Annotated in this window: 56 protein-coding genes (1 of these 56 cut by a window edge); 41 read left to right on the plus strand and 15 right to left on the minus strand. The window is 72.9% G+C overall.

The window, feature by feature from the left end:
• Together ABD106_RS00890 and ABD106_RS00895 are read right to left on the minus strand one after the other, a co-directional pair.
• Positions 1–207: hypothetical protein (locus tag ABD106_RS00890; protein WP_343916395.1), on the minus strand; the 207-nt coding region annotated here is incomplete at its 3' end.
• Positions 208–211: 4 nt separating this feature from the next.
• Positions 212–1,483, minus strand: a complete 1,272-nt coding sequence (locus ABD106_RS00895) for a TerC family protein (RefSeq protein WP_343916397.1) — start codon at positions 1,481–1,483, stop codon at positions 212–214.
• Between the two features lie 170 nt (positions 1,484–1,653).
• On the opposite strand from ABD106_RS00895, the gene ftsY reads away from it, so the two are divergent.
• Positions 1,654–2,523 carry a signal recognition particle-docking protein FtsY gene (gene ftsY, locus ABD106_RS00900; protein WP_343916399.1) on the plus strand — a complete coding sequence of 290 codons (870 nt, stop codon included), beginning with the start codon at positions 1,654–1,656 and terminating at the stop codon, positions 2,521–2,523.
• Between the two features lie 117 nt (positions 2,524–2,640).
• Here the strand turns inward: ftsY and ABD106_RS00905 are convergent, their stop codons facing one another.
• The gene (locus ABD106_RS00905; protein ID WP_343916401.1) at positions 2,641–3,702 is read right to left on the minus strand and encodes an AMP-binding protein; all 1,062 of its coding nucleotides are present in this window, start codon (positions 3,700–3,702) and stop codon (positions 2,641–2,643) included.
• A 222-nt stretch (positions 3,703–3,924) separates the two neighbouring features.
• Between ABD106_RS00905 and ffh the strand changes: the two genes are divergently transcribed.
• From ffh to ABD106_RS00935, 6 genes are all read left to right on the plus strand, one after another.
• Positions 3,925–5,466 carry a signal recognition particle protein gene (gene ffh / locus ABD106_RS00910; RefSeq protein ID WP_343916403.1) on the plus strand — a complete coding sequence of 514 codons (1,542 nt, stop codon included), beginning with the start codon at positions 3,925–3,927 and terminating at the stop codon, positions 5,464–5,466.
• Between the two features lie 116 nt (positions 5,467–5,582).
• Entirely contained in the window at positions 5,583–6,530 is a 948-nt protein-coding gene (locus ABD106_RS00915) for an ABC transporter substrate-binding protein (RefSeq protein ID WP_343916405.1), read from the plus strand.
• Positions 6,531–6,538: 8 nt separating this feature from the next.
• Positions 6,539–7,513: an ABC transporter permease gene (locus tag ABD106_RS00920; protein WP_343916407.1), complete on the plus strand. Its 975-nt coding sequence runs from the start codon at positions 6,539–6,541 to the stop codon at positions 7,511–7,513.
• A complete protein-coding gene (locus ABD106_RS00925) occupies positions 7,506–8,483 on the plus strand; it encodes an iron chelate uptake ABC transporter family permease subunit (protein WP_343916409.1) in 978 nt (325 codons plus the stop codon). Before ABD106_RS00920 ends, ABD106_RS00925 begins: the two co-directional genes overlap by 8 nt.
• Entirely contained in the window at positions 8,480–9,238 is a 759-nt protein-coding gene (locus tag ABD106_RS00930) for an iron ABC transporter ATP-binding protein (RefSeq protein ID WP_343916411.1), read from the plus strand. Before ABD106_RS00925 ends, ABD106_RS00930 begins: the two co-directional genes overlap by 4 nt.
• 29 nt (positions 9,239–9,267) lie before the next feature.
• Positions 9,268–9,927: an NAD(P)H-binding protein gene (locus tag ABD106_RS00935; protein WP_343916413.1), complete on the plus strand. Its 660-nt coding sequence runs from the start codon at positions 9,268–9,270 to the stop codon at positions 9,925–9,927.
• Between the two features lie 419 nt (positions 9,928–10,346).
• Here ABD106_RS00935 and ABD106_RS00940 read toward each other — a convergent pair whose 3' ends face one another.
• Positions 10,347–11,447, minus strand: coding sequence for a GNAT family N-acetyltransferase (locus tag ABD106_RS00940; protein ID WP_343916415.1), 1,101 nt, complete (start codon positions 11,445–11,447; stop codon positions 10,347–10,349).
• A gap of 40 nt (positions 11,448–11,487) precedes the next feature.
• On the opposite strand from ABD106_RS00940, the gene ABD106_RS00945 reads away from it, so the two are divergent.
• Positions 11,488–12,297 (plus strand): LLM class F420-dependent oxidoreductase, encoded by an 810-nt coding sequence (locus ABD106_RS00945; RefSeq protein ID WP_343916417.1) that lies wholly within the window; start codon positions 11,488–11,490, stop codon positions 12,295–12,297.
• Between the two features lie 81 nt (positions 12,298–12,378).
• Here the strand turns inward: ABD106_RS00945 and ABD106_RS00950 are convergent, their stop codons facing one another.
• The gene (locus ABD106_RS00950; RefSeq protein ID WP_343916419.1) at positions 12,379–13,473 is read right to left on the minus strand and encodes a glutamate--cysteine ligase; all 1,095 of its coding nucleotides are present in this window, start codon (positions 13,471–13,473) and stop codon (positions 12,379–12,381) included.
• A 182-nt stretch (positions 13,474–13,655) separates the two neighbouring features.
• On the opposite strand from ABD106_RS00950, the gene rpsP reads away from it, so the two are divergent.
• The 14 genes from rpsP to ABD106_RS01020 all read left to right on the plus strand — a co-directional run bounded on the left by rpsP (position 13,656) and on the right by ABD106_RS01020 (position 23,995).
• Complete coding sequence (rpsP, locus tag ABD106_RS00955) at positions 13,656–14,078, plus strand: 30S ribosomal protein S16 (protein WP_343916421.1); 423 nt, start codon at positions 13,656–13,658, stop codon at positions 14,076–14,078.
• Positions 14,079–14,080: 2 nt separating this feature from the next.
• The gene (locus ABD106_RS00960; RefSeq protein WP_123698199.1) at positions 14,081–14,317 is read left to right on the plus strand and encodes an RNA-binding protein; all 237 of its coding nucleotides are present in this window, start codon (positions 14,081–14,083) and stop codon (positions 14,315–14,317) included.
• 7 nt (positions 14,318–14,324) lie between these two features.
• Positions 14,325–14,999, plus strand: coding sequence for a ribosome maturation factor RimM (gene rimM / locus ABD106_RS00965; RefSeq protein WP_343916424.1), 675 nt, complete (start codon positions 14,325–14,327; stop codon positions 14,997–14,999).
• 3 nt (positions 15,000–15,002) lie between these two features.
• A complete protein-coding gene (gene trmD, locus ABD106_RS00970; protein ID WP_343916426.1) occupies positions 15,003–15,716 on the plus strand; it encodes a tRNA (guanosine(37)-N1)-methyltransferase TrmD in 714 nt (237 codons plus the stop codon).
• An 81-nt stretch (positions 15,717–15,797) separates the two neighbouring features.
• Complete coding sequence (locus ABD106_RS00975) at positions 15,798–16,406, plus strand: hypothetical protein (RefSeq protein WP_343916428.1); 609 nt, start codon at positions 15,798–15,800, stop codon at positions 16,404–16,406.
• Positions 16,407–16,606: 200 nt separating this feature from the next.
• On the plus strand, positions 16,607–16,957 hold the full coding sequence (rplS, locus tag ABD106_RS00980; protein WP_343916430.1) for a 50S ribosomal protein L19: 351 nt from the start codon (positions 16,607–16,609) through the stop codon (positions 16,955–16,957).
• 134 nt (positions 16,958–17,091) lie between these two features.
• Positions 17,092–17,862, plus strand: coding sequence for a signal peptidase I (lepB, locus tag ABD106_RS00985; protein WP_343916432.1), 771 nt, complete (start codon positions 17,092–17,094; stop codon positions 17,860–17,862).
• Positions 17,862–18,488, plus strand: coding sequence for a ribonuclease HII (locus ABD106_RS00990; RefSeq protein WP_343916434.1), 627 nt, complete (start codon positions 17,862–17,864; stop codon positions 18,486–18,488). Before lepB ends, ABD106_RS00990 begins: the two co-directional genes overlap by 1 nt.
• A gap of 76 nt (positions 18,489–18,564) precedes the next feature.
• Positions 18,565–18,888 carry a DUF2469 domain-containing protein gene (locus ABD106_RS00995; protein ID WP_123698192.1) on the plus strand — a complete coding sequence of 108 codons (324 nt, stop codon included), beginning with the start codon at positions 18,565–18,567 and terminating at the stop codon, positions 18,886–18,888.
• A gap of 75 nt (positions 18,889–18,963) precedes the next feature.
• Positions 18,964–19,317, plus strand: coding sequence for a YraN family protein (locus ABD106_RS01000; protein ID WP_343916438.1), 354 nt, complete (start codon positions 18,964–18,966; stop codon positions 19,315–19,317).
• Positions 19,318–19,382: 65 nt separating this feature from the next.
• Entirely contained in the window at positions 19,383–20,822 is a 1,440-nt protein-coding gene (locus tag ABD106_RS01005; protein WP_425545714.1) for a YifB family Mg chelatase-like AAA ATPase, read from the plus strand.
• Positions 20,819–22,024 (plus strand): DNA-processing protein DprA, encoded by a 1,206-nt coding sequence (dprA, locus tag ABD106_RS01010; RefSeq protein WP_343916442.1) that lies wholly within the window; start codon positions 20,819–20,821, stop codon positions 22,022–22,024. The genes ABD106_RS01005 and dprA overlap by 4 nt, the downstream gene beginning before the upstream one ends.
• A 173-nt stretch (positions 22,025–22,197) precedes the next feature.
• Entirely contained in the window at positions 22,198–23,091 is an 894-nt protein-coding gene (locus tag ABD106_RS01015) for a metallophosphoesterase family protein (protein WP_343916446.1), read from the plus strand.
• 1 nt (position 23,092) lies between these two features.
• A complete protein-coding gene (locus ABD106_RS01020) occupies positions 23,093–23,995 on the plus strand; it encodes a tyrosine recombinase XerC (protein ID WP_343916448.1) in 903 nt (300 codons plus the stop codon).
• Here the strand turns inward: ABD106_RS01020 and ABD106_RS01025 are convergent.
• On the minus strand, positions 23,932–24,468 hold the full coding sequence (locus tag ABD106_RS01025; RefSeq protein ID WP_343916450.1) for a murein hydrolase activator EnvC family protein: 537 nt from the start codon (positions 24,466–24,468) through the stop codon (positions 23,932–23,934). The two genes, ABD106_RS01020 and ABD106_RS01025, sit on opposite strands and share 64 nt — an antisense overlap.
• 258 nt (positions 24,469–24,726) lie before the next feature.
• Here ABD106_RS01025 and rpsB point away from each other — a divergent pair, with 258 nt between their 5' ends.
• The 8 genes from rpsB (at position 24,727) to ABD106_RS01065 (ending at position 30,507) form a co-directional block, all read left to right on the plus strand.
• Entirely contained in the window at positions 24,727–25,686 is a 960-nt protein-coding gene (gene rpsB, locus ABD106_RS01030; RefSeq protein ID WP_343916452.1) for a 30S ribosomal protein S2, read from the plus strand.
• 10 nt (positions 25,687–25,696) lie between these two features.
• Complete coding sequence (gene tsf / locus ABD106_RS01035; protein ID WP_343916454.1) at positions 25,697–26,524, plus strand: translation elongation factor Ts; 828 nt, start codon at positions 25,697–25,699, stop codon at positions 26,522–26,524.
• 132 nt (positions 26,525–26,656) lie between these two features.
• Complete coding sequence (gene pyrH, locus ABD106_RS01040) at positions 26,657–27,370, plus strand: UMP kinase (RefSeq protein ID WP_343916456.1); 714 nt, start codon at positions 26,657–26,659, stop codon at positions 27,368–27,370.
• 44 nt (positions 27,371–27,414) lie between these two features.
• The gene (gene frr, locus ABD106_RS01045; RefSeq protein WP_343916458.1) at positions 27,415–27,969 is read left to right on the plus strand and encodes a ribosome recycling factor; all 555 of its coding nucleotides are present in this window, start codon (positions 27,415–27,417) and stop codon (positions 27,967–27,969) included.
• 23 nt (positions 27,970–27,992) lie between these two features.
• Positions 27,993–28,922, plus strand: a complete 930-nt coding sequence (locus ABD106_RS01050; RefSeq protein WP_343916460.1) for a phosphatidate cytidylyltransferase — start codon at positions 27,993–27,995, stop codon at positions 28,920–28,922.
• 40 nt (positions 28,923–28,962) lie between these two features.
• Positions 28,963–29,511, plus strand: a complete 549-nt coding sequence (locus ABD106_RS01055) for a DivIVA domain-containing protein (RefSeq protein ID WP_343916462.1) — start codon at positions 28,963–28,965, stop codon at positions 29,509–29,511.
• A gap of 29 nt (positions 29,512–29,540) precedes the next feature.
• Positions 29,541–30,221 carry an aggregation-promoting factor C-terminal-like domain-containing protein gene (locus tag ABD106_RS01060; protein WP_343916464.1) on the plus strand — a complete coding sequence of 227 codons (681 nt, stop codon included), beginning with the start codon at positions 29,541–29,543 and terminating at the stop codon, positions 30,219–30,221.
• A 1-nt stretch (position 30,222) separates the two neighbouring features.
• Positions 30,223–30,507, plus strand: a complete 285-nt coding sequence (locus tag ABD106_RS01065) for a hypothetical protein (RefSeq protein WP_343916466.1) — start codon at positions 30,223–30,225, stop codon at positions 30,505–30,507.
• A 70-nt stretch (positions 30,508–30,577) separates the two neighbouring features.
• Here ABD106_RS01065 and ABD106_RS01070 read toward each other — a convergent pair whose 3' ends face one another.
• Positions 30,578–31,645, minus strand: a complete 1,068-nt coding sequence (locus ABD106_RS01070; RefSeq protein WP_343916468.1) for an AI-2E family transporter — start codon at positions 31,643–31,645, stop codon at positions 30,578–30,580.
• A 184-nt stretch (positions 31,646–31,829) separates the two neighbouring features.
• Here ABD106_RS01070 and ABD106_RS01075 point away from each other — a divergent pair, with 184 nt between their 5' ends.
• Together ABD106_RS01075 and ABD106_RS01080 are read left to right on the plus strand one after the other, a co-directional pair.
• Positions 31,830–33,791: a DUF8094 domain-containing protein gene (locus ABD106_RS01075; protein ID WP_343916470.1), complete on the plus strand. Its 1,962-nt coding sequence runs from the start codon at positions 31,830–31,832 to the stop codon at positions 33,789–33,791.
• Positions 33,788–34,723, plus strand: coding sequence for a tetratricopeptide repeat protein (locus ABD106_RS01080; RefSeq protein WP_425545696.1), 936 nt, complete (start codon positions 33,788–33,790; stop codon positions 34,721–34,723). The genes ABD106_RS01075 and ABD106_RS01080 overlap by 4 nt, the downstream gene beginning before the upstream one ends.
• A 372-nt stretch (positions 34,724–35,095) precedes the next feature.
• On the opposite strand, the gene glgB is transcribed toward ABD106_RS01080, so the two are convergent.
• Positions 35,096–37,291 carry a 1,4-alpha-glucan branching protein GlgB gene (gene glgB / locus ABD106_RS01085; RefSeq protein ID WP_343916472.1) on the minus strand — a complete coding sequence of 732 codons (2,196 nt, stop codon included), beginning with the start codon at positions 37,289–37,291 and terminating at the stop codon, positions 35,096–35,098.
• Positions 37,288–39,279 carry an alpha-1,4-glucan--maltose-1-phosphate maltosyltransferase gene (locus ABD106_RS01090; protein WP_343917832.1) on the minus strand — a complete coding sequence of 664 codons (1,992 nt, stop codon included), beginning with the start codon at positions 39,277–39,279 and terminating at the stop codon, positions 37,288–37,290. Before ABD106_RS01090 ends, glgB begins: the two co-directional genes overlap by 4 nt.
• An 81-nt stretch (positions 39,280–39,360) precedes the next feature.
• Between ABD106_RS01090 and glgP the strand changes: the two genes are divergently transcribed.
• A complete protein-coding gene (gene glgP, locus ABD106_RS01095; protein ID WP_343916473.1) occupies positions 39,361–41,898 on the plus strand; it encodes an alpha-glucan family phosphorylase in 2,538 nt (845 codons plus the stop codon).
• 65 nt (positions 41,899–41,963) lie between these two features.
• Here glgP and glgX read toward each other — a convergent pair whose 3' ends face one another.
• Positions 41,964–44,069 carry a glycogen debranching protein GlgX gene (glgX, locus tag ABD106_RS01100; RefSeq protein WP_343916474.1) on the minus strand — a complete coding sequence of 702 codons (2,106 nt, stop codon included), beginning with the start codon at positions 44,067–44,069 and terminating at the stop codon, positions 41,964–41,966.
• 20 nt (positions 44,070–44,089) lie between these two features.
• Between glgX and ABD106_RS01105 the strand changes: the two genes are divergently transcribed.
• On the plus strand, positions 44,090–45,274 hold the full coding sequence (locus ABD106_RS01105; protein ID WP_343916476.1) for a cysteine desulfurase family protein: 1,185 nt from the start codon (positions 44,090–44,092) through the stop codon (positions 45,272–45,274).
• Between the two features lies 1 nt (position 45,275).
• Here the strand turns inward: ABD106_RS01105 and ABD106_RS01110 are convergent, their stop codons facing one another.
• Complete coding sequence (locus ABD106_RS01110; RefSeq protein ID WP_343916478.1) at positions 45,276–45,869, minus strand: DUF2238 domain-containing protein; 594 nt, start codon at positions 45,867–45,869, stop codon at positions 45,276–45,278.
• Positions 45,866–46,654 carry a glycosyltransferase family 2 protein gene (locus ABD106_RS01115; protein WP_343916480.1) on the minus strand — a complete coding sequence of 263 codons (789 nt, stop codon included), beginning with the start codon at positions 46,652–46,654 and terminating at the stop codon, positions 45,866–45,868. Before ABD106_RS01115 ends, ABD106_RS01110 begins: the two co-directional genes overlap by 4 nt.
• Before the next feature lie 73 nt (positions 46,655–46,727).
• Here ABD106_RS01115 and mnmA point away from each other — a divergent pair, with 73 nt between their 5' ends.
• Complete coding sequence (gene mnmA / locus ABD106_RS01120; protein ID WP_343917834.1) at positions 46,728–47,831, plus strand: tRNA 2-thiouridine(34) synthase MnmA; 1,104 nt, start codon at positions 46,728–46,730, stop codon at positions 47,829–47,831.
• An 83-nt stretch (positions 47,832–47,914) separates the two neighbouring features.
• Here the strand turns inward: mnmA and ABD106_RS01125 are convergent, their stop codons facing one another.
• Together ABD106_RS01125 and ABD106_RS01130 are read right to left on the minus strand one after the other, a co-directional pair.
• Complete coding sequence (locus ABD106_RS01125) at positions 47,915–48,406, minus strand: hypothetical protein (RefSeq protein ID WP_343916482.1); 492 nt, start codon at positions 48,404–48,406, stop codon at positions 47,915–47,917.
• Positions 48,407–48,409: 3 nt separating this feature from the next.
• Positions 48,410–48,820 (minus strand): DUF4383 domain-containing protein, encoded by a 411-nt coding sequence (locus tag ABD106_RS01130; protein ID WP_343916484.1) that lies wholly within the window; start codon positions 48,818–48,820, stop codon positions 48,410–48,412.
• A gap of 188 nt (positions 48,821–49,008) precedes the next feature.
• On the opposite strand from ABD106_RS01130, the gene ligA reads away from it, so the two are divergent.
• The 5 genes from ligA to ABD106_RS01155 are packed head-to-tail and all read left to right on the plus strand — an operon-like array spanning position 49,009 to position 54,675.
• Positions 49,009–51,369, plus strand: a complete 2,361-nt coding sequence (ligA, locus tag ABD106_RS01135; protein WP_343916486.1) for an NAD-dependent DNA ligase LigA — start codon at positions 49,009–49,011, stop codon at positions 51,367–51,369.
• Entirely contained in the window at positions 51,369–51,875 is a 507-nt protein-coding gene (locus ABD106_RS01140) for a mycothiol transferase (RefSeq protein WP_343916488.1), read from the plus strand. Before ligA ends, ABD106_RS01140 begins: the two co-directional genes overlap by 1 nt.
• Positions 51,872–53,023: an AAA family ATPase gene (locus tag ABD106_RS01145; protein ID WP_343916490.1), complete on the plus strand. Its 1,152-nt coding sequence runs from the start codon at positions 51,872–51,874 to the stop codon at positions 53,021–53,023. Before ABD106_RS01140 ends, ABD106_RS01145 begins: the two co-directional genes overlap by 4 nt.
• Positions 53,024–53,065: 42 nt before the next feature.
• Positions 53,066–53,992 (plus strand): phosphotransferase enzyme family protein, encoded by a 927-nt coding sequence (locus ABD106_RS01150; RefSeq protein WP_343916492.1) that lies wholly within the window; start codon positions 53,066–53,068, stop codon positions 53,990–53,992.
• Positions 53,989–54,675, plus strand: coding sequence for an alpha/beta hydrolase (locus ABD106_RS01155; RefSeq protein ID WP_343916494.1), 687 nt, complete (start codon positions 53,989–53,991; stop codon positions 54,673–54,675). Before ABD106_RS01150 ends, ABD106_RS01155 begins: the two co-directional genes overlap by 4 nt.
• Here ABD106_RS01155 and ABD106_RS01160 read toward each other — a convergent pair.
• The gene (locus ABD106_RS01160) at positions 54,672–55,763 is read right to left on the minus strand and encodes an Rv2578c family radical SAM protein (RefSeq protein WP_343916496.1); all 1,092 of its coding nucleotides are present in this window, start codon (positions 55,761–55,763) and stop codon (positions 54,672–54,674) included. The genes ABD106_RS01155 and ABD106_RS01160 overlap by 4 nt on opposite strands.
• A gap of 164 nt (positions 55,764–55,927) precedes the next feature.
• Between ABD106_RS01160 and ABD106_RS01165 the strand changes: the two genes are divergently transcribed.
• Positions 55,928–56,772, plus strand: partial view of a YdcF family protein gene (locus tag ABD106_RS01165; RefSeq protein ID WP_343917836.1) — the 5' portion only. 112 nt of this gene lie beyond the right edge of the window; only the first 845 of its 957 coding nucleotides appear in the window; its start codon is at positions 55,928–55,930; the stop codon falls past the right edge of the window.

The raw sequence follows: 56,772 nt of genomic DNA on the forward strand, positions 1-56,772 counted from the left end.
CGCATCCGCCCCGTCGGGGCCGACGCGGCCGAGGTCGAACACGCGCGCGAGGTCGGCGTCGGCGGTCGAGGCCGCGTCGTCGACGACCGCGACGCTCGCCACCCGGGGCCCGGGGAGCGCCCGGCGGTAGCCGTCGGCCAGCACGACCTCGACGCCCGGCACCGCGCGCGGCGCGAGCCACGCGAGCACGCCGGCCGCCCCGGTCACGCGATCAGACGTTGCGCTCGCCCCGCTCGTCGAACTCGCGGCCCTCGCGGATGCGGCGCCGGAGCTCGTCGAGGTCCTCGGGCTCCATGTCCTCCCGGGCGGCCTCGCGCACGACGTCCTCGGAGAAGTCGGCGACCGGCGCCTCCTTGCCCTTCGCGTCGACGACCTGGAGCGTGCCGGTCTCGGTGTGCTCGACCCGCAGCGGGCGGTAGAACGTCGTGCCCATGGCGTCGACGATGTGGTAGTGGCCGTCGGCACCCAGCTCGGCCTCGGACGGGCCGAGGTGCAGCGAGGCATCGCCGGTCTGCTTCGCGTCGATCCGCAGCTTGATGAGCGAGGCGACGACCGAGACGACCATCGACACGAGGATGACGAGCAGCGAGTGCCACGTCTCGATGTGGGGCACCCACTCGATCGGCTGGCCGCCGTTGATGAACGGCAGCTCGTTCGCCTCCATCGCGTGCAGCACGAGCTTGACGCCGATGAAGCCGAGGATCGCGGCGATGCCGTAGTGCAGGTAGACGAGGCGGTCGAGCAGGCCGCCGAGCAGGAAGTACAGCTGGCGGAGGCCCATGAGCGCGAAGATGTTGCACGCGAAGACGAGGAACGGGTCGGTCGTCACCGAGAAGATCGCGGGGATCGAGTCGATCGCGAAGAGCAGGTCGGTCGTGCCGAGCGCGATGATCACCATGAGGAACGGCGTGAAGTACTTGACGCCCTCGGTCGTGATGGTCGCCTTGCCGCCGTTCCAGGTGTCGGTGACGTTGACGCGCTTCTTCAGCAGGCGGACGACGAGGTTGTCCTGCTCGCCCGACTCGTCCTCCTTGCCGAAGGCCTGCTTCCAGGCGACGAAGACGAGGTAGGCGCCGAAGATGTAGAAGAGCCACGAGAGCTGCTCGACGAGCTGCACGCCGACGACGATGAAGATGCCGCGCAACACGATGGCGATGAGGATGCCGATCATGAGCACGCGCTGCTGCATCTCCTTCGGCACCGCGAAGCGGCTCAGGATGATGATGAAGACGAAGAGGTTGTCGATCGACAGCGAGTACTCGAGCAGCCAGCCGGTCACGAACTCGCCGGCGTGCTTCGCATCGCCCATGAGCAGCAGGACGCCGGCGAAGACGAGCGCGAGCGTCACGTAGAAGACGACCCACGCGGTCGCCTCCTTCATCGACGGCACGTGCGGCCGCTTGACCACGATGAGCAGGTCGAAGATCAGCACGGCGACGAGGAGCGCCATCGAGACGATCTCGAAGATCTGGTACGGGGTCAAGGAAGGGCCTTCCGGTGGGTGCGCGATCGGGCGCGAACGTCTCTCCCGCGCGTGATGCGCCGCCGCGACCGGGAGTGCAGCATCGGACTCCGTGATGACGATCGCGGCGATCCGGGATACTCCCCTTCGCCGAAGACAGAGTCTAGCGGCTGCCCGCCTAGCATGGACGCATGGCAGCGAAGTGGTCTCTCACCGGCGCCCTCCGGGGCATGTTCCAGCGCGAGACGATCACCGACGAGACGTGGGACGACCTCGAGACCGCGCTCATCACGGCCGACTTCGGGCCCGACATCACCGAGCAGCTCGTCGACGGTCTCCGGTCCGACGTCGAGCGGCTCATGGTCGACGACCCCAAGGACCTCAAGCGGATGCTGCGCGAGCGCCTCGAGGAGCGCTTCGCCGCGTACGACCCGACGCTCGCGCTCAAGGAGCGGCCCGCGGTGATCCTCGTCGTGGGCGTGAACGGCGTGGGCAAGACGACGACGATCGGCAAGCTCGCCCGCTTCCTCGTCGCGAACGGCCAGTCGGTCGTGGTCGGCGCCGCCGACACCTTCCGCGCCGCGGCCGTCGAGCAGCTCGCGACCTGGGCGCAGCGCGCGGGCGCCGCGATCCTGCGGCCGGAGCGCGAGGGCCAGGATCCCGCATCCGTCGCGTTCCAGACGGTCGAGGCGGCGAAGGCCCACGGCCACGCGATGTGCATCATCGACACCGCCGGGCGGCTGCACACGAAGGGCGGGCTCATGGACGAGCTCGGCAAGATCAAGCGCGTCATCGAGAAGCAGGCGCCGATCTCGGAGGTGCTGCTCGTGCTCGACGCGACGACGGGGCAGAACGGCGTCAACCAGGCGATGGCGTTCATCGAGTCGGCCGGCATCACGGGCCTCGTCGTGACGAAGCTCGACGGCTCGGCGAAGGGCGGGTTCATCCTCGCCGTGCAGGAGCGCACCGGCATCCCCATCAAGCTCATCGGCCAGGGCGAGGGCATCGACGACCTCACCGGGTTCACGCCGCACGTGTTCGTCGAGCAGCTCGTCGGGTAGCACGGCGCGCACGTCACGGGGAGAGGCGGAGCGGCATCCGTCGTCGCCTGATCGCCTCCGCTCGTGGCGCGGCGCCCGGCATCGCCTCGGCTCGTGAGCAGGGGTGCGGTGCCGTCGCTAGTCGGAGGTGTCGGGCTGCGTCATCGGGCCGTCGATCGTGAGCATGCCGTCCTCGATGCGCGCACGGTCCTCGGTGATGACGGTCGCGTGCGCGCCGCGCACCCAGAGCAGGCCGCTCGCGTCGCCGCGGCCCGCGTGGCCGACGATGCCGAAGTCGGCACCGGGGAGGCGACGGCCGACGGTGCCGGGGTGCGCGCTCAGCAGCTCGGGCGTCGCGAGCGCGACGGTGCCGGTCTGCACCGAGCCGTAGGCGCTCAGCACGATCGGTCCCCACACGAGGTGCAGGCGGCGGACGAGATCGGCGTCGAGGTCCTGCCCGGCGACGAGGATGCGGCGCAGGCGCGGCGCGTCCTCGCCCGTGCGCTCGAGCTCGTCGAGGATGCCCGCGAGCTGGCTGGGGGAGGCGGAGAGCACCGAGACGAAGCGCTCCCGGATGATGCGGATGCGCTCGGCCGCGGGCGCGTGCGCCGCGTTCGCGAGCGTGGCACCGGTCAGCAGCGCCATGCCGAACAGCTGCAGGCCCTTGCCGCGGTGCAGCGGCGCGCACGTGAGGATGACGTCGGTGCCCTCGAGGCCGAGCCGGTCGTGCAGGCCGGCGAGCTGCCGCAGCCCCTGCACGCCCATCGCTCCCTGCACGTGCGTCGTGATCGTGCCGGCCATCGAGCGGTCGGGGAGCACGATGCGCGCGCGGCGCCGGGCGTGCGCGAGGCCGGAGCCGTCGCTCGTCGACCACTCGACGATCTGCGCCGCGCCGACGGTGGGCCCGCGGTGCCACGCGGGGGGCTCGCCGTCGTGGATGAGCAGCGCGTCGCGCGGCACCGCGCGCCGGTACTCCTCGAGCGACCCGGGGCTCACGGGCATCACGTCGATGCCGAGCCGCGCGACGGCGACGAGCGCGATCGGCATGGCCGGTCCGCTGCACGCGATGACGACGGGCCTGGGCGTGCGCTCGAGCGGGCCGATGTAGAGCACGGCCGCGACGCCCTCGGCCGCTCGCCAGAGCTCGCCGAAGGTCGCGCTCCAGTCCCCGACGACGAGGCCGAGGCGGTCGCGGTGCACGCGGGAGGCGTGCCGGGCGAGCGCCGTCAGGGTGAACCCGTGCGTACGGACGCTGTGCCAGAGCGACCTCGCGTGGGTCGGCGGCATGCCTCGAAGGCGCATCCGGCCCCTCTCGTCGTGGTGACAGGCGTGGTTCGTGCCGGCGGGCGAGGCCCGCTCGGGCACCAGCATGCCAGGCCGGGCGTTGGGGGATCGACGCCGCGCGATAGACTCGGCGCCACCATGGCTGCGTTCGGTTCCCTCTCCACTCGCCTCACCGAGACCCTCGCCAAGCTGCGCACGAAGGGCAAGCTCTCGGCGGCAGACGTCGACGGCACGGTGCGAGAGATCCGGCGCGCGCTGCTCGACGCCGACGTCGCCCTCGAGGTCGTCAAGTCGTTCACCGCGGCGGTGCGCGAGCGCGCGCTCGGCGCGGAGGTCTCCGAGGCGCTCAACCCCGCGCAGCAGGTCGTGCAGATCGTCAACGACGAGCTCGTCGGCATCCTCGGCGGCGAGTCCCGCCGGCTCGAGCTCGCCAAGAACCCGCCGACGGTGATCATGCTCGCCGGCCTCCAGGGCGCGGGCAAGACGACCCTCGCCGGCAAGCTCGCGAAGCACCTGCGCGGCCAGGGTCACCAGCCGCTGCTCGTCGCGAGCGACCTCCAGCGCCCGAACGCCGTCACGCAGCTCCAGGTCGTAGGCGGCCAGGCGGGCGTGCAGGTCTTCGCGCCCGAGCCGGGCAACGGCGTCGGCGACCCCGTCAAGGTCGCGCGCGACGGCGTCGCCGAGGCGAAGCGTCGCCAGTACGACGTCGTCATCGTCGACACCGCCGGACGCCTCGGCGTCGACGCCGACATGATGCGCCAGGCCGCCGACATCCGCCGCGCCGTGCAGCCCGACGAGGTGCTGTTCGTCATCGACGCGATGATCGGCCAGGACGCCGTCGCGACCGCGAAGGCCTTCCAGGAGGGCGTCGACTTCACCGGCGTCGTGCTGACGAAGCTCGACGGCGATGCGCGCGGCGGTGCCGCGCTCTCGATCCGCGGCATGACCGGCAAGCCGATCCTGTTCGCCTCCACCGGCGAGACGCTCGACGACTTCGAGCCGTTCCACCCGGATCGCATGGCGAGCCGCATCCTCGACCTCGGCGACATCCTCTCGCTCATCGAGCAGGCGCAGAAGGCCTTCGACGAGGACGAGGCACACCGGCTCGCCGAGTCGATCGCGACCGACGGCTTCACGCTCGAGGACTTCCTCAAGCAGATGCAGCAGCTGCGGAAGGCCGGCAACTTCAAGCAGATGCTCGGCATGCTGCCCGGCGGCAGGGGCATGCGCGAGGCGATCGACTCGTTCGACGAGCGCGAGCTCGTGCGCACCGAGGCGATCATCCAGTCGATGACCCCGCAGGAGCGCAAGCAGTCGAAGCTGCTCAACGGCTCGCGTCGGCTGCGCATCGCCCGCGGTGCCGGCGTCACCGTCACCGACGTCAACCAGCTCGTCGCCCGCTTCGAGCAGGCGGCGAAGATGATGAAGACGGTCGCGAAGGGCGGCGTGCCCAACATGCCCGGCATGGGCCCCATGCCGCCCGGCATGCGCCAGCCCAAGAAGGCCGCGAAGCCGCAGGGCAAGCAGCAGCGGCGCTCGGGCAACCCGGCGAAGCGCCAGGAGCCCGCGGTCGAGGCGCCGCAGGGGAGCGCGTTCGGCAAGCCCAAGGCCGAGGGCGCGTTCGGCGAGCTGTCGGGGCCTGACCAGGACGCCCTGCAGCGCATGCTCGGCAACCGCTGACCGCGGTCGCGAGTCCAGCGCGCGGTTTGCGACGGCCGCGCGCCGCAGGTTAGGCTTGCCTAACTACGGTCGCGTCGGCGCGTCGTGGATCCCCCTCTTCGAACTGGAGCACCTCCATGTCCCGTGCCCTCCGCCTGACCGTGTCCGCAGCCGCGGCGATCGCCCTGCTCGCGGGCTGCAGCGCTGCGCCGGCAGCCGACGACACCGCGCCCCTCGAGACGGTCTCGATCGCTTCGAACCTCGGCCAGGTCGACGTGCAGCTCCAGCCGGAGCGGGTCGCCGTGCTCGACAACACCGCCATGGAGACGCTGCTCGCCTGGGACATCACACCCGTCGCCATCCCGACGCAGCTCGTCTCCCCCGATCGCTTCGCGGCCTGGGTCGACGACGAGGCCATCGCCGACGTCGGCACGCACCGCGAGCCCGACTTCGAGGCGCTCGCCGAGGCCGACCCCGATCTCATCATCGGCGGCTACCGGTTCGGCGAGTACCAGGACGACCTCGCCGCCATCGCGCCCACGATCGACATCGCTGGCGACGAGGAGCACGAGGGCGGATGGGTCGAGTCGCTCCGCGCGCAGACCACGACCCTCGGGCAGATCTTCGACCGCGAGGACGAGGCGGCCGCGATCGTGGCCGAGCTCGACGCGGCCGTCGACGCCGCGACGACGGCCGCTGAGGGCCGCTCGGTCTTCCTCGGCATCGTCAACGGCGGCAAGCTCGACAACGGCGCCGAGCGCCTGTCGCGCATGAGCGAGCCGATCGGCATGACCGACGTCTTCTCCGGCGACGCCGGCGACATCCACCAGGACTCGGGCCTCGCGCCCGAGACGATCGCCCAGGCCGACCCCGAGTGGGTCATCGTGCTCGACCGCGACGCGGCGGCGGGCGCCGACGACGCGCAGCCCGCGCGCCAGGTGATCGAGGCGAACCCCGCCCTCGCCGGCACCCGCTTCGTGCAGGACGGGCACGTCATCTACCTCGAGGACGACTTCTACCGCACCGAGGGCGCGCAGGCCTACACGCGCGCGTTCGACCAGATCGCCCAGTCGATGACCGACTGAGCACGCCGTTGCCTGTCAGGAGCGTTCGCGAGCGCCGGCTGCTGCCGGCGCTCGCCGTCGTGACGGCGCTGCTCATCGTCGCGTCGCTCCTGATCGGCGGGTTCGAGCTGTCGCTCGTCGGCATCTTCACCGACCCCGCGCAGCTCGAGATGCTGCTCATCTCGCGCGTACCGCGCACGCTCGCGCTCATCTTCGCGGGCGTCGCGATGAGCGTCTCGGGCGTCGTGATGCAGCTCATCACGCAGAACCGCTTCGTCGAGCCGACCACGGCCGGCACGACGCAGTGGGCGGGGCTCGGCATGCTGCTCGTGCTCATGCTCTGGCCCGAGGCGCCGATCCTCGCGCGCATGGCGGTCGCGACCCTCGCGGCCTTCGTCGGCACGCTCGTCTTCCTCGGCATGGTGCGGCGCGTGCGCACCCGCGGCCCGCTCATCGTGCCGCTCGTGGGCATCATGCTCGGTGCGATCGTCGGCGGCGTCACCGCCTACCTCGCCGCGAGCGCCGACCTGCTGCAGTCGATGGCGGCGTGGAGCTCCGGCGGCTTCAGCGGCATCGTGCAGGGGTTCTACGAGCCGCTGTGGGCTGCGGCGGTCGTCGCCGTCGTGGTCTGGGTGCTCGCCGACCGCTTCACGATCGCGGGCCTCGGCGAGGGCATCGCCACGAACCTCGGCATCGACTACCGCCTCATCACCCTCATCGGCGTCACGGGCGTCGCGCTCTGCTCCGGCGTCACGAGCGTCGTGGTGGGCATCATCCCCTTCCTCGGGCTCGTCGTCCCGAACGTCATGCGGCTCGTGCTCGGCGACGACCTCCGCAGGAGCCTGCCCTGGATCGCGATCGCCGGCGTCGCGCTGCTGCTCGCATGCGATCTCATCGGCCGCACCGTCGTCGCGCCCATGGAGATCCCCGCATCCGTCATCATGGGCGCCGTGGGCGCCGCCGCGTTCCTCGGCTTCCTGCTCAAGGGGCGGCAGCGTGCTTGAGCTCCGCTCGCGCGCGGGGCTCAGCCCCATCGCGCGCCTCGCGACCGTCTGGCTGCTCGCGCTCGTCGCGCTCGTGCTCGTGCTCGTCGTCGACGTGCGCGGACCCATCGAGCTCGCGCTGCCGCGCCGCGCGACGCTCGTCGGCGGCATCCTCGTCGCATCGTTCGCGCACGGCATCGGCACGGTGGTCTTCCACACGGTCACGTCGAACCGCATCCTGACGCCGTCGATCATCGGGTTCGACTCGATGTACACGCTCATGCAGACCCTCACGGTCTTCGCCTTCGGCGGCTCGGCGATCGCCGCGACCGACGGGCTGCCGAAGCTGCTCGTGCAGACGGCGCTCATGGTGGTCGCGGCGACGGCGCTCTACACGTGGCTGCTCGACCGCTCCGGCGGCGGCGTGCTCACCCTGCTGCTCGTCGGCGTCGTGCTCGGGCTCGCGTTCGACTCGGTGTCGACGTTCATCCAGCGCATCCTGTCGCCGACCGACTACGACCTGCTGAGCCTCGAGCTCTTCGGCAGGCTCAGCTCGGTGCAGCCCGACCACCTGCCGCTCGCGCTCGCCGTCTGCGGCGCCGTCGGCGCGGTGGTGTGGATGCGGCGGGCGCGGCTCGACGTCGTCCTGCTCGGCCGCGACGGCGCGACCGCGCTCGGCGTCGACCACCGCCGCGAGCTGATCGTCGCGCTCATCTGCGTGTCGATCCTCATCGCGTTCGCGACCGCGCTCGCGGGCCCCATGACGTTCTTCGGGTTCCTCGTCGCCACGCTCGCGTACCGCCTGGCCGGCACCCACCACCACGCGTTCGTGCTGCCGATGTCGGTCGGTCTCGGCGTGCTCGCGCTCGCCGGCGCGCAGCTCGTCATGCGGCACGTGTTCGACGCGGCGGGACTCGTCACGGTCATCATCGAAGTCGTCGGCGGCATCGTGTTCCTCGCGCTGCTGCTCGGCGGGAGGAGGCAGCAGTGATCGTCGTGGAGCAGGTCTCGAAGCGCTACGGGGAGCACGTCGTGCTCGGACCGGTCTCGGTCGAGGTGCCGGCGGGCGGCATCACCGCCCTCGTCGGCCCCAACGGCGCCGGCAAGTCGACGCTGCTGTCGGTCATCGGGCGCCTGCTGGACCCGTCTGCGGGCCATGTGCGCGTCGCCGATCGCGACGTGCAGGCGACGAAGTCGGCAGACCTCGCGCGCGTCGTCTCGATCCTGCGGCAGGAGAACCGCATCGAGGCGAGGCTCTCGGTGCGCGAGCTCGTCGCCTTCGGTCGGTTCCCGTGGTCGGCGGGGCGCCTCACGTTCGGCGACCAGCAGCACATCGATCGCGCCATCCGCTTCCTGCACCTCGAGGATCTCGCCGACCGCCAGCTCGACTCGCTGTCGGGCGGCCAGCGGCAGCGCGCGTTCGTCGCGATGGTGCTCGCGCAGGACACCGAGGTCGTGCTGCTCGACGAGCCGCTCGCGAGCCTCGACCCCAAGCACGCGGTCGCGATGATGCGCGAGCTGCGGCTCGCGGCCGACGAGCTCGGCCGCACCGTCGTGATCGTGCTCCACGACCTCAACATGGCGGCGGCGTTCGCCGACCGGATCGTCGCGCTCAAGGACGGCGCGGTGTGCGTCGAGGGCACCGTCGACGAGGTCATGCAGGACGCCGTGCTCGAGCGCGTGTTCGACACCCCCGTGCGCGTGCATCGCATCGACGGCCGGCCGTTCGCCGTCTTCACCCCCTGACTGCCAGCCGGGCGCCGTACGGTGGGCGCATGGCACGCATCCTCGTCCTCGGCGCCCACGGCAAGATCGCCCTGCTCGCGCAGCGCATGCTCGCGCAGGCGGAGCACACCGTCCACGGCGCGATCCGCAACCCCGACCATCAGGCCGACGTCGCCGACACGGGCTCCGAGCCCGTCGTCGCCGACCTCGAGCAGCTCGACCAGCAGGGCGTCGACGAGCTCGTCAAGGGCTTCGACGTCGTCGTCTGGTCGGCCGGCGCCGGCGGCGGCACGGCCGAGCGCACCTGGGCCGTCGACCACGACGCGGCGCTGCGCGTGCTCGACGCCGTGCAGCGCAGCGGCGCTCGGCTCGTGATGGTGTCGTACTTCGGCTCGAGCCGCGATCACGGCGTGCCCGAGGACAACCCCTTCCACGCCTACGCGGAGGCGAAGTCGCTCGTCGACGAGGCGATCCGCGCTTCCGGCGCCGACTGGGTCATCCTCGCGCCGTCGGCGCTCACGCTCGACGACGAGGGCGGCATCGAGATCGACGAGCCCGAGGGCTCGATCACCGCGAGCGAGATCCCGCGCGCGACGGTCGCGCGCCTGATCGCCGAGGTCGTCGCGCACCCCGCCGTGCGAGGGCTCACCATCCGCTGCAACGCGGGCGGCACGCCGGTCGCGGAGGCGCTCGGCCGCGACCGCAGCTGACGCCGAGCCCGCGGACCGGCCGCCCGGCTCCTGAGTGACGCTTCCCGCGTGTGAGTGGCGCTTCCCGCATGTGAGTGGCGCTCCCCGCAGGTGAGGGCGCCTTGCGCAGGTGAGTGGCGCCTTGCACAGGTGAGTGGTGCCTTGCGCGGGTGAGCGGCGCTCCTTCGCGCGCAAGCGCCCGAGAGCCGCGCGGATGCCTTCAGGAGTCTGTCATGCGCGGAGCCGCCACTCAGGTGCGGGGGCCGCCACTCAGGTGCGGGGGCCGCCAGTCAGTCGCGGGGGCCGCCACTCAGGTGCGGGGGCCGCCACTCAGGTGCGGGGGCCGCCACTCAGGTGCGGGGGCCGCCACTCAGGTGCGGGAGCCGCCACTCGGGCGCGGGAGTGACCACTCAGGCGGGAGGGACCTCTCGGCGTTACGGCTACAGCTCGATCGAGTACATGCGGGAGCCGTGCTCCTTCACGTAGCCCAGGCTCGCGTAGAGGCCGTGCGCACCGCTCGGGTTCTCGGTGTCGACGTCGAGCACCGCCGCCGCCATCCCGTCGTCCGCGAACGCGCGCATGCTCGCCGCGAGCGCCGCGAGCGCTGCCTTCCTGCCGCGGTACGCGCGGCGCGTGCCGAGCACGTCGGTGTAGCCGAACGAGTAGCCCCGCACGGGGAAGTCGGCGGCGTAGCGGCTGTTGAGCGCGTACCCGGCCACGAGCGGCGCGCCGGCCCTGAGCGCCTCGGCGGTCGCCGCATCCGTCCTCGGATCGGCCAGCAGGGCCTCGACGTCGGGCGCGTCGTCGACCACGACGAACGACCACTCGGGCGCGAACTCGCTGCGACCGTTCGTCCACTGCTCCATCGTCTGCGGCTCGCTGCCCCAGTGGTCGCGGAACGCGTCGTTGTGGGCGAGGCGAGCGGCGTCGTCGAGCTCCTCCGACCACGGCACGAGCCGCAGGGAGCCCGTCAGCTCGACGTGGGGGAGCGACGCGTCGTCGTCGAGGGGCCGCTTGAGGTTGGCGTAGAAGCGCCGCGGCTCGAGGCCGGCGTGCGCATACATGCGGTGCCGCGACTCGGGATCGTCGTCCTCGGCGAAGACGCCGATGCGCGCGGGGAGGTCCTTGCCCGACGCCGCCAGGATCTGCCGGGCGCGGGCGAGCTGCCACGCGAGCACCTCGCGGCCGATGCCCTCGCCGCGCCGCTCGGGGTGCACGCCGCCGAAGCAGTAGGTGCGCACCGTCGACTCGTCGCCGGGCGGCACCTCGATCATCGCGGTGACGCGCAGCTCGCCCGCGTCGTCGAAGCCCAGGAGCGAGTCGGTCTCGAGGTGGCGCCAGGGAGCCGCGAGGTCGGCACGCGCCTCGTCGATCGTCTCGCGGTACGGGGCGCCGTCGGCCTCGTACATGGTGTTGGCGAGGTCGACGACCGCCTGAGCGTCGTCGACGGTCGCGGAGCGCCAGTGGAGGCCGCCGGCGGTGATGGACGGGAGCGTCGTGGGCGCTGCTGCGCGCTCGGCGATGGGGGCGAGTCGGTGCACCTCGACAGGCTACGCGGGCGATGCCCGTAGGGTCGAGAGCATGATCGAGCGACCCACCAGGATCGGCGTGCAGCTCGCGCCGCAGCACGTACCCATGCAGGCCACCATCGACGCAGCCCGCCGGCTCGAGGACATGGGGGTCGACGCCGTCTTCGGCTGGGACCACTTCTTCCCGCTCTCGGGCGACCCCGACGGCGTGCACTTCGAGGCGACCGCGCAGCTCGCCGCGTGGGCGGTCGCGACCGAGCGCGTGCAGATCGGCCCGCTCGTGTTCTGCAACTCGTACCGCAACCCCGACCTGCTCGCCGACGTCGCGCGCACGATCGACCACATCTCCGGCGGCCGGTTCATCTTCGGCATCGGGGGCGGATGGTTCGAGCGCGACTACGCGGAGTACGGCTACGACTTCGGCACGGTGGGGTCGCGGCTCCGGGCGCTCTCCGAGTCGCTGCCGCGCATCCGCGATCGCTGGTCGAAGCTCAACCCGCCGCCCATGGGGCCGATGCCGATCCTCATCGGCGGGAAGGGCGAGCAGAAGACGCTGCCGATGGTCGCCGAGCACGCCGACATCTGGCACTCGTTCGTCGGCCCGGACGAGCTGCCGCACAAGCTCGAGGTGCTGCGCGGCCACTGCGAGGCCCGCGGCCGTGACATCGACGAGATCGAGATCTCGAACGGCGCGAGCGTGCGCGACGGCGTCGGCGGCGTGGGCTTCGACCGCCTCGACGCGCTCCACGCGGCAGGCACGCGGCTGCTCACGATCCCGCTCTCGGGCGACGACACCCCGGACGGCTACGCGCTCGACCGCGTGCAGGCGTTCCTCGACTGGCGCGACGCGAAGAACGCGTAGCGTCCGCCGGCCCGCTCTATCCAGCGGGGCGCTGGGGCGCCCGGACCGGCTCGACCGGCAGACCGGATGGAGCGCGGCGCGCTACGCCCGCATCGCCTCGATGAGCTCGGCGAGCACCGCGGGGTGCCCTCCGCGCTCGAAGGCCGCGCGCTGCCGGGCGGCCGAGCCGCCGCCCTCGACGACGCGCGTCACTGCCTCGAGCGATCGCGTGGCACCGAGGTCCGCCGCGACCGGGGCGAGCCGCTCGACGGCCTCGCCGAGCGCATCCCGCACGGTCTGCAGGGTGCCCTGCTCGTCGACGATCGCCGTCGCGTCGAGTCCGTCGCGCGCCGCACGCCACTTGTTCTCGCGCACGAGCCACGACGGCAGGTGCTGCTGCGGCTCGCCGTCGTCGAGTGCCCGCGAGGCCTCCTCGACGAGGCAGTGGGTGAGCGCCGTGACGGCGGCGAGGTCGTCGATCGACGGCGCGCCATCGGCGATGCGCACCTCGAGCGTGCCGATCGAGGGGGAGGGCCGCACGTCCCAGCGCAGCTCGCCGAGCTCGTCGATCACCCCGGCGCGCAGCATGTCGGCGAGCGTGCGCTCGTACTCCTGCCAGTCGACGAGCATCGGCGGCAGGCCGCCGGTCGGCAGCTGCTGGAAGAGCATCGTGCGGTGCGAGGCGAAGCCCGTGTCGAGGCCCTGCCAGAACGGGCTCGACGCCGAGAGCCCGAGGATGAGCGGCAGCCGGTCGAGCATCGAGCGCAGCAGGGGCACGGCCTTGTCGCGGTGCTCGATGCCGACGTGGTTGTGCACGCCGAAGATGATGAGCCGCCGGCCCCAGTCGCCCGCCTTCTGCACGACGCGGCGGTAGCGGTCGTCGTCGGCCTGCTCCTGCTCGCGCCACCGGCTGGTGGGATGCGTGCCGGTGCCCACGATTGCGACGCCCAGCCGCTCTGCGGCAGCCACGGCCGTGTCGCGCATCGCCTTGAGCTCGTCGATCGCCTCGTCGGTCGTGCCGTGCACGCCCGTGATGAGCTCGATCATCCCCGCGAGGAACTCCTTGTCGAACCGCGGGTCGTCGATCGCGCTCAGCAGGTCCTTCGCGCGCGGCACGATCTCGCCCGACTGGGGGTCGACGAGCGCGAGCTCCCATTCGATGCCGAGGGTGGAGCGCCGGGAGGCTGCGAAGTCCATGCGATGAGCGTAGGGCCGCGAGCCTGATGGCGCGCAGGTCGCGCGCGGATGTGCCAGAATAGGGGGTCGAGCACGCGCCCGACCCTCTACTCCGGCGCGCGGAAGCTCATCCAGCTTTGCGGGCCGCGCATGACCCACGTGCGCAGGCCGCGGTGCACAACGAGAACACAAGCAGGAGAACTGTGGCAGTCAAGATCCGTCTGAAGCGCTTCGGCAAGATCCGCGCGCCCTACTACCGCGTCGTCGTCGCCGACTCGCGCACCAAGCGCGACGGTCGCGTCATCGAGGAGATCGGGAAGTACCACCCGACCGTGCACCCCTCGCTGATCGAGATCGACAGCGAGCGCGCGCAGTACTGGCTCGGCGTCGGCGCGCAGCCGACCGAGCAGGTCGCGGCGCTCCTCAAGCTCACGGGCGACTGGGGCAAGTTCACGGGCGAGGGCTCGACCGAGAACCAGGTCAAGCAGCCCGAGGGCAAGGTGGCGTTCGTCGCCGACGAGCTCAAGAAGCCGGTGCTGAAGCCCAAGGCCGAGAAGCCCGCCGAGGCTCCCGCCGCTGCCGAGGAGGCGCCCGCCGCCGCCGAGGCCGAGTCGACCGAGTCCTGACCATGCTGCGCGACGCCCTCGAGCACCTCGTCAAGGGGATCGTCGATCGCCCGGACGACGTGCGCGTCGGCGCGCGCGACACGCAGCGCGGCGAGGTCCTCGAGGTGCGCGTGCACCCCGAGGACCTCGGTCGCGTCATCGGGCGCGGCGGCCGCACGGCCGGCGCCCTGCGTACCGTGATCGGTGCGCTCCCCGGAGGACGCCGCGTCCGCGTGGACGTGGTGGACACCGATCGCTAGGCCAGCCGTGCCCGCCCGTACTCAGCTGCGCGTCGGTCGGCTCACCAGGGCCCATGGGCTCAAGGGCGGGATCAAGGTCGAGCTGTACACCGACGACCCCACCCGGCGGTTCACGCCCGGCGCGAAGTTCGTGCTGCAGGTGCCCACCTCGTCGAAGTGGCACGGCAAGACGCTCGAGCTGCTCGAGCTGCGCGTGTACAACGGCACGCCGGTCGCCTTCTTCGCCGGCGTCACCGATCGCACCGAGGCCGAGTCGCTCGTGAAGGCCGTGCTCTGGATCGACCAGGACACCACCGAAGTCTCGACCGAGCCCGACGCCTGGTTCGTGCACCAGCTCGCCGGCCTCGAGGTGCACCGCGACGGCGCCCGCATCGGCCGCGTCGTGCGCGTCGACCCGATGCCCGCGCAGGACATGCTCATCATCGACCTCGACGGCACCGAGGCGATGGTGCCGTTCGTCAAGGCGATCGTGCCCGAGGTCGACCTTCGCGCCGGCCGCATCGTCATCACGCCACCGCCTGGGCTGCTCGAGGAGCTCGACGCTCCCGACGACGAGCCCGCAGGCGACGAGCCGGCCGCCGACGACGCAGTTGCCGACGACGCAACCGCTGCCGACGCATCCGGCGATGCGTCGCCGACCTTCGACGAGGCCGAGCAGGCTGACGCCGACGACCGGGCATAGCCCGTGCGCTTCGACATCGTCACGATCTTCCCCGAGTTCTTCGGCGTCCTCGACGTCTCGCTGCTCGGGCGCGCGCGTCGCGAGCGGCTCCTCGAGCTCGGCGTGCACGACCTGCGCCAGTGGACCCACGACCGCCACCGCACCGTCGACGACACGCCCTACGGCGGCGGCGCCGGCATGGTGATGAAGCCCGAGCCCTGGGGCGAGGCGTTCGACGCGCTGCTCGGCGACGGCGACTCGGATGCCCTGGTCATCTTCACGACGCCCGCGGGCGTGCCGTTCACGCAGTCGCTCGCGCGCGAGCTCGCCACCGAGCAGCGCATCGTCTTCGCGTGCGGCCGCTACGAGGGCATCGACGCGCGCGTCGCCGAGCACGTCGCGACCCGCGCGCGCGTGCTCGAGGTGAGCCTGGGCGACTACGTGCTCAACGGCGGCGAGGTCGCCGCGATGGCGATGATCGAGGCCATCGGCCGGCTCGTGCCGGGCGTCGTCGGCAACCCCGAGAGCCTCGTCGAGGAGAGCCACGAGGCCGGACTGCTCGAGCACCCCTCGTACACGAAGCCGCACGTGTGGCGCGGCCTGGAGGTGCCGGACGTGCTGCGCGGCGGCAACCACGCCGCCGTGGCCGCGTGGCGGCACGAGCAGGCGCTCGAGCGCACCCGTCGAGTGCGCCCCGACCTGCTGCCGGACGACGGGGACGTCTCGCCTGGGCTGTGAGCTGACGGTCTGCTCCGGGCGGCGTTGCCGCCCGCAGCGAACACCCGAGCGGAGCCTCGGCACGGTCGGTAGATTCGGGTCATGGCCTCCACCGCACCCTCCACGCAGCGGCACTGGGCGCTGCGCGCGTTCTTCTGGGTGATGATCGCCTCGATCATCGTGCTGCCGGTGTGGATCATGTTCGGCCGTGCGCTCGCGGGTGCCCCGCTCGGCGACGCGCTGCTGCTGCAGGCCTTCCTCGGACCGGGCCTCGCGATCCTCATCGGCGCCGTCGTCGGCATCACGCTCGCGCGCAAGCAGGTGCGGCAGCCGCGTGCCGTGCAGTGGCGCGACGTCAGGCTGCTTGCGCCCTGGCTGCTCGTCATCGCGCTGCTCGGCGTGACGGTGGTCGACACGGCCGGCGATCGCACGGGCAGCGCGCTCACCGCGTGGTTCGGCGACGGCTGGCTCACCGCCTCGCAGTCGTTCACCGCGATCGGCATCATGGCGACGATCATCGGCGGCGCGGTGCTGTTCTGGCTCCAGGTGCTCGCGCTCGGCCGCGAGACGAAGGCTCGCGTCGAACGCGTCGTCAACGACCTGCAGGCGCCGCTCATCGAGCAGCGCGCCCGCCAGGCCGACGCCAGCTTCGAGCCGATCGACGGCCCGCAGGCGGGCCGCGTGATCAGCATCGACGACGACCCGCGCTGACGCGCATCCGCTCCGCGTGCCGTTGGCGCGGGAAGCCCGCGTGTGGCAGGATGGTCCGTTGGTGCCACACGCAGTCACCGCCTTCGCGCGGCCTCTGCCACATTTCCTCTGCCACAGGGGAGCGGCGGGCACCGCACCAGAACCCTGATCCTTCCAACCATGCGCGGCCGACCTGTGGCGGCTGCAGAGAGCGACACGCCATGCACATCCTCGACAAGGTCGATGCGACCAGCCTCCGTTCCGACGTCCCCGACTTCCGCCCCGGCGACAACGTCAAGGTGCACGTCAACATCATCGAGGGCTCGCGCTCGCGCGTGCAGATCTTCCAGGGCGTCGTCATCGGCCGCCAGGGCCACGGCGTGCGCGAGACCTTCACGGTCCGCAAGGTGTCGTTCCAGGTCGGCGTCGAGCGCACCTTCCCCGTGCACTCCCCGGTGATCGACCACATCGAGGTCGTCAGCCGCGGCGACGTGCGCCGCGCGAAGCTGTACTACCTGCGCGGCCTGCGCGGCAAGGCAGCGAAGATCCGCGAGAAGCGCGACCACTCCTGATCCTCCCGAGAACGGGGCCGGCTCCACGCCGGCCCCGTTCTCGCGTTCGTCGCCGAATCGTGACCCGCCGTGACGGCCGCGCCGCGAGCCCGGCACGCTCGGCCACCTAGACTTGCTGAGGCGAAAGGGCGGGGATGACGGACACGGTCGAGACCGGCGCGGCGGGCCGCGAGCGCGCCGGCGGACGCGGCGTGCTGCTGTTCCTGCGAGACCTCGTGGTCATCTTCCTCGTCGCGCTGCTGATCTCGTTCCTCGTGAAGACGTTCCTCATCCGGCCGTTCTGGATCCCCTCCGAGTCGATGAACGACACGCTGCAGGTCGACGACCGCATCATCGTGAGCCTGCTGACGCCCGCGGTCGTGCCCGTCGACCGCGGCGAGGTGATCGTCTTCGAGGATCCGGGCGGCTGGCTGCCCGCGGCGCCCGAGGCGCAGGAGACCGGGCTGCTCGGCGCGGTCGACTGGTTCCTCACCTTCGTCGGCCTCGCGCCCGAGGACGAGCACGGCTACCTCATCAAGCGCGTCATCGGCCTGCCGGGAGACCGCGTGCAGTGCTGCAACGACTTCGGGCAGCTGACCGTCAACGGCGTGCCGATCGACGAGCCGTACGTGCGCCTCGACGCGCCCGACCAGCCCGCGAGCTCGATGGACTTCGACGTGACCGTGCCGGAGGGCCACCTGTGGGTGCTCGGCGACAACCGCAACCACTCGGGCGACTCCCGCGCGCACATGGACGCGCCGGGCGCCGGCTTCGTGCCGCTCGCCTCGGTCGTCGGCCGCGCCGTGCTCGTCTCGTGGCCGCTCGAGCGCTGGACGATGCTCGACAGCTACGAGTCCTCCTTCCTCGGCGTCGAGCCCCAGAGCGCGCCCGAGGAGCGCCTGCTGCCGCTCGCCGTCGCAGCCTGATGGTCGCGACACCGACGCTCGACGTCGAGCGCGAGCTGTGGTCGAGCGCGCCGCTCGTCATCGGCATGGATGAGGTCGGTCGCGGCGCGCTCGCCGGTCCCGTGAGCGTCGGCGCGCTCGCGCTGCGCCCCGATTGCGGCGACTGGCCGGAGCACCTCCGCGACTCCAAGACGATGACGGAGCCGCGTCGCGTCGCGACCGCGCCGCTCGTGCGCTCGTGGGGCATCAGCGCCGTCGGCCACGCGACGAACGACGAGATCGACACCCTCGGCATCCAGGTCGCTCTCGGCCTCGCCGGCCGCCGCGCGCTCGTCGGGCTGCATGACGCGGGCGTCGACGTGCCGGGGGCCGCGATCCTGCTCGACGGCATCCACGACTGGCTCGCCCCGGCGCTCCGCAGGCCCGTGCGCACCGTGCTGCGCGCCAAGGCCGACCGCGACTGCGCATCCGTCTCGGGCGCGGCGCTCGTCGCCAAGGTCGAGCGCGACACCCGGATGATCGAGTCGGACGGCGTGCACCCCGGCTACGGGTGGACGTCGAACAAGGGCTACGGCTCGGCGACCCACCTCGCGGCGATCGCCGAGCTCGGCCCGAGCCTGCTCCACCGGCGCTCCTGGTTGCACTGACCGCCGGAGGAGGACTCCGGTGGGCATCGCGCCCGGTGGCATCGGGACGCCAGCACGAGGGCCATAGGATGGCGATGTGGAACCAGAGGACATCGAGGACTACGACCGCGAGGTCGAGCTGGCGCTCTTCAAGGAGTACCGCGACGTCGTCGGCATGTTCAAGCACGTCGTCGAGACCGAGCGGCGGTTCTACCTCGCCAACGACGTGAAGGTCACCCGCCATGACGCGGGCACCGACTTCTACTTCGAGCTCGAGCTGACCGACGTCTGGGTGTGGGACATCTACCGCTCCGACCGGTTCATCAAGTCGGCGCGCGTGCTCACCTTCAAGGACGTCAACGTCGAGGAGCTCGCCTCGCGCGACCTCGAGCTGCCCAAGGACCTCGCGATCGAGGAGTAGCGCCTCCCGACCCGTTCTCCACAGGGGGTCGAGCGAGCCGCTCGCGTGCCGTGCGCGCTGCGGTTCCATGCGCGCATGCGAGCGAAGGACCAGCTGGGGCTCGACGGCGAGGCCGTCGCGAGCGTGCACCTCGAGCGCGCGGGGATGCGCATCGTCGAGCGCCGCTGGCGCTGCGTCTACGGCGAGCTCGACATCGTCGCGATCGACGGCGACACGCTCGTCTTCGTCGAGGTGAAGACGCGGCGCGCGCTCGCCCACGGGCATCCGTTCGAGGCGATCACCCCCGCCAAGGTGCGGCGGCTGCGCACGCTCGCCGGGCTGTGGCTGCAGGAGCGGCCGCACCGCGGCCCCATCCGGATGGATGCCGTCGGCATCATCGCGCCGCGCTCGGGCGAGTGGCGGGTCGAGCACCTGCGGGGCATCTCGTGAGCGGCTTCGGTCGGGCCGCGTGCGTCGCGCTCCAGGGGCTCGCAGGCATCGGCGTGCAGATCGAGGTGCACGCGTCGTCGGGGCTGCCGGCGGTGATCGTCGTGGGGCTGCCGGATCAGGCCGTGCGGCAGGCGCAGCACCGCACGTGGAGCGCGATCGCGAGGATGGGCGTGACCACTCCGAGCGGCAAGGTCGTCATCAACCTGACGCCCGCGTCGCTGCCGAAGGCCGGCACGCACTTCGACCTCGCGATGGCGATCGCGGTGCTCCGCGCGATCGGCGTCGTGCCCGCCGACGACGGCGCGACCGCGCTGCTCGGCGAGCTCGGGCTCGACGGGCGGCTGCGGCCGGTCGCCGGCACGCTGCCGCTCGCCCGCGCTGCCGCGGCGGCGGGCACGGCGCGCATCGTCGTGCCGAGCGCGTCCGTCGACGAGGCGTCGCTCGTGGAGGGCATCCGCGTGCTCGGCGCTCCGAGCCTCGCGCACGCCGCGGCGCTGCTCGGCGCCGACATCGACCCCGAGCCCGTCGACCCGGTGCCCGCAGCCCCGCCCGTGCCGCGCTCGCACACCGACCTCGACCTCGCCGACGTCGTCGGCAACCGCGACGCCGTGCAGGCGCTCGAGCTCGCCGCGGCCGGCGCCCACCACCTGATGATGGTGGGGCCACCGGGCGCCGGGAAGACGATGCTCGCGATGCGGCTGCCCGGCATCCTGCCGCCGCTCGGCTCGGAGGCGGCGCTCGAGGTCGCCTCGCTCCGCTCGCTCGCGGGCGAGCCGCCGCCATCGCGGCTCGACACCGTGCCGCCGTTCGAGCACCCGCACCACTCGGCGACCGCCGTGTCGCTCATCGGCGGGGGCTCCGGCACGATCCGGCCGGGAGCGGCGGCGCGCGCGACGCACGGCGTGCTCTTCCTCGACGAGGCGCCGGAGTTCCCGCGCGCGGTGCTCGACATGCTGCGGCAGCCGCTCGAGTCGGGCACGATCACGATCCACCGCGCGGTCGGCGTCGCGACCTTCCCCGCGCGCTTCCAGCTGCTGCTCGCGGCGAACCCCTGCCCGTGCGGCCTCTTCGGGACGGGGGAGTGCACCTGTGCGCCGCAGCAGCGACGCCGCTACTTCGGCAGGCTCTCCGGGCCGCTCCTCGACCGCGTCGACCTGCAGGTGCGCGTCGACCGCGTCGCGCCGGGCGTCGACGGCGAGCGGCGCACGACGGCCGATGCGTCGGCGCGCGTCGCTGCGGCCCGGTCCCGTGCGGCGCACCGCCTCGTCGGCACGGAGTGGACCGCCATGGGTCACGTGCCCGGTCCCTGGCTGCGCCGCAACCTGCCGCTCGAGGCGGCGCTGCTCGAGCNCGAGCGGGCCGTCGAGCGCGGGGCGCTGACGATGCGCGGCATGGACCGCGCGATCCGCGTCGCGTGGACGGCCGCCGACCTCGACGGCGCGCCAGGGCCGACGCGGGCGCACATCGGGCGAGCGCTCGCGCTCAGGAAGGGGATCCCCGCATGACCGCGTTCCGCATCGAGCTCGCGCTGCTGCGCGCGGCGATCGAGTCGACGCTGCCCCCGGGTGCACCGGACCCCTCGGATGCCGAGGTGCGCGAGCGCTTCGCCGCCGGCGCCTGGACGGTGCTGCCCGAGCCGGGCGACGGTGTCGCGGGGCTCGTGCGCGAGCGGCTCGGGGCGCAGCGCTCGCTCGAGCTGCTCGTCGAGGGTGCGAGCGCCGCGACGTGGGCCCGCGAGCTCGGCGACACCGAGGCCGCTCGCGACGTCGCCGCCGGGCTCGCCAGGTGGCAGCCGCGGCTCGCCGCCGAGCGCATCCTCGCCGCGTTCACGCAGGGCGCTGCGTTCGGCCAGCGACTGCTCACCCGTGCCGACGAGCACTGGCCGGATGCGCTCGACGACCTGGGTCCGCATGCGCCGGCCGCGCTGTGGGTGCGGGGCGACACCGCCGCGCTCGCCGCGTGCGAGCGATCGGCGGCCCTCGTGGGCTCGCGTGCGTCGTCGGGCTACGGCGAGCTCGTCACCGGTCAGCTCGCGGCGGGGCTCGTCGGGCGGCGGTTCGCGGTCGTCTCGGGCGGGGCCTACGGGATCGACGGCACGGCGCACCGCGCGACCCTGGCCGCGGGCGGCACGACCGTCGCCGTGCTGGCAGGCGGGCTCGACCGGTTCTACCCGGCCGGTCACGAAGAGCTGCTGCAGCGCGTCGCCCGCACCGCGTGCGTCATCGCCGAGGCGCCGAGCGGGGTGCCCCCGACGCGCTGGCGCTTCCTCGCGCGCAATCGGCTGATCGCGGCGCTCGCGAGCGTCACCGTCGTCGTCGAGGCGGGGAGCCGATCGGGCTCCATCAACACCGCCGGGCATGCCGCGGCGCTCGGCCGACCGCTCGGCGCGGTGCCGGGGCCCGTGACGTCGGGCTCGAGCACCGGCTGCCACCGGCTGCTGCGCGAGTACGGCGCGACCGTCATCGAGCGGGCCGAGCACGTCGTCGAGCTCGTGGACGGCCCGATCGACGACAGCGTGCCGCTCGACGCGCTCTCGAGCGACGAGGTGCGGGTGCTCGACGCGCTCAGCACGCGCGCCGCTCGCGCGGTCGACGAGCTGGCCGTGCGCACCGGCATGGCGCCGCACGACGTCGCAGCGTCGCTCGCGCTCCTCGAGCTCGGCGCGCGCGCCGCGGAGCGGGGGAGCGGCTGGGTGCGCTCCTCGTGACCCGAGCACCTGCGCTCGCCGCAGCATCCGCTCGGCCGAAGCGGACCTCGTCCACCGAACCGGACCCGGTGCACCGGGTCCCGCGGGGTGGAAGGGGTCCGCCGACGCCGGGGCTCGGCTGCGCACGGGCGAGGCGGCGCGCTCTCGGCTCGCGGCGTGGCTAGCCTGTGGACGTGAGCCTCGGCATCCACCCCGACCCGTCCGTGGTCATCGCGCACCTGAGCGACACGCACCTGCTCGCGGGCGGCGCGCACCTCGCTGGGTTCGTCGACACCGAGCAGCACTTGCGCGACACTGCGGTGCGCCTCGCGGTCGCCGCTGCGGACGCCGACGTCGTCGTCGTCTCGGGCGACATCGCCGACCTGGGCGAGCCGGGCGCGTACGCGCTCGCGCGCGAGATCCTCGAGCCGGTCGCCGCCGCGATCGGCGCCCCGATCGTCTGGACCGTCGGCAACCACGACGAGCGTGCCGCCATGCGAGCGGCGCTCGCGCTGCCTGGCGCGCCGCTCGACCCGATCGACTCGGTGCTCGAGGTCGCTGGCCTCCGCGTCGTCGCGCTCGACTCGAGCCTGCCCGGCTGGCACCACGGCGGCTTCGACGAGGGCCAGGCGGCCTGGCTGGCCGACGCGCTCACCGATCCGCCGCCGCTCGGCGTCGTGCTCGTCATGCACCACCCGCCGCTGCCGTACCGGGGACGGCTCATGCGGCTGCTCGAGTTCCGGGATGAGGCGCAGCTCGCCGACGTGATCGCCGCCGCCGACGTGCGAGCGATCCTCTCGGGACACCTGCACATCAACGGCTCGGGCAGCTTCGCCGAGGTGCCGGTCGTGCTCGCCGGCGCGACGAGCTATGCCGACGACCTCGGCGGCCCGCCGCCTGCGATGCACGGCATCGACGCCACCCAGTCGTTCAACCTCATCGAGGTCTACGCCGACAGCGTCGCGCACTCCGTCGTTCCCGCGCTGCCGCACCCGGCGCGCGAGACGATCCCCCTCGCGCTCGCCGAGCAGGTGATCGCGCTCGACCCCGAGACCCGCGCGGAGCGCTTCAGCCGGAAGCCCGACTGACGTGCGCGTCGCCGAGGCCGTCGACGGCTACCTCGCGCACCTCGAGCGGGAGCGCGGCTACTCGGCGAACACCGTGCGCGGCTACCGCGGCGATCTGCGCAGCCTCACGGAGCACTGCGAGCGCGCCGGCGTCGACGACGCCGCGTCGCTCGACATCGATGCGCTCCGCGACTGGCTCTACGCGAGCGCAGAGCTCGGGCTCGGCAAGGCCACGATCGCCCGGCGGAGCGCGGCGGCTCGAGGCCTCAGCCGCTGGATCGCCGCGCACGGCGGCACCGACATCGCCGGCCGGCTGCGCACGCCGAAGCGCGACCGGCACCTGCCGCGCGTGCTGTCGAGGCAGGCGATGGACGGCGTGCTCGAGCGGCTCGGCGAGGCCGCCGCGTCGGGCGACGCGGCGGCGCTGCGCGACCTCGCCGTCATCGAGCTGCTCTACGCGAGCGCGCTGCGCGTGAGCGAGCTCGTGGGGCTCGACATTGACGACGTCGACCTCGAACGGCTCACGGTGCGCGTCACCGGCAAGGGATCGAAGGAGCGCGTCGTGCCCTTCGGGCGGCCGGCGCTCGACGCGCTGCTCGACTGGATCCGCATCGGCCGGCCGCAGCTCGTCGACGCCGAGCGCGCGCATCCGGCGCTCTTCCTGGGAGCCCGCGGCGGACGTCTCGGCCAGCGGCGCGTGCACGAGACCGTCACCGGGATGCTCGAGGCGACACCCGGAGCGGGTCCGCACGGCCCGCACACGCTCCGGCACACGGCGGCGACGCACCTGCTCGACGGGGGTGCCGACCTCAGGGCGGTGCAGGAGATGCTCGGGCACGCGAGCCTCGGCACGACGCAGATCTACACCCACGTCTCGCTCGAGCGGCTGTCGGAGGCGTACCGGGGCGCGCACCCGCGAGCCTGACCGCGCCGCCCCGCGCCCCGCCGCGCGGAGCGCTTGCGGCCGTCCATCGGCAGCAGCACGGGCCGCTCGACGCTGAGCAGCGGCAGGGGATCGACGTAGGCGCCGTGCAGCCTCGCCCCGAGGTGCAGTCGCTCGCCGCCCGCGTGCCCGGCGAGCAGCACGCCGATCGGCTGCCCGCGCTCCACGCGCTCGCCCGTCGAGACCGATGGCTGCACGGGCTCGAAGCTCGACACGAGCCCGCCGGCGTGATCGATCGACACCACCGGCCGCCCGGCCACCGGTCCCGCGAAGCGCACGACGCCGCCGTCGGGCGCCAGCACGGACGTGCCGGCCGGCGCCGCGATGTCGATGCCGCGGTGCCCCGCGCCGTACGGGGTCTCGGGCGGATCGAACGCCCGCACGACCTCGGTCGAGGCCACCGGCCACGACCAGACGCTCACCGCGACGGTGAGCAGGACCGCGAGGATGCGCATGCGCGGCATCCTGCCGCGACCCGCCGGATGCGCGTGCGCGTTGTGGCTCGGGCGGTGGAGAGCGGGTGCCGACGGACGGTGGCTCGGGGCATGTAGCATAGGAGGGCATCGCTTGTGCGATGACTTCGCGCGCCCGTCGCGACGACACCTCCTTCGGTCCGGCCTCGAGCTTCTCGTGCGCCGGTGGTGGTGCGTCAGGGCGCCAGGGGTCCGACCATCCGGTCGGACCGGCAACCGCAACAGAAGAAGGAGGCGGCCATGGCCGTCGTCACGACTCGCCAGCTGCTCGACAGCGGCGTCCACTTCGGGCACCAGACCCGTCGTTGGAACCCCAAGATGAAGCGCTTCATCTTCACGGAGCGCTCGGGCATCTACATCATCGACCTGCAGCAGTCGCTCGCCTACATCGACAAGGCCTACGACTTCGTCAAGGAGACCGTCTCGCACGGCGGCTCCGTGCTCTTCGTCGGCACCAAGAAGCAGGCGCAGGAGTCCATCGCCGAGCAGGCGATGCGCGTGGGCCAGCCCTTCGTGAACCAGCGCTGGCTCGGTGGCCTGCTGACCAACTTCAACACGATCTCCAAGCGACTCAGCCGCATGAAGGAGCTCGAGGAGCTCGACTTCGAGGACACGTCGGTCTACACCAAGAAGGAGCTGCTGCTCAAGAAGCGCGAGCTCCTCAAGCTGCAGAAGTCGCTCGGCGGCATCCGCAACCTCCAGCGCACCCCCTCGGCGCTCTGGATCGTCGACACGAACAAGGAGCACCTCGCGGTCGACGAGGCCAAGAAGCTCGGCATCCCGGTCATCGCGATCCTCGACACGAACTGCGACCCCGACGACGTGCAGTACCCGATCCCGGGCAACGACGACGCGATCCGCTCCGTCGCACTGCTGACGAAGATCGTGGCCGACGCCGCGGCCGAGGGCCTCATGCAGCGTCACGGCGGCGGCAGCACCGCTGCCGAGCCGATGGCCGAGTGGGAGCGCGAGCTGCTCGAGCAGCAGACCGCCGAGACCGCCGCGGCCGCACCCGAGGCACCCGCCGCTGAGGCGTCGGCAGCAGAGGAGGCCCCGGCAGCGGAGGCGCCCGCAGCCGCCGAGACCGCCACCGAGGAGCCGGCCGCCGAGACCGCCACCGAGGAGCCGGCCGCCGAGACCGCCACCGAGGCGCCGGCCGCCGAGACCACCGACGGCGCCGCGGCGCCCGAGTCGAACTAAGGAGCAGCGCATGGCAACCATCAGCATCGCCGACCTCAAGATGCTGCGCGAGCAGCTCGGCACCGGCATGAGCGACACGAAGGCGGCACTCGAGGAGGCCGGCGGCGACGTCGACAAGGCCACCGAGATCCTCCGCCTCAAGGGCGCGAAGGGCAACGCGAAGCGTGCCGACCGCTCCACGAGCGAGGGCCTCGTCGCCGTCGCCGACGGCGACGGCGCCGTGACCATGATCGCGATCGGCAGCGAGACGGACTTCGTCGCGAAGAACGACAAGTTCATCGCGCTCGCAGACCGCGTCGTCGCGGCGGCCGCGGCCGCCGGTGCGACCGACCTCGCCTCGGCGCTCGCCGCGCCGGCCGAGTCGGGCACCGTGCAGACCGAGATCGAGCAGCAGGCAGCCACGCTCGGCGAGAAGATCGAGCTGACGAAGGTCGCCCGCCTCGAGGGCGAGCAGCACGCCGTCTACCTGCACCGCACGTCGAAGGACCTGCCCCCGCAGGTCGGTGTCGTGGTCGCCTACACGGGCGACGACGCCGACACGGCTCGCGCCGTGGCGCAGCACATCGCGATGTTCGACCCCACCTACGTCACGCGCGACGAGGTGCCGGCGGATGCGGTCGAGAAGGAGCGCGAGCTCGTCACCGAGATCGCACGCGGCGAGGGCAAGCCCGACGCGGCGCTGCCGAAGATCATCGAGGGACGCCTGAGCGGGTTCTTCAAGCAGATCGTCCTGCTCGACCAGGACTACGCCCGCGACAACAAGCAGAGCGTCGCCAAGGTGCTCGAGGCCGCAGGCCTCACGGTCACCGGCTTCGCACGCTTCAAGGTCGGCGCGTAGGTCCGCAGCTTCGCATGACACGAGGGCCGGGGGGAGACCCCCGGCCCTCGTCGCGTCCCCGGCAGGTCCGCGCACGATAGGCTTCTGCTCGGCCCGCGCTCGGGCCGAGACCCCCCCCCAGGAGGACGCCCGATGACAGCACAGCCGCGACGCCGAGTCCTCCTGAAGCTCTCGGGCGAGGCCTTCGGAGCCGGCAGCCTGGGCGTCAACCCCGACGTCGTCGCATCCATCGCGCGGCAGATCGCGGATGCGGCCGAGACGGTCGAGATCGCGATCGTCGTCGGCGGCGGCAACTTCTTCCGCGGCGCCGAGCTCAGCCAGCGCGGCATGGAGCGCGGCCGCGCCGACTACATGGGCATGCTCGGCACGGTGATGAACGCCCTGGCCCTGCAGGACTTCCTCGAGCAGGCCGGCGCCGAGACGCGCGTGCAGTCGGCCATCCAGATGACGCAGGTCGCCGAGCCGTACATCCCGCGCCGCGCCGAGCGCCACCTCGAGAAGGGCCGCGTCGTCATCTTCGGCGCGGGCGCCGGGCTGCCGTACTTCTCCACCGATACGGTCGCCGCCCAGCGTGCGCTCGAGATCACCGCCGACCAGGTGCTCGTCGCCAAGAACGGCGTCGACGGCGTCTACTCCGCCGACCCGAAGCACGACCCGACCGCGACGCGCTTCGACGAGATCACCTACCAGGACGCGCTCGTGCGCGGTCTCAAGGTGGTCGACTCCACGGCCTTCAGCCTCTGCATGGACAACAAGATGCCCATGCGGGTGTTCGGGATGGACGGCGAGCGAGCGCTCGAGCGCGCGATCCTCGGCGAGCCCGTCGGCACGCTCGTGCGCGCCTGACGCCCATCCCACCCAATACACTCAGCAGTGACGGAAGGAACCACGTGATCAGCGATGTTCTGGCTTCGGCCAAGGAGAAGATGGCCCAGTCGATCGAGGTCGCGAAGGCCGACTTCCAGACGGTGAGCGCAGGCAGGGCGAACCCTGCGCTGTTCCAGAAGCTCCTCGTCGAGTACTACGGCTCGCCGACGCCGCTCGTGCAGCTCGCGGGCTTCCAGCAGCCGGACGCGCGCACGCTCGTGATCACGCCGTTCGACAAGACCGCGCTCAAGGAGATCGAGCGCGCGATCGTCGCCGCGCCCCACCTGCACGTCGACCCGTCGAACGACGGCACGATCATCCGCATCGTCATGCCGGAGCTCACCGAGGACCGCCGCCGCGACTACGTGAAGATCGTCAAGGACAAGGCCGAGCAGGCCCGCGTCGCGGTGCGCAACGTGCGCCGGCAGGCGATGACCGACCTCGACAAGTTGAGCGGCGAGGTGAGCGACGACGAGATCGCCCGCGCCGGCAAGGAGCTCGAGGCTGCGACGAAGCAGACGGTCGAGAGCATCGACGACGCGCTGAAGAAGAAGGAGGCCGAGCTCCTCGAGGTCTGATCGAGGAGGTCGGGAGGCGGCGCGTGCGACGCGAGCATCGGACGCCAGCCGAGATCGAGGCGCAGATCCAGGCGCAGATCCACGCGGCGCGGGACCAGATCGAAGCCACGCGCGCGCGGGTGAACAAGCGCACGGGGCGCGATCTCGCGGCCGCGACGGGCATCGCGATCCTGCTGGGGGTCGTGCTGCTCGCGAGCCTGCTGTGGGTGAAGACGCTCTTCATGCTCTTCGCGACAGCGCTCGTGGGCTTCGCGCTCTACGAGCTCGCGAGCGCGATGCGCTTCGGCGGTCGCGACGTGCCGCGCATCCCCCTCGTGCTGCTCGGCAGCGCCATCCTGCCCATCACGTGGTGGTTCGGCGCGGCCGGGATGTGGTGGTCGACGCTCGGCGCGATCGCGGCGGTCGCGCTCGTGCGCGTGCTCGAGCTCGCCGACCGGCGCACCCGCACGGGCGCGAGGTCGGTGCTCGCCGACGTCGCCGGGGGAGCGCTCTGCATCGCCTACGTCGCGGTGCTCGGCGGCTTCGCGGTGCTGCTCACCGCGCAGGAGGGCGGCCAGTGGTGGACGCTCGCGATGATCGCGATGACGAGCGTCATCGACACGGGCGCGCTCGCGGCGGGCGTGCTGTTCGGCAAGCACAAGCTCGCCCCCCGCATCAGCCCTGGCAAGACGTGGGAGGGCCTCGCTGGCGGCGCCCTGCTCGCGACCATCACCGGCATCGCGCTGTCGATCTGGATGCTGCAGCAGGAGTGGTGGTTCGGGCTCATCCTCGCGGCGCTGCTCGTCACGGCCGCGACGGTCGGCGACCTCGCCGAGTCGATCATCAAGCGCGACCTCGGCATCAAGGACATCGGCTCGTTCCTGCCCGGCCACGGCGGCTTCCTCGATCGACTCGACTCCATCCTGCCGAGCGCCGTCGTCATGATGGCGCTCTTCCAGGTCGTGCACGCCTGAGCGGTGGGCGCTGGCGGTCGGCGCTGGCATGATGGAGACGATGAGCACGTTCCCGAGGGCCAAGCGCTCGCAGCCCGGCTACGACATCGAGCAGGTCGAGGACTTCCTCGAGGACGCTCGGCGCGCGTACGCCACCGACGCGCGCGCCGCCACGGCGATCGACAGCTCGACCATCCGCCGCACGAGCTTCACGATGCAGAAGGGCGGCTACTCGCCCGCCCACGTCGATGCCGCGCTCGAGCGCCTCGAGGAGGCGTTCGCTCGGCGCGAGCACGAGCGGGGCATCGTCGAGCACGGCGAGGAGGCCTGGTACGCGAAGGTGCGCGAGCGCGCGCAGCAGGCGCTCGAGGTGCTGCAGCGGCCCGACGGCGAGCGCTTCCGTCGGGTGAGCCGCATCTCGCGCGGCTACCGCATCGTCGAGGTCGACGCGTTCGCCGCGAGGATCGCCGACTACCTCGAGGACGGTCCCGACATGACCGCGCGCGAGGTGCGCACTGCCCAGTTCGACGCGCAGTTCGGCGGCTACGACGAGGACGAGGTCGACCAGCTGTTCGACACCGTCGTGAGCCTCATGCTGGCGGTGCGCTGAGCGCTCGACCCTGACGTCGTTACCATTCCGTGATAACGTCGATCCTCGTGTTCACCAGGTCCCACTCCGCTTCCGCGCGCTCGACGCGCACCCGCGGCGTGCTCTCCGGCGTCTCGCTCGTCGCCGCCGCGGGCTTCGTGCTCGTCTCGGTCGCCGCGAGCCCGAGCGCCGAGGTGATGGCCGAGCCCGCCTCGCTGCCGAGCGAGCAGCGCCAGGGACAGGCCGTCGACGCGATCACGGGCGCGCAGGCATCCCTCGTCCGTGACGAGATCGTCGTGCACACGCCGACCCCCACGCCGACGCCGACGCCCGAGCCGGTCGCCGCTCCGGCGGCTGCCGCTGCGGCGCCGGCCGCAGCGAGCGCGCCTCGCGCCGCGATCCCCATCCCGGCCGTCGCCGCGCCCGACCCGGGCAGCGCGCAGGCCGCAGCGCGGCAGATGGTGCTCGCTCGCGGCTGGGGCGAGGACCAGTACGCGTGCCTCTACAACCTCTGGCAGCGCGAGTCCAACTGGAACGTGTACGCGCAGAACCGCTCGAGCGGTGCCTACGGCATCCCGCAGTCGCTGCCCGGCTCGAAGATGGCCAGCGCGGGTGCCGACTGGCAGACGAACCCTGTGACGCAGATCAGCTGGGGCCTCGGCTACATCGCCGGCCGCTACGGGACGCCGTGCGGCGCCTGGGGCCACTCGCAGTCTGTCGGCTGGTACTGACGTGGCCGCGCGGCGGCCCAAGCGTCGCGCGCAGCCCTTCGTGCCGCTCGACGTCGACCGCCTGATGCTCGGCACCGCTCGCGTCGAGGCGCGCGCGGGCGCGGAGTGGCACGTGCAGCCGATCTCGGCGCGCGGCGCGACGAAGGCCTACGTGTGCCCCGGATGCGGCGGCTCGGTGCCGCCCGGCATCGCGCACGTCGTCGTGTGGCGTGCCGACTCGATCTTCGGCGACCGAGCGATCGAGGATCGCCGCCACTGGCACTCGGGCTGCTGGCGCGTCCGCTGACGCGCTGACCCGCTGGCGCGCGAGGATGCCGACGCGCGAGGACGCGAGGACGCTGACGCGCGCGAGGACGCTAGCGCGCGTCCTGCCGCGGTATGACGACTTCCTTCAGGATCAGCTGGATCGCCGCGGCGATCGGGATCGCGACGAGGGCGCCGAGGATGCCGAGCAGCGTGCCGCCGATGAGGGCGGCGAGCACGACGACCACACCGGGCACCTTCACCGCGCGGTTCATGATCTGCGGGCTGATGACGTAGGCCTCGAGCTGCATGTAGACGAGGTACCAGATCGCCACCGGCAGCGCCGTCTGCGGGCCGTCGAGCAGCAGCACGAGCAGCGAGATGAGCACCGACGCCGAGATCGTGCCCACGAGCGGGATCGTGGAGGCGATGAGCGCGATGAACGCGTAGACGCCCGCGAGCTCGGAGCCCACGATCGAGAGCACGGTGAACGAGAGCACGCCGTTCAGCACGCCGAGCGCGCCCTGGCCGAGCACGAACCGACCGACCGACTTCATGATCTGCTCGGCGATCTCGATGAACTTGGGCCGCGACGACGCCGGCACGAGCCGGTACATGCCCGACTTCAGCGACGGCATCGAGCCGGTGAAGTAGAGCATGAGCACGACGACGATGAGCAGGCCACCGATCGCGAAGACGACCTGGACCGCGCCGCCGACGATGCCGGCCGCGATGTCGGCCACCCACGGCGGCAGGCTCGACCAGGTGTTGAAGTCGCTCAGCGCCCCGCTCAGCTGCTCGAGCGTGCCGTCGACGTCGAGCTGCGGGAACGTCTCGCGCACCCAGTCGAGCACGCTCTCGAAGGCACCGCCCTCGATCTCGGCCACGATCGACTGCACGAGGATCGTGAACTGCGCGACGATCGTCGGCACGATGAGCCAGACGGCGCCCGCCGCGAGCAGCAGGATGACGGCGAAGATGATCAGCACCGCGGCCCAGCGAGGCACGCCGCGGCGGATGAGGAACTGGATGACCGGCTCGACGCCGAGCGCGAGGAAGATGCCGGCGAACGCCCAGACGAGCACGGTGCTGATCTGCTGCACCGCGACGCTGATGGCGATCGCGAGCAGCACGCCGAGGCCGCCCACGAGGCCGAGCTGGAACCCGTTCCGGATCTTCACCTCGCCATCCTAGGCTGGGGCGAGCGACGGGACAGACCGCCCAGCCGGAAGCGGGGTTGGCTCACGGGGGACCTCCCGGTACCCTGGAGGCTTGCCCGCTCTGCGCCGTCCTCGCTGGACGGTCGGCCGAATCCGTCGGTGAGCGTGAAAGGACCTCTGACTCGTGCGATACATCCTCGCGGCGGTGAGCCTCGTGATCTCGCTCGTCCTGCTCGGCCTCGGCATCGGACAGCGGACGATCTGGGCTCCGCCCGAGACGATCGTCTCGCAGCTCGAGCAGGCGACCGACGCGCCGATCCTCGTGATCCCGGGCACCACCATGAACGCGCACGACGGACGCCAGAGCGTCGTCGTCACGGGCGAGGGCGAGATCACCGCCGTCGTCGGTCGTGAGCACGACGTCGACGGCTGGGTCGGCGAATCCATGCACGCCATCGCGCAGGTCGCCGAGGACGACGCGCTCGTCCTCGACGAGCAGAGCGGCAGCACGGACGAGCTGCCGCGGCTCGCCGACAGCGACATGTGGATCGAGCAGCACACGGGCGACGGCGAGGTGCGATTCTCGATCGACCTGCCGATCGGCTACACGATCGCGATCGCGGGGGAGCCCGGCACCGCGGCGCCCGCCGACGTCCGCGTCGAGTGGCCGTTCGACGCGAAGACGCCGCTCTTCGGCCCGCTCATGACCGCCGGTCTCGTGTTCCTCGCGCTCGCGCTCGTGCTCTTCCTCCTCGCGCTGCGCAGCCACCGTCGCCGCCGAGGACCGCAGCGCCGATCGCACCGCGAGCTGAGCCGCGCGGAGCGCCGTGCGATGATCCGCGACGCCCGCGAGGGCTCCGTGCGGCCGCGCGGCGAGGCGCTCCTCCCGGCTGGCCAGGGTGCGATCGAGGCGCCGGCCGAGGCCGACGCCGCGAGCACGACCGCCATCGAGCCGGACATCGAGTCGGGGGCGGATGCGTCCGGCGCGCCCGCCGACGACGTGCGTGACGCGAGCGACGCACCGAGCACCGCCCCGAGCACGCCCGACGCGCCCACCGACGAGACGGCCGGCCGCGACCGCGGCATGGCCGAGCGCTCGGCGACGCCCGCCCGCCGCGGCCGCTTCGGCCTCATCGCCCTGCCGATCGTCGCGGTCGTCGCACTCACCGGCTGCGGACCGCAGTACTGGCCGAGCGGCCCGTCGATGCCTCCCGCGACCGAGGAGCCGACGCCGACGAGCCTCGAGGACACGCTGCCGCCGGTCGCGCTGACCGAGAACCAGTTCGAGCGCGTGCTCGAGGACACCCGTGCGGTGACCGCCGAGGCCGACGAGGCCCGCGACATCGACCAGGTCTCGCAGCGCGTCGGCGGAGCGGCGCTCTCGGCCCGCTCGACGAACTACGAGGTGCGCGGCCTGAACGGCGAGGTCGAGGCGCTGCCGGGCATCCCGGACGGCGAGGTGCAGCTCATGCTCCCGCAGCAGACCGAGGTCTGGCCCCGCACCGTGATGGCGGTCGTCGGTTGGGAGGACCCCGCGCGCGCCCAGTCGGCGCTCGTGTTCGAGCAGGAGGACGCGCGAGCCGACTACCGGCTCGTCTACCAGACGACGCTCGCGTCGGGCGTGCAGCTGCCGGCGGTCGCGAGCCCGACGATCGGCGCCGCGAGCCTGCCGGGCGACACCCCGCTCCTGCAGCGCCAGCCGACCGAGATCACGGCCGCGTACGCCGACGTGCTGCTGAACGGCGACGCATCCGAGTTCGCCTCCTGGTTCCGCGAGGACGGCGACACGCTCCGTGCCGACCTCGGCCGCGCCGCGAAGGACGAGCTGATCCAGCGGCCCGAGTTCGCCCTCTCGACGCTCGAGTGGACGGCTGGGGAGGACGACCCCGCGCCGCGCATGCTCGTGACGAACGAGGGCGGCGCACTACTGGCGACGTCGTTCACCGAGACGGTGCGCGTGACGCCGAAGGAGGAGGGCGTCGAGATCTCGACGAGCGGCGCGGCCGCGAGCCTCGCCGGCGTCAACGAGACGACGTCGGGCATCGAGACGACGTACCAGATCCAGGTGCTGTTCGCCGTGCCGCCGGCGGACGCGCCCGAGGGAACGCAGATCCAGGTCGTCGGGTACAGCCAGGCGCTGCTCGACGCGAACGAGGTGGGACAGTGACGAACACACAGCTTCCGGCGTCCATGGGCGGCGCCGTCGACCTCTCGGCGCTCGCAGCGCGCCGCGACCAGCCGGCGCAGGCCGCGCCCGCGGAGCGACCCTCGGGCACGCCCGGCGTGATCGTCGACATCGGCGACGCCGACTTCGGGCAGATCGTCGAGCTCTCGAGCAGCGTGCCCGTCATCATCGACATCTGGGCCGAGTGGTGCGGGCCGTGCAAGCAGCTCTCGCCCGTGCTCGAGCGCCTCGTCGAGGGCTACGGCGGCCGACTGGTGCTCGCGAAGGTCGACGCCGACACCAACCCGCAGCTCGTGCAGGCGTTCAACGCCCAGTCGATCCCGACGGTCGCCGCCGTGATCGGCGGGCGCCCCGCGCCGCTCTTCACCGGGGCACTGCCGGAGGACCAGGTGAAGGACGTGCTCGAGCAGGTGCTCGCGTTCGCCGAGCAGCAGGGCATCACCGGACGCATCCCGGTCGCGGGCGCCGACGAGGCCGAGCAGGAGCCGCAGCCCGAGCCGCTGCCGCCGCTGCACCAGGAGGCCTACGACGCGATCGACGCCGGCGACCTCGACACCGCGATCGCCGCGTTCGAGAAGGCCGTCGCGCAGAACCCGCGCGACACCGACGCGATCGCGGGCCTCGCCCAGGTGCGGCTGCTCGCGCGGCTCCGCGGCCACGCTGCCGACGACATCCGCGCTGCCGCCGCGTCGCAGCCGACGGACGTCGAGGCGCAGCTGCTCGCCGCCGACCTCGACCTGTCGGGCGGCCACGTCGAGGATGCATTCCTGCGACTGCTCGACCTCATGGCGACGCTCGCGGGCGACGAGAAGCAGGACGTGCGGCTGCGGCTGCTCGACCACTTCGAGATCGTCGGCCTCGACGACCCGCGCGTGAACGCTGCCCGCAAGCGCCTGACCGCGCTCCTCTACTAGCCGCCAGCGCCCGGCCCGACGCGGTGCCCGCTCGTCCCTGGTGCCCCGGCCGGAGCGCGACGCTCGCGCTCGCTGGGTGGTCACTCCCGCCCGTGAGTGTTCAGTCCGGGGCGTGAGTGGTCAGTCAGGGATGAGAGTGGTCAGTCCGGGATGTGTCGGATGGCTGGCGCGCGGAAGTGACCACTCAGGCGCGGGGGTGACCACTCAGGCGCGGGAGTGACCGCTCAGGCGCGGAAAGTGACCACTCAGGTGCGGGAGGCGCCACTCAGGTGCGGGAGGCGCCACTCAGGAGCGGGAGGCGCCGCCCCGGGGCGGGAGGCGCCGCCCCGGGGCGGGAGGCGCCGCCCCGGGGCGGGCGGCGCCTCCGCGGCGTCAGGAATCGGGGAGGGGCTTCGCGGTGGGCGCCGGCGCAGGCTTGGCCTTCGGCCTCAGCAGCAGTCCCGCGAGCGGCGGGATGGTGATCGTCGCCGAGGCGGGACGGCCGCCCCACGCGCCGTCGGTCGCGTGCACCGTGCCGAGGTTGCCGACCCCGGAGCCGCCGAACTCGACCGCGTCGGAGTTCACGAGCTCCTCCCACTCGCCGCCGAACGGCAGCCCCATGCGGTAGCCCTCGATCGGGCGTCCGGAGAAGTTGACGATCGCGGCGATCGGGTCGCCGTCGGCGCCCCAGCGCAGGAACGCGACGACGTTGTCGGAGGAGTTGCCGCCGTCGATCCACTCGAAGCCGCCGGGCTCGTTGTCGCGCAGCCACAGCGCATCCGTCTCGCGGTAGACGCGGTTGAGCTGCGACACGAGCGACATGAGTCCGCGGTGCACGGGCTGGTCGAGGATCCACCAGTCGAGTCCGCGGGATTCGCTCCACTCGCTCGGCTGCCCGAACTCCTGCCCCATGAAGAGCAGCTTCTTGCCCGGGTGCGCCCACATGAACGTGAGGTAGGCGCGCATCGAGGCGAGCTTCTGCCACTGGTCGCCCGGCATCTTGTTCAGCAGCGAGCCCTTGCCGTGCACGACCTCGTCGTGGCTGATCGGCAGCACGAACTGCTCGCTGAACGCGTACATGAACGAGAACGTGATCTCGCCGTGGTGGTGCGAGCGGTACATCGGGTCGACCGACATGTACTGGAGCGTGTCGTGCATCCAGCCCATGTTCCACTTCATGCCGAAGCCGAGGCCGCCCGCGCTCGTGGGCTTCGAGACGCCGGGCCAGGAGGTCGACTCCTCGGCGATCATGACGATGCCGGGGCAGCGGCGGTAGACGGTCGCGTTGACCTCCTGCAGCAGCGCGACAGCCTCGAGGTGCTCGCGCCCGCCGTGCACGTTGGGCAGCCACTCGCCGTCCTTGCGCGAGTAGTCGAGGTACAGCATCGATGCGACCGCGTCGACGCGCAGCCCGTCGATGTGGAACTCCTCCATCCAGTACACGGCGTTCGCGACGAGGAAGTTCTTCACCTCCGGGCGGCCGAAGTCGAACACGTGCGTGCCCCAGTCGGGCTGGTCGCCGCGGCGCGGGTCGGGGTGCTCGTAGAGCGCCTTGCCGTCGAACCGGGCGAGCGCCCACTCGTCCTTCGGGAAGTGGCCCGGCACCCAGTCGACGATCACGCCGTAGCCGGCGCGGTGCAGCCGGTCGATGAGGTAGCGGAGGTCGTCGGGATGCCCGAAGCGGCTCGTCGGCGCGAAGTAGCCGGTCACCTGGTAGCCCCACGACCCGCCGAACGGGTGCTCGGCGAGCGGCATGAACTCGACGTGCGTGAAGCCGGTCTCCTCGAGGTGCTCGATGAGCGCGTCGGCCATCTCGCGGTAGCCGAGCCCCGGTCGCCACGAGCCGAAGTGCAGCTCGTAGGTCGACATGGGGGAGTTGTGCACGTCCTTCGCGGCGCGCGAGCGCATCCAGTCGTCGTCGCTCCACGCGAAGCGGCTCCTGCCGACCTTCGACGCCGTCGCGGGCGGCACCTCGGTGTAGCGGGCCATCGGGTCGGCGCGCGTCACCCAGCCGTGGTCGGTCAGGATCTCGTACTTGTAGGCGGTGTGCTCGAGGTCGCCGGGCACGAACAGCTCCCAGACGCCGCTCGCGCCCATCGTGCGCATCGCGTGCGCGCTGCCGACCCAGGAGTTGAAGTCGCCGATGATGCGCACCGCGCGCGCGTTCGGCGCCCAGACGGCGAACGCGACGCCCTCCACGCCCTCGTGCTCGCGCAGCCGCGAGCCGAGCACCTGCCAGGCCTGCTCGTGCCGGCCCTCGCGCCACAGGTGGAGGTCGAGCTCGCCGAGCGTCGGCGTGAAGCGGTAGGGGTCGTCGTCGACGCGCGCGAGGCCGTCGCCGTACGTCGTGCGGAGGCGGTACGAGCGGATGGGCCCGGGTACGACGGCCTCCCACAGACCGTGCCCGACGTGCTCCATGGGCGTCGTCGCGGCTGTGCCCCCGTCGTCGATGACCTCGACCGTCGCGGCGAGGTGGCGGACGGCGCGCACGACGTGATCGGTGCCCGCGGGGTGCGCGCCCAGCAGGTCGTGCGGGGCCGGATGCGCGCCCTCTGCGAGGCGGCGGATCGTCGAGTCGTCGAGCATCATGCCTCCGATCGTCGTACGTGGATGATGTGCGCCGGCTCCACGAAGGCGTCGAGCCGCACGAAGTTGTGGTCGCTCCACGTCCAGGTCTCGCCAGTGATGAGGTCGTGCGCCTCGAACCGGTCGCCCGGCTTGAGCCCGAGCTTCGTCAGGTCGAGGTGCACGGTCGTCTGCCGCGCCGAGTGGGGGTCGACGTTCGCGACCACGATGATCGTGTCGCTCGTGCCCGATTCGGTGAAGCGGCCGTCGAGGTGCTTCGAGTAGACGAGCACCGCGTCGTCGTCCGACCAGTGCACGTCGAGCGCCCACAGCTGCCCGATCGCGGGGTGGGCGCTGCGGATCTCGTTGAGCTTCGCGATGTACGGCGCGATCGTGGTGCCGTTGCGCGCCGCCTGCTCCCAGTCGCGCGGCCGGTACTCGTACTTCTCGTTGTCGATCGCCTCCTCGGCACCGGGCCGGGCGACGTCCTCGATGAGCTCGTAGCCCGCGTACATGCCCCACGTGGGCACCGCCGTCGCCGCGAGGGCGGCGCGCACCTTGAACGCCGGCACGCCGCCGAACTGCAGGTACTCGGTGAGGATGTCGGGGGTGTTGACCCAGAACGCGGGCTTGAACCACGCGGCCTGCGTGCCGGTCACCTCGCGCAGGTACTCCTCGAGCTCGGCCTTCGTGTTGCGCCACGCGAAGTACGTGTACGACTGCTGGAAGCCGACCTTGCCGAGCCCCTGCATCATCGCCGGTCGCGTGAACGCCTCGGCGAGGAAGACGACGTCCGGATGCGCGGCGTTCACCTCGCGGATGACGTGCTCCCAGAACCACAGCGGCTTCGTGTGCGGGTTGTCGACGCGGAAGATCTGCACGCCGCAGCCGACCCACAGCTCGATGATCCGCAGCACCTCCGCGACGATGCCCTCGGGGTCGTTGTCGAAGTTGATCGGATAGATGTCCTGGTACTTCTTCGGCGGGTTCTCGGCGAACGCGATCGTGCCGTCGGGGAGCGTCGTGAACCACTCGGGGTGCTCGGTCACCCACGGGTGGTCGGGGGCGGCCTGCAGCGCGAGGTCCATCGCCACCTCGAGCCCAGCATCCGCCGCCTTCGCGACGAAGGCGCGGAAGTCGTCGATCGTGCCGAGGTCGGGGTGGATCGTGTCGTGGCCGCCGTGCTTCGAGCCGATCGCCCACGGGCTCCCGGGATCGCCCGGCTGCGGGGTGAGCGAGTTGTTCGGGCCCTTGCGGTTGACCTCGCCGATGGGGTGCACGGGCGGCAGGTAGAGCACGTCGAAGCCCATCGCCTGGACGCCCGGCAGTCGCTTCGCCGCGGTCTCGAACGTGCCGGAGGTCCACGTGCCGTCGTCGTTGCGGACGGCGCCCTCGGAGCGGGGGAAGAACTCGTACCAGGCGCCGACGGCGGCGCGCGAGCGCTCGACGCGGAGCTCGAGGGTCTCGGAGGGGCTGACGAGCGAGCGCGGGCGGTGGCGGTCGACTGCGGCAAGCACGTCAGGATCGTTGACCTCGGCCCAGCGCCGGAGGGCGGGGACCTCGGTGCGCGTGAGGGCCTGCGACGCGCCAGCGAGCATCGTCGCGTCCGGACCGGTCGCCTGCCGGGCGGCGCGCTCGAGCAGCTGCGAGCCCATGAGCGCCATGAGCTCGACGTCGATCCCGGCGGCGATCTTGATCTCGGCGTTGTGGTGCCACGTCGCCCACTCGTCGGCCCACGCCTCGACGTGCCAGCGCCAGGTGCCCTGCTCGTCGACCTGCGCGAGCGCCCGGTAGGTGTCGAAGCCGTCGCCGACCGGCTCCATCGGCACGCGACGCTCGTCGTCCGAGGGCGAGCGCAGCACGAGGGTGACGCTGATGCGGTCGTGCCCCTCGCGGAACGCGACGGCCTGGAAGGGCACCGCGTCGCCCACCACCGCCTTCGCGGGGAATCGGTTGCCCGGCTGCTGCGGGGCAAGGTCGAGCACCGGGATCCGGCCGGTCAGGACATCCATTCGCTTCGCCACGGCACAAACCTAGCGAGCCTCCCTGCGAGCGGCGAGGAGGGAAGCAGGTCGCCGCTAGGCTCTGTGGGTGTGAGAGCGATCCGCAAGTTCACCGTCCGCACCTCCCTCCCGACGCGCCTCGGCAGGCTCGAGGCGCTCGCCTCGAACCTGCGCTGGTCGTGGCACGAGCCCACGAGGGAGCTCTTCCGGGAGATCTCGCTCGACGGCTGGCGTGCCACGGGTCACGACCCCGTGCAGCTGCTCGGCTGGGTCGGCACGGAGCGCATCCAGCAGCTCGCCGACGACGACGCGTTCGTCGCGCGCGTCGACGCGCTCGCGGACGACCTCGACGACTACCTGTCGCAGGCGCGCTGGTACCAGTCGCTCGAGGACGCACCCGAGTCGATCGCCTACTTCTCGCCGGAGTTCGGCATCACGAGCGCGCTCCCGCAGTACTCGGGCGGCCTCGGCATCCTCGCGGGCGACCACCTCAAGGCCGCGAGCGACCTGGGCGTGCCCATCGTGGGCGTCGGCCTCTTCTACCAGTCGGGCTACTTCAAGCAGGCGATCTCGCGCGAGGGCTGGCAGCAGGAGTCGTACCCCGTGCTCGACCCCGACGGGCTGCCGCTCACGATCCTCCGCAACCCGGATGGCGTGCACGCGACGGTCTCGCTCGCGCTACCGGGCGGCCGCACGCTCCACGCGCGCATCTGGGTCGCGACGATCGGCCGCGTGCCGCTGCTGCTGCTCGACACGAACATCCACGAGAACGACCCCGACCTCCGCAGCGTCGGCGAGCGCCTCTACGGCGGCGGCGGCGAGCTGCGCCTGCAGCAGGAGCTGCTGCTCGGCATCGGCGGCGTGCGCGCCCTCGCGGTCTACAGCGAGCTGACCGGCGCGCCCGCGCCCGCCGTCTTCCACTCCAACGAGGGCCACGCCGGCTTCCTCGGCATCGAGCGCATCTCCCGGCTCATCGGCGCGGGGCTCTCGTTCGACGAGGCGCTGCAGCTCGTCCGCGCCGGCACCGTCTTCACGACGCACACGCCCGTGCCCGCCGGCATCGACCGCTTCGACGTCGAGCTCGTGCGACGGCACCTCACGAACGACCTCGTGCCCGGCGTCGACGTCGACCGCGTCCTCGCGCTCGGTCGCGAGGCCGACCCGACGATCTTCAACATGGCGCAGCTCGGCTTCTCGATCGCGCAGCGCGCCAACGGCGTCTCGAAGCTGCACGGCAAGGTGTCGCGCAGCATGTTCCAGTCGCGCTGGCCCGGCTTCGACGTGCGGGATGTGCCGATCACCTCGGTGACGAACGGCGTGCACGCGCCCACCTGGACCTCGCCCGTGCTCAAGCACCTCGCCGAGCGCGAGCTCGGCACGCTCGACACCGCGCGCTGCGACTGGGCCTCGGAGTCGCTCTCGGACGAGACGCTCTGGTCGGTGCGCCGCGAGATGCGTGGCCACCTCGTGGCGGAGGCGCGCGAGCGGACCCGGCGCAAGCACGAGCGCAACGACGGCGTCGTGCCCGGCTGGATCGACACCATGCTCGACCCCGACGTGCTCACGATCGGCTTCGCGCGTCGCGTGCCGACGTACAAGCGCCTCACGCTCATGCTCCACGACCGCGACCGGCTGCGCTCGATCCTCACGAACGCCGAGCGCCCCGTGCAGCTCGTCATCGCCGGCAAGTCGCACCCCGCCGACGAGCAGGGCAAGGAGCTCATCCAGGAGCTCGTGCGGTTCACGCAGGAGCCCGACGTGCGCGGCCGCATCGTCTTCCTCGAGAACTACGACATCTCGATGGCGAAGACGCTCTACCCGGGCTGCGACGTGTGGCTCAACAACCCGCTCCGCCCGCTCGAGGCGTGCGGCACGAGCGGCATGAAGGCGGCGCTCAACGGCTCGCTCAACCTGTCGATCCTCGACGGCTGGTGGGAGGAGTACTTCGACGGCAAGAACGGCTGGGCGATCCCGTCGGCGCACGACCACATGGATGCCGCCGAGCGTGACGCGTTCGAGGCCAACGCGCTCTACGAGCTCATCGAGCACCAGGTCGCGCCGCGCTTCTACGACCGCGACGAGCGCGGGCTGCCGACGGCGTGGATCGACTCCATCCGCCACACGCTCGCGACGCTCAGCCCGGAGCTCTCGGCCGAGCGCATGCTCGCCGAGTACGTCGACCGGCTCTACACGCCCGCGGCGAAGGCGGCAGCGGCCGCCGCGGCGGACGACGCCCGCGGTGCGCGCGAGTTCGCGAGCTGGACCCAGCGGATGCGCGATGTCTTCGGCGGCGTCGACGTGCGGCACGTCGAGGTCGACGGCGTCGACTCGCCGCCCATCATCGGCGACGAGGTCCGGGTGCGCGCGTTCGTGCACCTCGGCTCGCTCTCGCCCGACGACGTCGCGGTCGAGGTCGTCGCCGGCACCGTCTCGGAGGACGGCGACCTGCTGCGCACGCGCACGTTCCGCCTCGACGAGGCGGGCCACGAGGGCGACGCGACGCGCTTCGAGTCGGGGATCCCGATGGAGCGGGCCGGCACGTTCGGCTACACCGTGCGGGTCGTGCCGCGGCACGCGATGCTCGCGTCCGAGGCCGAGCTCGGCCTCGTTGCCTACCCGCGAGGCTGACGCCCCATACGCACGACAACGCCCGGCGCTCGCGAGAGCGCCGGGCGTTGCTGCGCGAGCGAGTCCTAGGGCGTCGGCGGCGACGGCGGGGTGCGCACGCGCATCGCCGTCGCCGCAGGCGCGCCCGCGGCCGGCATGCCGTGCACCGCGTAGACGCGCATGCTCATCGTCGTGATGGGCACCGCGTCGCCGGGCGCGACGCGTTCCTCGTCCGGGTGGTCGGCGGCCGAGTCCCACAGCAGCTCGAGCGCGGTCGCGCCGTCCGGTCGCGGCGTCGTCACGAGGGTGTCGCGCGGTGAGCCGTGGAAGACGACGAGCACGCGCGAGTATGCCTCCTCGTCGGGCGTCGACTCGGCGAGCATCTGCATCGTCCGGTCGTGCGAGTGGTCCCAGTCGTCGATCGTCATGCGCCCGCCGGCCGCGTTGAACCACTCGAGGCCCGAGGAGCCGGCCATCCGCTGGCCGGTCGCCCCGTACTCGAGCGGCCGCAGCGCCGGGTGCTCGCGGCGCAGCTGCAGCAGCCTCTGCGTCTGCGCCAGGAACGCGTCCTGCCAGTCCTTGCGCTCCCACCGCATCCACGTCAGTGCCGAGTCCTGGCAGTACGCGTTGTTGTTGCCGCGCTGGGTGCGACCGAACTCGTCGCCCATCGTCAGCATCGGCACGCCGGCGGAGACGAGCAGCGTGCCGAGCGCGTTGCGCATCGACTTGCGGCGGTCGGCCTGGATGGCGTCGTCGTCGGTGCGCCCCTCGACGCCGTGGTTGTAGGAGCGGTTGTCGTCGGCGCCGTCGCGGTTGCCCTCGCCGTTCGCCTCGTTGTGCTTCGAGTCGTAGCGCGCGAGGTCGGCGAGCGTGAAGCCGTCGTGCGCGGTGACGAAGTTGACGCTCTGCAGCGGTCCGCGCTCGGTCGCGATGAGCCCCTCGGAGCCCGAGACGGCGTGCGCGAGCGGCCCGACGCCCGTCGCGCCCTCGCCTCCCTGCCGGAAGGAGCGGTAGTCGCCGAGCCAGAACTGCCGCACGGTGTCGCGGTAGCGGTCGTTCCACTCGCCGAAGCCGTCGGGGAACCTGCCGGTCTGCCAGCCGTCGGGGCCGATGTCCCACGGCTCGGCGATCATCGTCGCCCCCGCGAGCTGCGGGTCGCTCAGGATGCGCTGGAGCAGCGGGTGACCGGGGTCGAACGCGCCGTCCGCACCGCGACCGAGCACGGGCGCGAGGTCGAAGCGGAAGCCGTCGACCTGCACCTCCTGGTGCCAGTAGCGCAGCGAGTCGAGCACGAGCTCCTGCGCGGCGGGCACGCCGAAGTCGACCGTGTTGCCGCAGCCGGTGAAGTCGATGAGCGCGCCGTCGTCCGACATCCGGTAGTAGGAGGCGTTGTCGATGAGCCGGAGGCTCGACGGCGGGCCGTCGGCGCCCTCCTCGGACGTGTGGTTGTAGACGACGTCGAGGAAGACCTCGAGCCCCGCCTCGTGCAGCAGCCGGACCATGCCCTTGACCTCGCGGAGCACCCCGCCGGTGCCGTCGAACTGCGCGCCGCGCGAGGCGTAGGCGCCGTGCGGCGAGAACCAGCTGAGCGTGTTGTAGCCCCAGTAGTTCACGCGGCCCTGCTGGATGAGGCGCTGCTCCGAGACGAACAGGTGGATCGGCAGCAGCTGCACGGTCGTGACGCCGAGGTCGTGCAGGTACCCGATCGTCGACGGATGCGCGAGGCCCGCATAGGTGCCGCGGAGCTCCGGCGGCAGGTGCGGGCTCAGCTTCGTGAGCCCCTTGACGTGCGCCTCGTAGATCACCCGTCGATCGGCGGGCACGACCGGCCGCGCGATGCCGGCCCAGTCGAAGCCCGGGTCGACGACGGTCGCTCGATGCTGGCCGTGCGGGGTGCGCACGATGCCGCGCGCGTGCGGCGGCACGGCATGCCGGTGGGGATCGAAGGCGTGGCGCGGACCGCGCGGCCCGTCGACGCCGACGGCGTAGGGGGTGCCCACCTCGAGCAGGGGCGAGTCGATCGTGAAGTCGTCGCCCTCGCGCTCCATCGGGATCGACTGGAGCAGCCAGTCGGGGTCGTGGCGATCGAAGATCCGCAGCTCCATGCTCGTCGCGTGCTGCGACCAGACCGTGAGGCGGTGCCCGGTGGCGGTGCGCTGGATGCCTCTCGCTCGCTCCGCTGCATCCGCCACGCGCTCTAATGTAGGGGAGCATGCACGCGCCCGATCACCAGCCCGCCGACCGGCCGCCCGGTGGGCCGCTCGGCCAGCGGCTCTTCGATCACGCGGCGGCGACGCCGATGCGCGACTCGGTGCGGCGCGCGCTCGCCGAGGCCGAGCCGCTCGCGAACCCGGCCTCGACGCACCGCGCTGGGCAGCGCGCGAGAGCGGTGCTCGAGGATGCGAGGGAGCGCCTGGCCGCGGCGCTCGGCGCGCACCCGACCGAGGTCGTGCTCACCTCCGGCGGCACCGAGTCGATCAACCTCGCGCTCAAGGGCGCGTGGTGGGCGGCGCGAGAGACCGCCGCGGTCCCGCCCGCACTCGTGGTGCCGGTCGCCGAGCACCACGCGACCCTCGACGCGGTCGAGTGGCTCGAGCGGCAGGGCGCGCCCGTCCGGTGGGTGCCGGTCGACGCGCACGCCGTGACGGACGTGGCCGCCTTCGCAGCGGCGCTCGAGGGCGAGCCCGCCGCGGCGGTCGCGACCATGCTCGTCGCGAGCAACGAGCTCGGCTCGATGCAGCCGGTCGCGGCGGTGGCGGATGCGTCGGCGCGCGCGGGCGTGCCGCTGCACCTCGACGCCGTGGGCGCGTTCGGGCACGTGCCGCTGCGGTTCGCCGACACCGGCGCCTCGCTCATGAGCGTCGCGAGCCACAAACTCGGCGGTCCGCACGGCGTCGGCGCGCTCGTCGTGCGCCGCGACGCGCGGATCCAGGCGCTCCACCACGGCGGTGGGCAGCAGCGCGGGCTGCGCTCGGGCACGCAGGACGCGCTCGGCGCGTCGCTGTTCGCGCTCGCCGCGGAGGAAGCGCTCGCCGAGCTCCACGCGGAGGCGACGCGTCTGCGCGTGCTGACCGACCGCATCCTGGGTCGTGCGGTCGCGCTCCCCGGGATCCGCGTGCTCGCCGCCGACGACCGCTTGCCGCACATCGCGCACCTCGTCGTCGAGGGCGCGGAGGGCGAGTCGCTGCAGTTCCTGCTCGACGAGGCGGGGTTCGCCGTCTCGAACGGCTCCGCGTGCTCCGCGGGCGTCGCGCGCGAGTCGCACGTCGTGCGCGCGTGCGGCGTCACGGGCGCGGCGCCACTGCGGCTCTCGCTCGGCCGCTCGACGACCGAGGCCGACGTCGACGCGCTGCTCGCCGCGCTGCCGCACGCGGTCGCCCGCGCGCGCTCGCTCTGACTCAGCGCGAGCGCGACCCCGCCGGGAGTCGATCGCGCGCGCTCGAGCGCTCGGCGAGCAGCGCGGCGGCGAGCGCCCCGAGGCCGTCGGCGGCGAGGTCGACGAGCGTGTCCTCGTAGCCGACGCCGATCTCGGGCGAGAACCAGGCGTTGCCCGCCCACTCGCCGAGCTCCCACAGCAGCCCGAGCAGCACGACGGCGTTCACGGTGTGGAGCACGCGCGAGACGGCGGCGCGGCGGCCGCCCTGGCTCGGCAGCAGGTCGAGGCGCAGCAGCAGCCGGCGCACGAGCAGCGCGAGCACCGCGCCGCTGGCCAGGTGCGCGGCGACGTCGAGGCCGGTGACCGACTGGTACGCGCCGGTCACTGCGAACCACGCCGACGCGAGCAGCACGAGCTGGCCGCCGATGTCGAGCAGCGTGCCGACGCCGACGAAGCGCAGTGCCATCGCCCCGCCGAGGGTGAGCAGCATCGCCGCGGCGGAGGGGCCGCCCGCGACGACGCCCGCGAGCGGCACCGAGAGCGCGACGACGACCCGCAGCGCATCGCCGGGCAGCCACCGCCCCTGCGTCGCGAGCCACGCCTCGAAGCCGCTCATCGCCGAGCGCCCGTGAGGTCGGGGCCGCCGACGCGCAGCACCCAGCGGCGACCGGCCGAGCCGCCCGTCGCCCAGCCGCGCCGGAACGTGCGCATCGCAACGCGCATGCGACCGTGCGCTGCGGCACGGCTGTGGAACATCCGGCCCTCGGCGCCGACGCGCAGCGACCGGTCGAAGCGGATCCGGGCGCGCGGGCCGAGGTGCATCGTCAGGTCGAGGTCGTCGTGCACCGCCGGGTCGATGCGCTCGACCAGGGCCGACACCGCGAGCCACGCGCTGCGCCGCACCGCCATGTTCGAGCCCCACAGCGGCACGTTCCCGATCGCGGCGCCGCCCGCGACGAACGTGCCGATCGCGTAGGCGGTGCTCGCGAGGGCGGCCCAGCGCGGCGAGAGGTCGAGGAAGCGGCCGGGTCCCGTCAGGCCGTCGAGCGACGGGTCGGCGGCGAAGGCATCGCGGATGCGCTCGATCCAGTCGTCCGGGACGATCGAGTCGGCGTCGCAGCGCGCGATGATCGCGCCGCGCGCCTCGTCGTAGCCGTGCGCCGCGGCAGCGGGGATGCCGCGCACGGGCTCCTGCACGACGCGCGCGCCCGCCGCTCGCGCGACCGCCGCGGAGTCGTCGACGCAGCCGTTGTCGACGACGACGACCTCGAGCGGTGCGACGGTCTGTGCGGCGAGGCGCTCGAGGCAGCGGCGCAGCGCCGTCGCGTCGTCGAGCACGGGGATCACGACCGAGACGGGCAGCGCTCCCGCCCGCTCGTCCCGAGGCTCCGCATCCGTCACGTCCCCAGGGTGCCACTGTTCGCCGTGCAGGCGCTGAGGCTCGCTAGCCTGGAGGGGAGAGGCGGTGGATCGCATGAAGGTGCTGGCAGCCATGTCGGGCGGGGTGGACTCGGCCGTCGCCGCCGCGCGCGCGGTCGACGCCGGGCACGAGGTCGTCGGCGTGCACCTCGCGCTCAGCCGCATGCCGGGCACGCTCCGCACCGGGAGCCGCGGCTGCTGCACCGTCGAGGACGCGATGGATGCGCGCCGCGTCGCCGACCGGCTCGGCATCCCCTTCTACGTGTGGGACTTCTCGGAGCGCTTCCACGGCGACGTCGTGCAGGACTTCGTCGACGAGTACGCCGCGGGCCGCACTCCCAATCCGTGCTTGCGCTGCAACGAGAAGATCAAGTTCGAGGCGCTGCTCGACCGCGCGATCGGGCTCGGCTTCGACCGCGTCGTCACGGGCCACTACGCGCGCGTCGAGCACACCCCGGATGGGCCGGAGCTGCACCGCGCCGCCGATTGGGCGAAGGACCAGTCGTACGTGCTCGGCGTGCTCACGGCCGCGCAGCTGCAGCACTGCTGGTTCCCGCTCGCCGACACGCCCTCGAAGGCCGAGGTGCGGGCCGAGGCCGCCGACCGCGGCTTCCTGCTCGCGCAGAAGCCCGACAGCCACGACATCTGCTTCATCCCCGACGGCGACACCCGCGGCTTCCTGGCCGAGCGGCTCGGCACCGACTCGGGCGAGATCGTCGACCGCGACGGCACCGTCGTGGGCGCGCACGAGGGCGTGCACGGCTACACGGTCGGGCAGCGGCGCGGCCTCTCGCTCGGCGTGCCCTCGCCCGACGGCCGGCCGCGCTTCGTGCTCGAGGTGAAGCCGTCGACGCGGCAGCTCGTCGTCGGGCCGAAGGAGGCCCTCGCCGTCGCCCGGCTGGCCGGCACGCGCATCTCGCACGCCGGTGCCGCGCATCCGCGGCTCGCCGAGGGGCTCGACGTGGAGGTGCAGATCCGCGCCCACGCCGACCCCGTGCCCGCGCGCGCCCGCATGGAGGGCGCCGAGCTCGTGATCGAGCCGATCGAGCCGCTCAGCGGCGTCGCGACCGGGCAGTCGGCGGTGCTGTACCTCGGCACGCGCGTGCTCGGGCAGTGCACGATCGACCGCACGGTCGCGGCCGACGTCGTCGCGGCGTAGCGCTCGACCTCGTCGCGCGGCCGAGCGGCCGCGGCTCGGTGCCCGACGTCTTCAGCGCCCGATGGGCTCAGCGCGCGACGTGCTCAGTGCCCGGCGTGCTCGGTCTCGACGATGCCGTGCTCGCCGTGCGGCTGCGCGAACTCGCCCGCGTGGGTGCCCGAGAGCGCCAGGGTCGTGACGACCGCGACGGCGGCCGCGGAGGTCAGCAAACCCAGCACCGCGAGCAGCGGGCGCGGCTCCTCCGTGTCGCCGCGTCGGACGAGCAGCAGCGCCGCCGTGCCGAGCGCGAGCGCCGACTCGGCGAGCAGCGGCGCGAACGGGAGCGAGGCCGCGGCTGGCGGCGATGCCAGCAGCGCGCCGAGCCAGAGGAGCGTCGGCAGGGCGAGCGGGGTGACGACGACCCACGCGGGCCAGCGGGTGCCGCGCAGTGCGGCGACCGCGACCGCGGCCTGGCCAGCGCCGGCCGCGAGCATCGGCACCGCGAGCCACGGCACGGCCGCGGCGCCCACCGCCACGGCGATGAGCGCCGCGCCGAGCGCTGCCACGGCACCCCACATCCGGGTCAGCGCGGTCATGTCCTAGACCGTCGCGCGAGCGGTGGTCGTGCGGCGGTCGAGCGCGAGGCCGACGCCGAGCAGCACGATCGCCGAGGCGAGGTGCAGGTAGTGGTCGGCCGTGTTGAGGGCGAGGATGTTGAGCGCGGTGTCCACGATGAAGAAGCCGACGATGCCGAGCAGCAGGTAGACGGCGCCGACGGTCGTGTTCGTCGCCTTCGCGGCCGGCGTGCTGCGCAGCCCGGCGATGAGCAGCGCGGCACCGATGAGCAGGTGGGCGATGTTGTGCAGGTGGTTGACCTGGAAGACGCCGAGCAGCAGGCCGCCCTCCTCGCCGACGACGTTGCCGCCGGCGACGAAGAGGCCGAGCACGCCGACGAGCAGGTAGACGGCGCCGAAGATCGTGGCGACCAGGCGGTTGGGGGACTGAGTCATGACTCCTCCTTCTGTGTGGGCCGTCTCCGGCCTGCGCGCCAAGGTGGCGCACAAGGTGTCGATCGGTGTTCGGAGCCTCGACCGACTCGGATTGGCCCTCTGCTGTGCATTCCTCTGGAGACGGACAGCTGGGGCTCAGGACCCCGCGGCGCCAGGATGCCGTCAGTGCCTGAGTGCACAATGGGGGCATGGTGGGAATCGAGGGCGACATCCTCAGCGACGCGAACGCCCGAGCGCAGGAGCTGCGCACCCGGATCGAGGAGGCGAGCGCCTCCTACTACGACCGCGACGTCTCGCTCATGGACGACGCGACCTACGACGCGCTCGTGCGCGAGCTCGACGAGCTCGAGCGGGCGCACCCCGAGCTGCAGAGCCAGGATTCGCCGACCCAGACGGTGCAGGGCGGCGCGGGCGGCGGCCTGCCGACGATCGAGCACCGCGAGCGGATGCTGAGCCTCGACAACGTCTTCTCGGTCGACGAGCTGCGGCAGTGGTGCGCGAAGGCCGAGACCTCGGCCGGACGCGCGATCGCGTGGCTGACCGAGCTGAAGATCGACGGGCTCGCGATCGCGCTGCGCTACGAGCACGGCGTGCTCACCTCGGCCGCCACGCGCGGCGACGGCCGCGTCGGCGAGGTCGTGACGACGAACGCGGTGCGCGTCGCGGGCGTGCCGGAGCGCCTGGCCGGCACCGGGCATCCGCCGCTCGTCGAGGTGCGCGGCGAGGTGTTCATCCCGGTCGAGGCCTTCGAGCGGCTGAACGCGCTGCAGGCCGAGCTCCGCGGCCGCTCGGTCGAGGAGGATCGCGCGAAGTGGGAGCGCCGACCTGCGGCGAGCCGCGGCGACTTCGACGAGGAGCGGGCGGCCGACCGCGCGGCGAAGCGCTTCCCGGCGTTCGCGAACCCGCGCAACGCCGCGTCGGGCGGCCTCCGCCAGCAGCTCGAGAAGAAGAGCGGGCTCGAGCGCGAGGCGGGCGAGGAGCGCATCACCGCGCTCGCGATGTACGTGCACGGCTTCGGCGCGTGGCCCGATCCGCCCGTGCGTGCGCAGAGCGAGGTGTACGGGCTGCTCGCCGAGTGGGGGCTGCCGACGAGCCCGCACGTCGAGGTGCTCGAGGGCATCGACGAGGTGGTCGCCTACGTCGAGCGGTTCGGCCAGCGGCGCCACTCGGTCGAGCACCAGCTCGACGGCATCGTGGTCAAGGTCGACGAGCTCGCGCTCCACGACGAGCTCGGCATCACCTCGCGCGCGCCGCGGTGGGCGATCGCCTACAAGTACCCGCCGGAGGAGGTGCACACGAAGCTGCTCGACATCGTCGTGAGCGTCGGCCGCACCGGCCGCGCGACGCCCTACGCCAACATGGAGCCCGTCCAGGTCGCCGGCTCCGTCGTGCGGCAGGCGACGCTGCACAACCAGGACGTCGTGCGCGTCAAGGGCGTGCTCATCGGCGACACGGTCGTGCTGCGCAAGGCGGGCGACGTCATCCCCGAGGTGCTCGGCCCGGTCATCGAGCTCCGCGACGGCTCGGAGCGCGCGTTCGTGATGCCGCAAGGCTGCCCCGAGTGCGGCACGACCCTGCGGCCGATGAAGGAGGGCGACGTCGACCTGCGGTGCCCGAACGCGAAGGACTGCCCCGCGCAGGTGCGCGGCCGGGTCGAGCACATCGGCAGCCGCGGGGCGCTCGACATCGAGGCGCTCGGCGAGGTGACCGCCGCGGCGCTCACGCAGCCGAGTGTGCCGGCGACGCCGCCGCTCGCGACCGAGGCGGGGCTGTTCGCGCTCACGCTCGAGACGCTCGTGCCGATCGAGGTCGTCGTGCGCGACGGCGAGACCGGGCAGCCGAAGCTCGACGAGTCGGGCGAGCCGGTCGTGCGCCGGCCCTTCCAGCGCCTCGCGACCGCGGCCGAGCGGAAGGCGGGCGCCGAGGGGCCGCAGCCGTCGAAGCAGGCCGAGACGCTGCTCGCCGAGCTCGAGCGCGCCAAGACCAAGGACCTCTGGCGGCAGCTCGTGTCGCTCAACATCCGGCACGTGGGCCCCGTCGCGGCGCGCGCGCTCGCCGACTGGTTCGGCTCGCTCGCGGCGATCGAGGCAGCCTCGCCCGAGGAGCTCGCGCAGGTCGAGGGCGTCGGACCGATCATCGCCGACGCGGTCATCGAGTGGCTCGCCGTGGACTGGCATCGCGACATCGTGCAGGCGTGGCGGGATGCCGGGGTGCGGTTCGCGACGCCCGACCACCCCGGTCCCGGCGCGGCGGCGGAGCGCGGCGGCGTGCTCGCCGGCATCACGGTCGTCGCGACCGGCACGCTCGAGGGCTACACCCGCGAGGGCGCGCAAGAGGCGATCATCGCCGCCGGCGGCAAGGCCGCGTCGAGCGTGTCGAAGAAGACCGACTTCGTCGCCGCCGGTCCCGGCGCGGGATCGAAGCTCGGCAAGGCCGAGGACCTCGGCATCCGCATCCTCGACGCGGCGCAGTTCCGCGTGCTCGTCGAGCAGGGCCCCGACGCGCTCCCGCACGTCGTGCCCGAGGCTGCTGCGGAGGGGAAGGCCTGATGGACGCGATCGCCGTGCTCACCGAGTCGTGCTCGCGCATCCCCGACACCGCTCGACGCGCGCTCGACGGGCTCTCGCCCGAGCAGCTCGTCGCCGCGCCGGCGCCCGGCGCCAACCCGATCGGCTGGCTCGTGTGGCACCTCGCGCGCGGCCAGGACGCGCAGATCGCCGACGTCGCCGGCACCGAGCAGGTCTACCTCGAGGGCGGCTGGGCCGAGCGGTTCGGGCTCGAGCCCGACGCCGACGACACCGGCTACGGCCACGACACCGACGACGTGCGGGCCGTGCGGCCCGAGTCGGTCGACGCGCTGCTCGGCTACCTCGACGCCGTCCACGCGGCGACGCTGCGCTACCTCGGCACGCTCACCGACGCCGACCTCGATCGCGTCGTCGACGACGCGTGGGATCCGCCCGTGACGCTCGGCGTGCGCCTCGTGAGCATCATCGACGACGACGTCCAGCACGCGGGCCAAGCCGCGTACGCGCGCGGACTGCTCGGCGCGTGATCGACCGGCTCGCGATCGAGGGCTACCGCTCGATCCGCTCGCTCGTCGTCGACCTCGCGCCGCTCACGGTCGTGACGGGCCGAAACGGCACCGGCAAGTCGAGCCTCTACCGCGCGCTCCGGCTGCTCGCGGCGGCCGGCCAGGCGCGCGCGGTCGGCGAGCTCGCGACCGATGGCGGCCTCGACGCGGTGCGCTGGGCGGGACCGGAGCGCATCTCGCGAGCGGTGCGCGAGGGCGCGCCGACCGAGGGGCTCGTGCGCTCGGGGCCCGTGGCGCTGCGCCTCGGCTTCGGCGCCGCCGACGGGCTCGGCTACGCGATCGACCTGGGGCTGCCCGTGCCCTCCGACAGCCGCTTCGACCGCGATCCCGACATCAAGCAGGAGCACGTCTTCGCGGGGCTCCAGCCGCGGCCGGCGAGCATGCTCGTCGAGCGGCGGGGAGCGGTCGTGCACGTGCGCGGCGACGACGGGCGGCGCGAGCTCACGCGTGGGATGGCGCCGTGGAGCTCGCTCCTCGACGAGCACGCGGGGGCTGCGGATGCCCCCGAGATCGCGGGCGTGCGGCGCACGATGCGGGGATGGCGGTTCCACGACGCGTTCCGCACCGACGCAGGCGCGCCGGCCCGGAGGTCGCAGGTCGGCACGCGCAGCCCCCGGCTCGACGACGACGGCGCCAACCTCGGGGCGGTGCTGCAGACATCGATCGAGGCCGGCTTCGAGCGCGAGATCCGGCGCGCGGTCGCCGACGCGTTCGACGGCTCCGAGCTCGAGATCGTCGGCGTCGACGGCCGCATGGCCCCGGCGCTGCGGCAGCCGGGCATCCTGCGGCTGCTCGGCGCCGACGAGCTCTCCGACGGCACGCTGCAGTTCCTGCTGCTGCTCGCCGCGCTCACGTCGGTCGAGCGGCCGAGCCTCATCGTGCTCAACGAGCCGGAGCGCAGCCTGCACTCGGCGCTGCTCGCGCCGCTCGCCGCGCTCATCCGCCGCGCCGCCGAGCAGACCCAAGTGCTCGTCGTCACGCACCACGCGGGCCTCGCGGATGCGCTCGACGGCGCGCGCATCGAGCTCGAGAAGGAGCACGGGCAGACGGTCGTCGCGGGCCGCGAGGGGCTGCTCGATCAGCCGGCCTGGGGCTGGCCGACGCGCTGAGCGGCGAGCGCGCGACGAGGCCGCGGGCGTAGGGTCGCGGGCATGGCAGCTCGAGACGAGGTCCAGGTCGCCTTCGGCGACACGCTCACGATCCACGATGGGGAGTCGCTCTCGCCGTGGAGCGACGTCTGGCGGGCCGAGGTGCACGGCGGCGACGCGCCCGTCGCGGCCGTCGTGAAGCGCACGTGGGGGAGCCCGGAACCGCTCGATGCCTGGCAGCGCACGCTCGTCGCCCGAGGCATCCGCACGGTCGCGCCACTCACGGCGGCCGTCGAGATCGACGGCGAGGTGTGGGTCGCGTACCCGCTGCTGTCGGGACGGCCGTGGGACGGCGGCGCTGCCGACCTCGCCGCCGCGGGCACGCTGCTCGGCCGAATGCACGCCGCCTCGACGGGCGTCGTGATCGACGGCTTCCCCGGCTTCGAGTGGGGCAGCGCCGAGCGGTCGTCGGTCGACGACGACATCGAGGCGCTGCGCGACTCGGCCGCGACGCACTGGCCGGCCGCCGACACGAGCCGATGGGTCGCGCAGCTCGAGGCCTTCCCTGAGACGCTCGAGCGGATGCGGGCCGCCGACGTGACGCTCGCACCGGTCTCGCTCGACCTGCGCGCGGCGAACGTGCTGTTCGACGACGCGGGGGCGCTCATGGTCGACCTCGAGAATGCGGCGCTCGCGCCGCGCGTGCTCGACCTCGCGCTCTCGGCGCTGCTCTTCCCGCTCGAGCATGCCGGGGCGGGCGGCAGCGCCCTGGGCGGCGAGGAGTGGGCAGCGTTCCGCGACGCCTACGTCGCGGAGTGCCCGCTCACGGCGCAGGAGCGGGAGGCATGGCCGCTCGCCCTCACGTACATGAAGCTCGAGTGGGGCACGTGGCACCTCACGGAGGACGTGGAGTCGGAGCCCGACGGGAACCTCGGATTCCTCGAGGACCTGCTGACGCTCGACGAGCACGATCGCTTCCCGCTCGCGTGAGCGCGCGAGACCTCCGGCTCGTGTTCGTGCACGGCTCCGGCCACGTCGGTCGGCAGGCGTTCCCGCAGCAGGCGGCCGCGTTCCCGGGCGCCGCGTTCCCCGTGCTGCCCGGCTACGGCGACCAGGAGCCCGCGGTCGGCGACGTCGCCGCCGGTGCGCACGCGCTCGCACTGCGGGCGAGCGACGCCGACGGGATCGTCGGCTACAGCTACGGCGGCGTGGTCGCGACGATGGCGAGCTCGATGGAGCCGCCGCGCGCCCTCGTGCTCATCGAGCCCGCGCTCTTCCAGCTCTCGGCCGACCGGCCGGCGACCGCGCGCCTCATCGAGCGGCTCGAGCCGATCTACCTCGACGCGACGCTCACCGACGCCACGTTCGAGCGCGCGTTCATGCTCGCGCTCGACGGCCACGACATCGGCACCGCGGTCACGGCGAGCGAGCTGCGGTCCTCGAAGCGTTCCCGACTCCACGGCGCGCCGTGGCGGCATCCGGTCGACGCGGCGGCGATCCGCGAGACGCCGACGCTCGTGCTCACCGGCGGCTGGAACGAGGAGTACGAGGAGGTCGCGGCCGCGCTCGTCGGGCTCGGCGCCGTGCATGAGGTGCTGCCGGGCCACGGCCATCGCGTGATCGACCACCCGGACTGCTCGGCACGCATCCGCGCGTTCGTCGAGGCGGTCTAGAAGAGCGTCGCCGCCGCGAGCATCGACTCGCCGGACGTGCTGGGCAGCCGCTTCGCGCGGTTGCCCTCCTTCGCGCGATTGCTCGGCGCGACCGCCGAGATGCCGGTGCCGGGTGCGACGACCGTGCGACCGAGGCCGTGGCTGCGCTGCAGCGGTCGGATGCGGTCGCGCAGCCACGAGCGGTAGTCGGGGTGGGCGTAGGAGCCGAACCGGCCGCGCTCGTCGCGGTAGATGCGGTCGTAGAGCGGCAGCAGCTCGCTGTGCTCGGCGCGCAGCCACGCGAGGTACCACTCGCGAGCGCCCGGTCGGAGGTGCAGCGCGCTCGCGATCGCGCTCGTCGCCCCCGCGTCGGCGATCGCCGCGAAGGCCGTCTCGAGGTGGGCGCGCGTGTCGGTGAGGCCGGGCAGGATCGGCATCGCGAAGACCGCGCAGTCGAGCCCGGCGTCGCGCACGGCGCGCACCGTCTCGAGCCGCGAGCGCGTCGTCGGCGTGCCGGGCTCGACCTGCTGCTGCAGCTCGTCGTCGAAGATCGCGATCGACATCGCGATCGAGACGGGCACGTCGCGAGCGATCGATGCGAGCAGCGGCAGGTCGCGCCGCAGCAGCGTGCCCTTCGTGAGGATCGAGATCGAGGCGCCATGCCGGGCGAGCGCGCGCAGCACGCCGGGCATGAGCCGGTAGCGGCCCTCCGCGCGCTGGTACGGGTCGGTGTTCGTGCCGAGCTGCACAGCATCGACGTCGCGGCGCGCGCCGGCGAGCTCGCGCTCGAGCACCTCGACGATGTTCGCCTTCACGACGATGCGCGAGTCGAAGTCGGCCCCCGCGTCGAGGTCGAGGTACGTGTGGGTGTTGCGGGCGAAGCAGTAGCGGCACGCGTGCTGGCAGCCCCGGTAGGGGTTGATCGTCCAGGCGCCGCCCATGAAGCCGTCGCCGGCGACGTGGTTGAGCGCGCTCTTCGCCGTCACCTCGAGGAACGACGCCCCGTCGAACCCGGGCGTCGGCCACGACTCGAGCACGCTGCCGCGCTCCTCGAGCCCGGGCAGCGCATCCGCGTCGACGTGCGTAGCCGTCTGTCCCTCCCACCGCATGCACCCATTCGAACACACGTTCGAGCACCGCGCAAGGCGCATCGAGCGGCGATCGGTCCGCACGTCGAGCACCTGCACCGATCTGCGGGTGGCGTCGGCCCGCACCCGCACGGCGGTACCGGACGGCCCAGGCGTTCGCGGCGGCTAGGGTGCTGAGCGTGGGCATGACGGGGCGGATGCGCGTGCTCGCGTCCGCGCTCTGGGCCACGATGCTCGTCGCGACCGGCACCGTGCTGCTCGCCCGCGTGCTGCGGCCGGCCGTCGCCGGCTGGCTCGACATGCCGTTCGAGCAGGGCGGCTGGGCGGGTCTCGTCGCCGCGGCGACGGTCGCGACGGCGGTCCTCGGCGGCGCCTCGCTCTGGCACGCGCTCATGCTGCCGCGGCTCGTGCGCGTGCGGCACGTCGACTGGCTCATCGCGGCCCTCGGTGCCGGCATCGCGCTCCTCGCGGTCGCGATCGTCGTGGCCGCGGCGATCGACCCCGCGCTCGCCCGGGCGGCGCTGCTGCTCGCGCTCCCGCTCTGGATCGCGGGCCTCGGGGTGGGGGTGCTCGCGCTCGCGATGCTGCTGCACGCCCGGCTCGCGCAGCGCGCGCCCGTGCCCGCCACCGTGCTGATCCTCGGGGCGGGGCTCCGCGGCCGCGACGTCGGGCCGCTGCTGCGCCGCCGCGTCGAGCGGGGCGCGCAGGTGTGGTGCGCAGCGCTCGAGCATCAACCGGATGCGCGGATCGTCGTCTCGGGCGGCCAGGGCGCCGACGAGGTGCGCACCGAGGCGTCGGCGATGGCCGAGCACCTCGAGCGGCAGCTCGGCGTGCCGGCGTCGGTCATCGACCTCGAGGAGGCATCGACGACGACGCGCGAGAACCTGCGGCTCTCGCGGCCGCTCGTGCGGGCGCCCCTCGCGGTCGTCACGAGCGAGTACCACGCCTACCGCACCGCGGGGCTGCTCGCCGAGGCGGGCATGCAGGGCACGGTCGTCGGCGCCTGGACCCGCCCCTCCTACCGCCCGGG

It is taken from the genome of Agrococcus citreus (genome assembly GCF_039527715.1).
Taxonomy (GTDB): domain Bacteria; phylum Actinomycetota; class Actinomycetes; order Actinomycetales; family Microbacteriaceae; genus Agrococcus; species Agrococcus citreus.

Coding starts and splice junctions, on each gene's coding strand:
- ftsY (WP_343916399.1), top strand. CDS start 1,654: ATGGCAGCGAAGTGGTCTCTCACCGGCGCCCTCCGGGGCATGTTCCAG.
- ffh (WP_343916403.1), top strand. CDS start 3,925: ATGGCTGCGTTCGGTTCCCTCTCCACTCGCCTCACCGAGACCCTCGCC.
- ABD106_RS00915 (WP_343916405.1), top strand. CDS start 5,583: ATGTCCCGTGCCCTCCGCCTGACCGTGTCCGCAGCCGCGGCGATCGCC.
- ABD106_RS00935 (WP_343916413.1), top strand. CDS start 9,268: ATGGCACGCATCCTCGTCCTCGGCGCCCACGGCAAGATCGCCCTGCTC.
- ABD106_RS00945 (WP_343916417.1), top strand. CDS start 11,488: ATGATCGAGCGACCCACCAGGATCGGCGTGCAGCTCGCGCCGCAGCAC.
- ABD106_RS00950 (WP_343916419.1), bottom strand. CDS start 13,473: ATGGACTTCGCAGCCTCCCGGCGCTCCACCCTCGGCATCGAATGGGAG.
- ABD106_RS00960 (WP_123698199.1), top strand. CDS start 14,081: ATGCTGCGCGACGCCCTCGAGCACCTCGTCAAGGGGATCGTCGATCGC.
- ABD106_RS00975 (WP_343916428.1), top strand. CDS start 15,798: ATGGCCTCCACCGCACCCTCCACGCAGCGGCACTGGGCGCTGCGCGCG.
- rplS (WP_343916430.1), top strand. CDS start 16,607: ATGCACATCCTCGACAAGGTCGATGCGACCAGCCTCCGTTCCGACGTC.
- lepB (WP_343916432.1), top strand. CDS start 17,092: ATGACGGACACGGTCGAGACCGGCGCGGCGGGCCGCGAGCGCGCCGGC.
- ABD106_RS00990 (WP_343916434.1), top strand. CDS start 17,862: ATGGTCGCGACACCGACGCTCGACGTCGAGCGCGAGCTGTGGTCGAGC.
- ABD106_RS01000 (WP_343916438.1), top strand. CDS start 18,964: ATGCGAGCGAAGGACCAGCTGGGGCTCGACGGCGAGGCCGTCGCGAGC.
- dprA (WP_343916442.1), top strand. CDS start 20,819: ATGACCGCGTTCCGCATCGAGCTCGCGCTGCTGCGCGCGGCGATCGAG.
- ABD106_RS01025 (WP_343916450.1), bottom strand. CDS start 24,468: ATGCGCATCCTCGCGGTCCTGCTCACCGTCGCGGTGAGCGTCTGGTCG.
- rpsB (WP_343916452.1), top strand. CDS start 24,727: ATGGCCGTCGTCACGACTCGCCAGCTGCTCGACAGCGGCGTCCACTTC.
- tsf (WP_343916454.1), top strand. CDS start 25,697: ATGGCAACCATCAGCATCGCCGACCTCAAGATGCTGCGCGAGCAGCTC.
- pyrH (WP_343916456.1), top strand. CDS start 26,657: ATGACAGCACAGCCGCGACGCCGAGTCCTCCTGAAGCTCTCGGGCGAG.
- ABD106_RS01055 (WP_343916462.1), top strand. CDS start 28,963: ATGAGCACGTTCCCGAGGGCCAAGCGCTCGCAGCCCGGCTACGACATC.
- glgB (WP_343916472.1), bottom strand. CDS start 37,291: ATGATGCTCGACGACTCGACGATCCGCCGCCTCGCAGAGGGCGCGCAT.
- ABD106_RS01090 (WP_343917832.1), bottom strand. CDS start 39,279: ATGGATGTCCTGACCGGCCGGATCCCGGTGCTCGACCTTGCCCCGCAG.
- ABD106_RS01105 (WP_343916476.1), top strand. CDS start 44,090: ATGCACGCGCCCGATCACCAGCCCGCCGACCGGCCGCCCGGTGGGCCG.
- ABD106_RS01110 (WP_343916478.1), bottom strand. CDS start 45,869: ATGAGCGGCTTCGAGGCGTGGCTCGCGACGCAGGGGCGGTGGCTGCCC.
- mnmA (WP_343917834.1), top strand. CDS start 46,728: ATGAAGGTGCTGGCAGCCATGTCGGGCGGGGTGGACTCGGCCGTCGCC.
- ABD106_RS01125 (WP_343916482.1), bottom strand. CDS start 48,406: ATGACCGCGCTGACCCGGATGTGGGGTGCCGTGGCAGCGCTCGGCGCG.
- ABD106_RS01130 (WP_343916484.1), bottom strand. CDS start 48,820: ATGACTCAGTCCCCCAACCGCCTGGTCGCCACGATCTTCGGCGCCGTC.
- ligA (WP_343916486.1), top strand. CDS start 49,009: ATGGTGGGAATCGAGGGCGACATCCTCAGCGACGCGAACGCCCGAGCG.
- ABD106_RS01140 (WP_343916488.1), top strand. CDS start 51,369: ATGGACGCGATCGCCGTGCTCACCGAGTCGTGCTCGCGCATCCCCGAC.
- ABD106_RS01150 (WP_343916492.1), top strand. CDS start 53,066: ATGGCAGCTCGAGACGAGGTCCAGGTCGCCTTCGGCGACACGCTCACG.
- ABD106_RS01160 (WP_343916496.1), bottom strand. CDS start 55,763: ATGCGGTGGGAGGGACAGACGGCTACGCACGTCGACGCGGATGCGCTG.